A 56,363-nucleotide genomic window follows, 5' to 3' on the forward strand; every position below is an offset into this window, starting at 1 on the left:
CCTCCGGAGAGGGGGCTTGTGGGGGGACGGTTACCGGTCGAGTTCGCTGGCCTTTATGCGGCTGACGAGACTGGCGACTGCGGGGCGGCTGAACCGGAGGACCGGCCCCTCAGGGTCGGTGCTGTCACGGAAACCAACGGAGGCGTCGAGGTCAGCGAGTTCGATGCACGTGTCGCCCTCCTGGCTGCTGTGACTGCTCTTACGCCATGCAGAGCGTTTGACATCCTTCACAGGCACTCCATTACTTCTCGGATCAGAGCTTCGGAGGCCACGTCGGTCATGGCCGCACTGGCGATCAGGTCCCAAAGTCGCCGAAGCCGCTCGATCTGGGAGCTTAGTTCGATCACTCGCCCACTACCAACGACGCCTTCGGCGAACCCGATCTCGGGCTCATCTGAACGACCGAACAGGGTGAAACCTGCCGAGGGGTAGACGGCGGCATTGGACGGCACGACCAGGACGTTGATGTGTGGCTCTCGCATGAGTTCAAGGACTCGGGCGAGTTGAGCCTTGGTGATCTCCCTGTCCCCGACGATTTTTCGGATCACTTCCTCTTCCAGAAGGAAGACCAGCCACGGCGGGTCAGTCCTTCGCAGGATCTCCTGGCGACTCATGCGAGTAGCGACTGCCTGGTCCAGTTTGTCCGGAGACTGGCCGGCCCGCAGCACCGCACGTGCGTAGTCCTCGGTCTGGAGGAGCCCGGTGATTACAACAGGCTCGTAGACGCGGACTGCGTTGGCGGTGCTTTCCAGCTTGGCGTAGGGGCGGAAGAAGGAGGGGATGCCCTCCCTGGCGGCGAAGGGCTGGAGCTCCTCGAACTGGTCGGTGTCGAAGTGGGCGTCGAGGCGCTGGGCCAGTTCGGGGGACGGGGCCTGGGCCGCGGTTTCGATCTTGGAGATCGTGTCGTTGGAGTAGCCGATCGCGTCGCCGAGCTGGGCTTGGGAAAGTCCGGCTTTGTCCCGAAGTTTCCGGAGCTTTGCCCCGAAAAGTGTGGCTACGGACTCGGTCGGGTCGAGTTGCTTCCGATTCACCACGAGTTGCCCTCCGGAACTATCGAGTTGGGTAAAGCCGGTCCCACTTCCGACGATAACCAGAAACTTCCACGATGTGTAGCGGATTGCACACAACGAGCGACGGAAGTGGTGAGGGAAATGATCATCTGGCGGAATCGGTGGAGCGATGAGTTCGACATAACGGACTGTTTGGTTCGAACGGAAAGGACGGCGGCGGGGCCGCGGGCGTTGCGGCGCGGGTTCTACGCCAGGCCGCGGGTCGTCCGGGAGGGGCGGCTGATCGTCGAGGCGCAGGCGCTCCAGTGGGGGCTGGCCGAGGAGACCGTGGACGCGGCCGTGCGGGTCGTGTCGGAGCTGCTCACCAACGCGGTGCAGGCGACGCCGTCCCTGCCGATCACCTTGCGGATGGGGCTCGTGGGCGACGGGGTGCAGGTGGAGGTGTGGGATTCGTCGCCGGAGCGGCCGGTGAGGTCCGCGCCCGATCTGTCGATGCCGGACGGGCCCGTGGGCGAGGACGTTCCCGATCCGGGCGGGTGGGGGCTCGGGATCGTCGAATGCCTGTCGGAGGAGCACGGGGTGCGGACGGAGTTCGAGGGCAAGAGCGTCTGGGCGGTGGTGAAGGCAAAGCGTCGGTAGACGTTCGGTGGGTGTGATTTGGGGGCGGCGGCGGAAGGTCTGCGGTGTGGGGGATTGGTACACGCGGGAGATCGCGGACACCGGGCGGTTGCGGTTGTCCTGTTTCCTTCTCGCGTTCATCGTCGGGTTCCTGTTCATCCGGTTCAGCGTCCGGATGATTCGCAGGCAGGTCCGGTGGTGGCCGGGGAACGTCTCGCCGGGCGGGCAGCACATTCACCATGTCGTGTTCGGGCTGGTGTTCATGTGCGTCGGCGGTGTGGGCGGGCTGGCCGTCGAGGACGGCACGTCCGCGTTGGCGGGGGTCGCCGCGGCGGTGTTCGGGGTCGGGACGGCGCTGGTGCTGGACGAGTTCGCGCTCGTCCTCCATTTGAAGGACGTCTATTGGAGCGAGCAGGGCCGGTTGTCGGTCGAGGTCGTGTTCATCACCGTCGCGCTGTGCGGGTTGCTTTTGCTGGGGCTGCAGCCATTGGGGCTGGACGAGGTCGCCGGGGACGGGCTGTGGACGATCGCGTTCGCGCTCGTTCTCAACCTGTGCTTGGCCTTCGTCGCGCTTCTGAAAGGCAAGATCTGGACCGGGATCATCGGGTTGTTCATCGGCGTGCTGGCGTTCGCCGGGGCCGTCCGGCTGGCCCGTCCTGACTCTCTGTGGGCTCGCCGCCGGTATGCGGAGGGGTCGCGGAAGGAGCGCCGCGCTCGGGCGCGTGAACGCCGGTATCGGCTGCCCCTCCAGCGATTGGGGGATTGGTTGAGCGATCTGGTGGCCGGGCGTCCGTCCGGGTAGTGGGTCAGTGCGGGTATTGGCGGGGCGGGCGCGGGCGGGTCTCGTTGCGGAAGTCCTCGATGATGGAGCTGAGCTGGCGGATGACGCGGGTGTTCTCCAGGCGGTCGAGGTAGAGGTTGCGGCGGGCCAGGCCGTCCAGGTCGACGGCGAAGTACATGGCCATCAGCGGGTTGATGAACAGTTCGCTGTTACTGGTCCGGGTGGTGAAGCGGACGTCGCCGAACTGGCCCCGGAGGGCGGCGGAGATGGAGCCGTTCACGATGCTCGGATACGCGGGGGTCGAGGCTTGGGCGTATTCGACCGCGTCCAGATAGAGGGCCGCTTCGCGGCTGTCGTGGGGAATGGAGAAAGCGCCCAGATATGAGCCGTCGGCGGTCAGGGCGGCGAGGTTCTCTAGGACGTGGGCGTGGTTCACGCCGTGGTAGGCGTCCACTCCGAAGCCGAGGGACACGACGATTTTCTCGGGGACGTCCAGGCCGTGGACGGCGGCGAGGCTGGCCATGTCCTCTTCGGGGGTGCCGAGGCCGGATTCGTCGCCGCGCATGAAGATGTCGGTGCCGCCGTCCACGAGGACGACGGCGTCCAGGTTCAGATGTCCGGTGAGGTGGCGGTAGGCCTCGCGGAGAGGCTGGACGCCCAGTTTCGGAAACGCGTACACCGTGGACGGGAGGCCGTGCCGGTCGAGCCAGCGGGCGAGCGTCGCCTCAGGGAAATAGTCGTCGCGGGTCAAGGTCTCGGGGGTCACGGCGGCGACGTCGGCTTCCAGCCACGTGTCGGACGGCAGGCCGTAGAGGGCGCTGAACGACAGGTTGGCCAGGTGGACGTCCTTGCCCTCGTCCAGCAGCGACAGGGCCAGGGGCAGGCCCGCGTACACGTCGAATCCGCCGCCCGCACCGGCCACCAGGATTCGCCGGGCCTTCTTCAGCCGGGTGAACAGCGGGGGCTCCTGGAGGGAGAACATCCCGCGACGGTAGATCTTTTCTGGAAAGACCGCGAACTATTAGCGGGGGTTTGGACGTCTACCAGTGTGGTGGCCGTGGACATCGGGGGACCACGGCCACCCCTTACGTCAGTACGGCACCCCACACGTCAGTACGGCGATGGGCCGCCGAACATCTCGCTGAGGCGCGGCGCGAGATAGTGGTCGCCGCGCAGTTCGAGGCGGCCGTCCATGAGGAGCGACGCCGGGTTGGCGTCCCCGGCGAGGATTCGCAGGAAATCGGCCGTCGCCATGGTGAGGGTGAGGGCCGGGTCATGGGCAGGGCCCGAACGGGCGCGGGCGCGGGACTTTCCGATCTGTAGCGTCCACACGGTCGGGCCGTCGGCGCGGGTGAGGCGGAACTCCAGTTCGCCGGTGAATCCGGCCGAGGCGGACGGGTCGAAGGCGCGGGCCATCCCGGCGAAGAAGACGCGTTGCGCGCCCGGCCCGAAGCGCTTTTCGAGTTGCGCGTCGGAACGGCCGTTGACGAGTTTGCGGAAGCCCTGCTGGAACCGTCGGCGGGCCGCCGTACGGATGTCCGGGACGGGTCGCCGGGTCGCGCGGGACGCGCGGTGCACGCGGGCGACTTCCGCGTCCTCGTCGATGCGGTAGCCGGGCGGCAGTTTCCGGGCCGGTTCGCGGCGGGCGAGGGCCGCTTCGATGGCGGGTGCGAGCCGTTCCGCCTTGGCGGCCTCGCGTTCGTCGCGCCCTTCGGCGAAACGCGGCAGCACCGATTTCCCGAACAGTTCGAGGGACTCGCAGATGTGCTCGTGCTTGTTCGGCCCCGCCTGGAGGACGAACGAGATCTGGTCGACGCCGACCGACTCGTACCGCCGGATCAGCTCGGCGACCTGGTCAGGCGTCCCGATGGCGCCGCGAAGGGACCCCACGTTGACGTTCAGGGACTCCGCGTTGGCGATGATCTCCTCGCGGGAGAAGCCGCGGGAGTCGCGCCGGGCCAGGAACTCCCGCCACACGTCGGTGCGTCCGGGGTCGTGCGGGGTGGTCCCGTAGTAGTGCGCGAGCGCGAAGGCGAAGAAATGCGCGCCGTCGATGCCCCGGTCGATGGCGGTGGCCTCGTCCTCGTGCAGCATCATCGGCAGGACGACGGTCACGTTCGGGTTCACCGCGAAGCCCGCCGGGACGCATTCGTCGGACGCGAGGATGCGGTAGTACTCGTCCACCCATTTCCCGGCGTCCTCCGGCTCGACGAACGAGAACGACAGCGCGCCGATGCCGTTCCGCGCCGCGAACTGGATGGTCTCGCGGCGCGAACACGCCACCCACAGCGGCGGATGCGGCTTCTGCACGGGCTTCGGCAGGACGTTCCGCGGCGGCATCGTGATGTCGGCGGAGTTCCATCCGGCGAACGGCTCCTCGACGAACATCCGGGTGATGGCGTCTATCGCGTCCTGCCATTGGGCGCGCTTGTCGGTGCGGCGGACGCCGAACCCGCCGAGTTCCGCGCCGGCGCTCGACTCGCCCGTCCCGAAATCGACCCGGCCGTTGGAGACGAGATCGAGCGTCGCGACGCGTTCGGCGATGCGGGCCGGATGATTGACGGCGGGCGGCAATTGGACGATTCCATGCCCGAGCCTTATCCGCCTGGTCCGCTGCGAGGCGGCGGCGAGGAACACCTCCGGCGCCGACGAGTGCGAATACTCCTCCAGGAAATGGTGCTCGACCTCCCAGACGTAGTCGAAGCCGACCCGGTCGGCGAGTTCGACCTGGTCCAGCGCGTCCTGGTAGAGCTTCAGCTCCTGCCCATCCGCCCACGGCCGCGGCAACTGGTGCTCGTAGAACAAAGAGAACCGCATCGTGATCACCCCCGATGGCCAGCCTCACCCGGATTGGATGCCGCGTCAATACGACCCGTCGGCCGGGGGGTGCGCTAGGCCGACGGCGGCGGGTGCAGGGGGCCGCAGATGCGGGTGATCTTCCGCTCGGCGTCGTAGTAGTCATCGCCCAGGGGCGGGTAGGTCCCGTCCTTGTCCGCTGCGGTGCCCTTCGCCTGCTTCTCGAACGCCTTGATCACGGCATCGGCCTGCGCCGCCAGGTCCTCGCTCTTGATCTGGGAGCGTGCAGTGCGCATCCTGGCGGCGGCCCGCTCCCACATGGGCCCCCACGTGGCGTCCGACTGCCTGAGGTCGATCGGCGTCCTGAGTGCGGCCATGATCTCCGCGCAGTCGGCCGCCCGCTCCTCCTCACTGGGGGAGCACGCCGCCGCACCTAGAGCGATCAATGGGACGGCGACGGCCGCGTATGTCAGAAATCTCACGTCGAGGAGCGTAATCGGAGAAATGCCGCCGATCTGACAAAACGATCAACTCCGGAACAGGCGTGCCGGACCGGGTGTTCAGTCAACGAAGCGGGTGGCCGTCCGAGGCGTCTCAGGGAGTGATAAATGAGGTGGGAATGTCCGATCCGTTTGGCATGCTTGTGACGTGAGTCCACGTGCGATGAGTCCCGTCCTGGTCGGCAGGTCGGCCGAGCTGGCGGAGCTGGCGGACGCCCTCGCCGCCGCGCCCGGCGCCGTCCTCCTCGGCGGCGACGCGGGCCTCGGCAAGACCCGCCTGATCCGCGAGTTCACCACCGCCGTGGACGGGGAGCGGGCGAGGGTCCTCACCGGAGGCTGCCTGGAGCTCGGCTCCGACGGCCTGCCGTTCGCGCCGTTCACGACCGTCCTGCGGAACCTCGTCCGCGACATCGGCATCGACGGCGTCGCCGGGCTCGTGCCGCGCGGCGACACCGGCTGCCTCGCCCGGCTGCTGCCCGAGTTCGGGGAACCGGAGTCCGACGCCGCCTCGGGCGAGGAGCGCGCGCGGCTGTTCGAGGTCATGCTCACGCTGCTGGAGCGGCTGGCGGAGCGCGGCCCGGTCGTGCTGGTCATCGAGGACGCGCACTGGGCCGACCGCTCCACTCGCGACCTGCTCGCGTTCCTGATCCGCAACCTCGGGACCGTGCCGGTGCTGATCGTCGTGACGTACCGGTCGGACGAGCTGCACCGCACCCATCCGCTGCGCGCGCTGCTCGCCGGGCTGGAGCGGGTCGAACGCGTCCGGCGGCTGACCATCGAGCCGCTGACCAGGGCCGACGTCGCCGACCTCGTGATCGAGCTGCTCGGCGACCGGCAGCCGCCGCCGGCCGGGCTCGTCGACCGGATCGCGGCGCGCAGCGAGGGCAACCCGCTGTTCATCGAGGCCCTGCTCGACGACGACGGGACGCTGGCCTGCGAGCTGCCCGAGTCGCTGCGGGATCTGCTGCTCGCGGGCGTCCAGCGGCTTCCCGAGGAGACGCAGGACGTCCTACGCGACGCCAGCGGCGGCAGCACGAGCATCGAGCACGCGCTCCTGGCGGCCGTGACGGGGCTTGAGGACGCGGCCCTGACCCGCGTACTCCGGCCCGCCGTGGCGGCGAACGTCCTGGTGGTGGACGGCGACGGCTACGCGTTCCGGCACGCTCTGATCCGCGAGGCCGTCCACGACGACCTGCTACCGGGCGAGTACACGCGGCTGCACAAGCGCTACGCGGAAGCCCTGGAGGACGATCCTGGGCTCGTCCCGGCCGGTCGGCTCTGGGTCGAACTGAGCTACCACTGGAACGCGGCCCACGACAGTACGTGGGCGCTGGTCGCGTCCTGGCGCGCCGCCGCCGAGGCCCGCAAAGCGCTCGCCTACGCGGAGTGCCTGGCGATGCTGTCGCGCGTCCTGGAGCTGTGGGACCAGGTCCCGGACGCGGAAGAACGCATCGGCGCGAACCACATCAAGGTCCTGCACGACGCGGCGACCGCCGCCGACCAGGCCGGGGAGTACGACCGCGGCATCAAGCTCGTCACCGCCGCGCTCCGCGAGGTCGAGACCGCGGCGGAGAACGTCGCCGAGAACGGAGCCCTGGCCGACCCGGCGCGGTGGGCCGTGCTGCTGGAGCTGCGCGGCCGTATGCGCTACCAGATGGCCCGCCCCGGATTCGTCGAGGACATGCGCGCCGCCGTGGAGGCCCTCCCGGCCGACCCGCCGACCGCGCTCCGGGCACGGGCGCTGGCCACGCTCGGGAACTACGTCCGCCTCACCACCAGCATCGGAGAGGCGCGCAAGGCGGCCGCCGAGTCGCTGGCCATCGCGCGCCGGCTGGCCGACCCGGTCACCGAGGCGGAGGCGCTGATCACCCAGTTCTGCGCCGACATCGACTACGACAACGACGCCGCGCTCGCCGAGGTCGAGGAGACGGTCGAGCGCAGCGGCAACCACCGGGTGCTGCTCCGCTACTACGTGATCAAGTCGCATTTCCTGGAGGGCTGCGGACGGCACGAGAAGGCCGCCGCCATCGCGGGACGCGGCAAGGAACTCGCCCGCGAATACGGCGTGGCCCGCACCCAGGGCACGTTCATGTCCATCAACCAGGCCGAGCCGCTGGTGTCGCTCGGCCGGTGGGACGAGGCCATGGCCGTCCTGAACCACGCCATGGAGCAGGACCCGGCGGTCACCACGCGCACGTCGCTGCTCGTCCTGTCCGGGTGGGTGGCGCTGGCGCGCGGCGACGTGGCGACGGCGGCGAAGCGGCTCGTCCTGTCCCGCGAGATCATGAATCTCAAGATGAAGTGGCTCAAGACGCAGGACTACTTCGCCACGCTCTGGCTCGAATCGCAGATCGCGCTCGCCGAAGGGCGCGCCGACGCCGCGCTGGACGCGGTCCGTCCCGTCGTCGACCACGCGGGCCTGCCCGACGACGCCCGGTACGCCTGGCCCGCGCTGGTCGTCGGCGCGTCGGCCTGCGCCGAGCTGGGCGACGCGGCCGCCGCCGACCTGCGCCGCATCGCGGAACGCGCCGCCGACCTCCGCATCACCGGCCCGCTCCAGCGGGCGCACAGCCTCACGTTCCGCGCCGAGCACGCCCGGGCCTGCGGCGTCCTCGACCTCGCCGCTTGGGACGAGGCCGCGGCCGCCTGGGACGCGCTCTGCGGCCCCTACCACCAGGCGCGCGCGCTGTATCGCGCGGCCGAGGCAGCTGCGGCGGGCGGCGACCACGACGGCGCGGCCGACCGGCTGCGCGCCGCCGCCGAGCTGGCCGACCGGCTCGGCGCCGCACCGCTCGGCGAACTCATCGCCGACCTGCTGCGCCGCACCCGGTCCCGCCGCCCCGACGACACCGCGCCGCTCGGCCTGACGCCCCGCGAATACGAGGTGCTGCGCCTCGTCGCGGAGGGCCGCAGCAACCGCGACATCGCCGAGGCGCTGTTCATCTCGGTGAAGACGGCCAGCGTCCACGTCTCCAACATCCTCGGGAAACTGGACGTGACCAGCCGAGGCGAGGCCGCCGCCACCGCCCACCGCCTGGCGCTGTTCACCCGCGAACCCGTGGCCAGGGGATGACGGACGTGTCGCCGTAGCCTGTGCTCGGCCGCCGCTCCACCCGCTCGACCCGGAGGTAGGGCGTGGTCAGCGCGGGGGTTGGGTGGGTGGCGTCCTGGGCGTGCGCGCGTCCTCGGGGAGCGTGCGCGCGTCCTTGGGGAGGAGGCGCAGGTCGCCCGGTTCGTCGTGGCGGGGGGTGACGGCGGCCAGGAGCGCGGCGGCGTCCCCGTGGCCCGCCTCGGCCGCCAGGCCGCGCAGAATGTCCTCGACGGCCGCGCGCCGCCGCTCCGGCCGGATGGGCAGCCGCGCGTTGCGGGGCAGGGCACCGGCGACCTCCGCCGCCCAGGCCCGGACGACCTCGCGAAACGCGGGTACGGCGGCGGAGATGGTCAGGTGCAGAGATCCCGCGGCGCCCGCCCGCGCGCGATGGCCGATGCCGAGCGGCAGGTGGAGGGCCTCGCCCGCGTTCAGGTCCAAGACCTCCGTGGGCTCACCGGGATCGGCCATCGGGCCGATCGACCAGTCGTCGCCCTCCGGCACGTCATAGAGCTCCCATCGCTTGCTGCCCGCGGCCTGCACGATGAACAACTCCGACTCGTCGCGATGCGGGCGACTGCCGTACTCGTCCGGCGCGGTCAGGTAGGCGTACGTCCGGACGTCGGCGGCCAGCGCCCGTCCCAGTTCGCGGCTGAAGCGGCGGACGGGCCCGTCCCACAGCTCCGGCATCGTGAAGACGAGGGTGTCGCCGGAGCGGACGCGGGCCGCCACCCGCTCGGGATCGGCGTGCCCGGTCGCCTGGTGCGTGCCGAACACGACCGTACGGGTGTAGGCGGTCGGCGGCACGGCCTGGCCGGCGTTGCTGACGCTGAACTGCGGATAGCGCAGGTTGCCGTGCCGCAGCCAGTCCTCGACGCGCGGCGGCGTCACCAGGGCCCGCACCGCCGCCCCGGCTTTGAACCGCGCGAACGTCCGGCCCCAGTCCAGCCGCCGCACTTCGGCGGGATCGGCGAACAGCTGCGCCCACACAGGGTCGGCGTCATCGATGGGTGTTTCGAGATCCGCCACGATGAATCCTTTCCTCTCGTCTGTTTCGAGGTGTCCGGCGTGCGGGACGATGCGCGGCCCGGCGGTTCCGAGTCAGGCGATGAGCAGCGCGGCGTCCCACCCGCCGGACGGGGGCGTATCGGCGAGGACCGCGTGCAGCGCGAGAGCCGTGCCGGCGGCACCCTCCAGGAAGCCCGAACGGTCAAGCGGGCCTCCGACGGCACCGGCCCGGAACCCGAACCGGGCCGCCGGGTCGAAGCCCTCGATGGCCAGGCCGGCGAGCCGTACCGCGCCTGCCAGCAGGACGCGATCGCCGGCGTCCCGGCCGATCCGCCACACGAGGTACGCCTGCCCGGCGCGGCCGTGACACAGCCCGGCATCGGTCGCGCCGCCGGCGCTCACGGGGCGGGCCAGGAGGGCGTGGACGGCTTCGAGCGCGCACGTCTGCCAATCCCGCTGGTCCAGGGCCCGCGCGGCGAGTTGCAGAGCCCGCGCGACCCCGGGAGCGCCGTAGCACCATCCGTCCTGCCTGCGGGAATACGCCTGAAGCGCCTTCGCGGGCCGGTCGGCGGCGACGGCGGGGGTCGGGAGCACGGCGGGCCAGTACGGCCCGTACGGGTCGTACCGCCGGGCGCCGAGCAGCCAGGCGGCGATCCTCTCGACGGCCGCGCGCTGACCGGGAACCCGTACGCCCCGTTCCCAGGCCAGGGCCAGCAGCGCCAGCGGCCCGGATATGCCGTGCGCCATCCCCAGGTTCAGGTGCGCGCCGCGGGAGCCTTCCGTCGGCCGGGGCGCGCCGCCCGGCGACGCGAGGCGGCGCGGGCCATGACGGACCCACCAGCCGGGGATCTCCACGCCGTCTCCGGGCAGCGGGTGGGACAGCGCGACCAGGAAGCCGAGGACGCGTTCCAGGGCGGGCCGCACGGGCTCGCCCCGGTCGAGCAAATGGCGGCCCGTCCCGGCCAGGCCGCTGATCACGTCGTACGCCTCGAAGGTCGTCCCGGGGCGTCGAGCGGAGACTTGGAGCATTCCCTCCGCCGCCCGCCGTGCGGCCGCGTCGGCGATCCGCCGATCGAGGTCGCCCAGGAGGCGCTCGTAGTCTCCTCGGCGGTGCGCGGCCGTGCGAGCGGCGATGGCCAGGGCCGCGGGCCCGTCGAACAAGGCGCGGTCGTACAGGCCCCCGTCGGCCCGTCCGACCGAGCGTGCCGCAAGGCTGAGATAACGGTGGGCCACCGGCCGGTAGGCGGGGTCGGCACGGCCGAGCTCGGCGAAGAGCATCGCGAGCCCTGGCGCGCCGTCGGACAGTGAGAGCGGCGCCCACGGAACCGAAACGTCACCGGGTTCGGGGACGACCTTGCTCGGGTCGGCCAGCCGGCGAGCCACCTCCTCCACGATCACCGATGCCGTGGCGCTGAGGTTTCCGGACGCCGTCCGCTCCGCCGGACGGCTCATGACCCGAACCTCGCCCTGTCCAGGTGGGCCTGAACCGCACCGCGCAGCACCGCGGAGCACCGCCGCTCCTTGTCGCGATCCGGCCCCAGCAGCCGGTTGTGGTGCATGTGCAGCAGGCTGAGCAGGATCGACTCCGGCGGTACGGGGAGGCGCCCGGCCTCCGCCAGCCGCCGGACCAGCCGGCCGTACGCGGCGACGGCGTCCCTCCTGCCCCGCCAGGCCGCGACGAGGTCGCGCCCGCCGGGAACGGCACGCAGGCCCTCGTGGGCCCCCGATGGATCGATCAGCCGGATCGCCTCGCGACGCATCCGCTGGAAGGCGGCGTGACCGTCGTCCTTGGAGAACGCGGCGGGCACCCATCCCGGATCGTGGCCGAACGCGCGTACGAGATCGAGCTGCCCGGCCGCGGCCAGCAGTTCGTCCGGGAGATCCAGGACGCCGTCGTAGCGCAGCCGGAGCGCGACCAGCACCGCGTCACTGTCGGCGCGGAACGCCTCCGCCGCGGCGGAGGCCGCCGCGGCGCCGCCGTACCGCGCCAGCTCGGGCTCGAACGTGTCGAGAACCAGCCGGCGGGCCAGACCGGCCGTGCACAGCGATCCGGCCCAGTCGTGGATTATCGGCAGCAGCCGGCCGTGCAGGGCGCCGGGATCCCCGTGAAAGCGGAGCCTGAGCTGCGGCTCGGGGTCGGCGTACCGAACGAAGTACCAGACGCCGCCGACCGGGGCGGGCGCGGCGGACGGCTCGGCGGGATCGGAGATCGCGAAGAACTCTGAGAGCAGCGCCGGGACATGACGGGCGAGCAGTTCCTCGTGCAGCTCGGCCCCGCTGTAGAGCTTGGCGTACAGCCACTCACCGCCCGGGAGGTGCCGTACCGTCACCGCCGCCCGCGGCACGGATCGCCCGGCGCCGTTGTGGCCCGCGCCGTTGTGGCCCGCGCTGTTGCGGCCGGTGCCGTTGCGCCCGGCGCCGTTGTGGCCGTCGTCCGCGTGGCGCGGCGCGGGCGCCTCCGCCCGATCGGCACGCCGGACCAGCGGCACGACCAGTTCGTGCGAGCGGCCTTCCAGCCAGCCCAGCTCCTGGGGATCACCGGGAGGCTCCACCAGCCGCACGCCGGGGTTGCGGGTCAGCTCCTGGCGGAGAAGCCGCCGATGCAGCGACACGGAGAGATCGAGTTCGATCCGGTGGTCGGCATACGTCACGTGGACGACATCGGGAACCCGCCAGCGCAGGCGCCAGGCGTCCAGGGCGCGATCCGGCTCCGCCGCCTTGAACAGCTCGTCCGTCGGCCGCCAGCGGGCGGAGGAGATGACCGTGCGGCCGTACCGGACGCGAGGAAGGTACGGCAGGACGCTCAGCGACCCCCATGACCAGGGCGACCGCAGGCCCCCGCCGCCCGCGATCTCGCGGATCAGCCGGACGGCGTTCGGCGTGGCGAAGCGGGTGTTGAGCATGTGCGGGGAGAACGTCGTGAGCCTCCGGCCCGCCGCCACCAGGAAGAGGTCGCGCCGGTCGGCGCCGACCATGACGTCGTCCAGGCCGAGGACGCCCGGGTCACCGCGCTCGGCGAAGACGCCGACCGCCACTTCGGCGGCGCAGAACACGGGCACGCGCAGCACATTGACCTCCCGGTCCGAGACGGGCCGGAACACGAGCTGGGCCGCCAACTCCTCCCCGTCCGCCGCGACGACCGGCCCGAGCGGGTCGGAAGGGCCGGACGAGGCGTCGAAGAGGTAGGCGAACCGCCCGTACACCGCGCCCGCGGCGTGTCCCGCGACCGGTGCCGCCACCAGCCGGAAATCCCCCCGTTCGATGTCCTTCAGCGACTCGGCCAGCACGTGGACGCCGAACTCCGTCGACGTCCCCGCGGCACCGGCGAGCCAGTGTGTGCCCGCGGCACCGGCGAGCCGGTCGATCAGGGAGTCGTCCAGGACGACCTCGGTCCCGGTGAGCGTCGCCTCCTGGGCCAGCGCGGCGAGCAGCTCGTCCCGTTCGCCTTCGGCGCGTACCCGGTCCCGTCCGGCGCCCTGCTCCCTGCGGCTGGGCGGCACCTGGTAGCCGGCCGGCGCGCCCAGCCCGCGCTCGGGATCGATCAGCTCGCGGATCGGGACCAGCCGGGCCGTCCCATACCGCTCCAGGAACGCGGCGTGGTAGTCGCACAGGTGAGGCGGGGTGTCGTCCGGCGGCGACAGGCGCCACAACGCATCGGCGACCCGCTCGACCTCCTCGGCGATCGCGCGCGGTAGGCGCACGTCCGCGTCGAGCCTGAGGTCCACCTGGACGGGAGGCCGTTCCGTGACGTGAATGCGCCGCATCCGCCGGACGGCCTCCCGCCACGCCGCACCGCCCGCGCCCAGCGGTTGTTCCGCGTAGTCCGCGAGGGCCGCCGCCACGCCCTCCAGCTCCGCGAGGGCCTCGGCGACCGCCGGGTCCGCCCGCCCGTCGACGCCGCGCAGCCGCCGGAGTACGTGCTCAAGCGGATCGGGCGCCGACGGCGGCGGCGCCAGGTCGGTGAGCAGGATCTCCTGCGAGATGAGCCGGCCGAGCATCGTCTCGACCGTCCGGGCCGACGCGCGGGGGAACGCCTCCTCCAGCTTCCGGAGCAGCTCCGTATACGGGACGGGCACGCCGGTGAGATCGAGCGCGGTCCGCACGGGAGGAGCGTGCCGGACCGACAACTCGTGAACGGCCCGCCGGGCACGAGGCCGCTCTGCCGTCCCGGCCTCGGCGCGGACGTACGGGAGCACCAGCCGGTCGCCCCGGACGAAACACAGATCGTTCCTGATCACGCGCAGCAGGCGCAGCACCGCCGGGACGCCCTCCAGGCGGGCGACCACCGCCGCGAGCCACTCGCCGTCGACCCGCACGCCCTTCCGGTGCGCGGTTCCCAGACGCACCTCCGTCCGGTCATCGCCGGGTGTGTCGCGAACGACCGCGTCATGAGTCTGGGCGAAGCCGGCGACGGAGACACCGGCGAAGAGTCCGAATGGCGTGGGACGGCCGGTCATCCGTAACAGATGGCGCGCCACCGCGAACGCCGCGCGCCGGAGCCTGGCCGGCTCCACCGGATCACCGCGCTCAAGGCGCCCGAGAGTCAGAGAGAGCGACCCGCCCGAGACTTCGATCGCCTCGCGCAGCACCGGATCGGTCAGAGCCTCGCGGACGAAGGTCTCCAGGTGGGACGGATCGTCCTCACCGTCGGGACCAAGGTCCACGCGGGTGGCCGCTGCCCGTTCCGGCGGGAGCACCGGCATCCGCAGCAGCGCCGCCTCGCCGGCCACATATCGAAACCCACGGGTCATCGTCACTCCTCAGACCAATGTACCGATGCCGATGTGCTGATGTGGACGAATGAGAAGACGGTGAAAGGAGTTGTCCGGGATGGACCCCGCGCCCGTTGTGCCGATCAGTTTTCCGGAAGTGGCCACCTTTCGGTGAATCCGACGGGAGAACGGCATTTCCTGCTTAGTATCTACCGGGACGGTGGATTTGTCGACGCGACGAGGTAGAACGGAGCCGCCCGATGAACGACATGATGACCGATCAGGATCTGATGTTCGACCTCGACCTGAGGGTTGTCGCGGACGACCAGGCGACCACACATGAATGGGGGACCATACACACCACGTACGTCACCGAAACGTGTATGCCCTCCGAAGAGATCTGCTTGAACCGACCCTAGACGGCATTCGGTCACCCACGAGGTCAACCCCACCGAGCACGCGTGGGGTTCGCTGCACACCACCTACATCACCGAGATTGGCTGCACGATGAGCGTCGGCGTCTGCTGAGACCCATCCGCGGCACATCAGCGCGAGCCGCATTCCGGAGCGAAGGCCGGACGCAACGCATTCGCTGCCGCCACCCGGAATGCGGCCCTCACCTATGCGCGAGAAAGCGCCTGCCTTGGACCGAGAAAGCGCCTGTCTGGACGCCGACCGGATACCGGATCCGATTCCATTCGGTGTAAAACCAGTGGACGAACGCCATGTCGGTTATCGACACCATGGTGACGGCCACTGAGCCAAGCGACGACCCACGTCCAGTGTCGTGCCCGTCGCGCTCCGGAGCACCGAAAGACATCCCGAACGGCGGGACGGAAAAAGGCGACGGGAACGATCCGATTTCTCGTGACCCGTTCCCGCCGCCTTGATGAGCGGGCGGTCAGCGGGGGACGCGGGCCACGCAGAAGACCGTCTGGCCGAACGGCGGCCGGACGAAGCGCTCGATGGTGCGGGTGAGCGGCACGACCGTCCGGTCGTAGATCTTGACGAGCTTCGGGTCGGGGTAGCCCGCGCCGCCGCGGCGGACCGCGAACCACCACGCGATCCCGCCGAGGAAGTTGATCGGCTTGAGCACCTCGGGGACGAGCCCCGCCGCGCGGACGGTCTCCTCCAGCGTCGCCGGGGTGTAGCGGGTGACATGCCCGACCTTCCGGTCGAAGTCCCCGTACAGCTGCATGTAGCCGGGCACCCAGATCACGATGCGGCCGCCGGGCTGGGTGACGGCGGCGAGGTCGCGCAGCGCCTGCGCGTCGTCCTTGATGTGCTCCAGGACGTTCATCATCACGACCGTGTCGACCTGCTGCCGGATCTCGATGTCGGCGGGCAGGGCCAGGTCGATGACCTCGACGTCGTCGCTGCCCTCGTAGCGCTTGCGCAGCTCGCCGACGCAGTAGGGGTCGTTGTCGCTGACGACGAGGTAGTCGAGGCGTCCGGCGAACTGCTCGGAGAAGTGCCCGAGGCCCGAGCCGACCTCCAGCATCGACCGGCCGACGTGCGGCGCGACGGTGTCGAACTCGTACTTGCGGTAGTTGCGGGCCTCGTCCCCGCCCAGATGGTTCTCCAGCGACCCCTCCCCGGCCGCGGGCTGGACGACGTCGCCGCCGTCCGGGGCCGGCCCCCGCTCGGGCCCCGCCTTCTTCGGACGGCTGCCGACGAGGTTGAGGAGCGTTGCTGCGATGGACTTCTTCTGACCAGGTGACTGCATACTTCCCGCTCGCTGGGTGCGTTGGCGTTCGGCTCTCGGCCGTGTGCTGTGGACGCGCCGGACCGAATGACCTGACCCGCTCGGGACGGTTCGATCCCCGGCGCAAAGTCGCGCCAGTCTACCCCCGCGTAGATCCCCGCGCCGGACGCCTCACGAGCCGCGCGCCGGACACCAGGTCAGGGGATCGTGCGGTGGACGTCGTCCTTCTCGCTCGGGCCCGGGTCGGACGGGGCGATCCACGGCCCGGGAATGGACGGGTCGAGGACGCCCTCCTCCACCCAGGCGAAGTCCCCGGCGAGGACGGAGCGGGCGAGCTTCACGTCCATCGCGTCGGTGTTGCGCCACAGGCCGTCGAACAGCTCCTCGACGCGGACGCGCGACTGGCGGCAGAACGCGTCCGCGAGCCGGACGGCCGACAGCCCAGGAGCCGGGACGGGATCGCCCGAGGCCAGGGAGCCCTCCGCGGACGAGTCGGCGTGGGCGCGGACGCACACCGCGCTCATCGCGTACAGCTCGGCGCCGATGTCGACCATCCGGCCGAGGAAGCCCTGCCGGCGTTCGAGGCCGCCCTGCCAGCGTCCGGCCGCGTAGAAGATCGACCTGGCGAGCTTGCGGGACGCGCGTTCGACGTACCGCAGGTGCTTGGCCAGCGGCCCGAACTCGGCGTAGGAGTTCGGGCGGTGCCCGGCGCCGGTGACGAGCGTCGGCAGCCAGCGCGCGTAGAACCCGCCCGCCTTCGCCGCGGCCCGCGCCTTGTCCCCGGCGGACGCGTCCGGGTCGATGATGTCACCGGCCACCGACAGGTGCGCGTCCACGGCCTCGCGGGCGATCAGCAGGTGCATGATCTCGGTGGAGCCCTCGAAGATCCGGTTGATGCGCAGGTCGCGGAGGAGTTGCTCGGCGGGCACGCCGCGCTCGCCGCGCGCCGCGAGCGACTCGGCGGTCTCGTAGCCGCGGCCGCCGCGCAGCTGGATCAGCTCGTCGGCGGCGCGGCACGCCATCTCCGACGTCCACAGCTTCGCCAGCGCCGCCTCGATCCGGATGTCGTTGCGCTCGTCGTCGGCGAGCTGGCCGGACAGGTCCAGCATCGCCTCCATCGCGTACGCGGTCGCCGCGATGAACGCGACCTTCCTGGACACGGCCTCGTGCTCGCCGACCGGACGGCCCCACTGCACCCGTTCCCGCGACCACTCGCGCGCGATCTTGGCGGCCCATTTGCCGCTCGCCGCGCAGATCGCGGGGAGGGAGAGGCGCCCGGTGTTGAGCGTGGTCAGCGCGATCTTCAGGCCCGCGCCCTCCTTGCCGATCAGGTTCGCCTTCGGGACGCGGACGTCGTGGAAGCGCGTGACGCCGTTCTCGATGCCGCGCAGCCCCATGAACGCGTTGCGGTTCTCGACGGTGATGCCGGGCGTGGCCATGTCCACGATGAACGCGGAGATGCCGCCGCGATGGTCGTCCGACTTCGGGACGCGGGCCATGACGACGACGAGGTCGGCGACGACGCCGTTGGTCGTCCACAGCTTGACGCCGTTGAGGACGTAGTCGTCGCCGTCCGGGACGGCGGTGGCGCGCAGCCGCGCCGGGTCGGAGCCGACGTCGGGCTCGGTGAGCAGGAACGCGCTGACCTGCCGGGCGCAGCGCGGCAGCCACTCGTCCTTCTGCTCGCGCGTCCCGAACAGCTTGACCGGCTGCGGGACGCCGATCGACTGGTGCGCCGACAGCAGCGCCGCGAGCGCCGGGCTGACGGACCCGACGACCATCAGCGCGCGGCCGTAGTAGAGCTGGCTGAGCCCGAGCCCGCCGTGCTTCTCCGGGATCTTCATGCCGAGCGCGCCGAGGTCCCGCAGGCCCGCGATGACGCCGTCGGGGATGCGCGACTCCCGCTCGATCGCCGCCGGGTCGATGTCGGTCGCGCAGAACGCGGTGAGCGCGGCGAGGAACTCCTCGCCCTTGCGCCGCGCCTCCGCGTCGGGCCGCGGATGCGGATGGACGAGATCGAGCCGGAAATCGCCGAGGAAGAGCTGCTTGCCGAAGCTCGGCAGCCGCCATTCCGCCTCGCGCGCCTCTTCGGCGACCTTACGGGCCGTCCGCTCGTCGACGTGCCCGCGCCCGCCCTGCGTGGTTCCGGACGTGGGCGTATCTCCAGATGTGCGCGGACTCCCGGACTTCTTCCTGCTCCCATACATGAGCACGGCCTTTCCCGTGGCGGGATCGGGAAACACTGCCCCACCGGACAGCAGAAGTGATCCAATGGGGTGGACTGTCACCGAAGCCCTTGACCTGACCAGGGCAGAGGGGTTCGCTTTGCGTGATGAGTGAGACACGCAAGCCCACACTCATCGCCTCGGTGCAGCGTGCCCTGCACCTGATGGAGGCGGTGGCGTCGCATCCGAGCGGCGCGCCCGCCAAGCTGCTCGCCCGCGAGGCCAGGCTCCCGCTCGCCACGACCTACCACCTGCTGCGCACGCTCGCGCACGAGGGCTACGCGACCCGGCTGTCGGACGGCGTCTGGGTGCTCGGCGACCGCGTCGAGGCCCTGCACGGGCAGAGCCGGACGCAGCAGCTGCTCGCCCGCGTCCGTCCGGCCCTGCTGTCGCTGCGCGACGAGCTGGGCGTCGCCGCCTACTTCAGCATGCACGTGGACGGCGAGATCCGGCTCATCGACGTCGCCGACGGCCCGCGCGCCCCCCGCGTCGACCTGTGGGTCAGGTTCGAGGACGCCGCGCACGCCACCGCCCTCGGCAAGGGCGTGCTGAGCCAGTTCGACGACGCCCGCCGCCGCGACTACCTGTCCCGGCATCCGCTCGTCGACCTGACCCCGCACACCATCACCGAGCCCGGACGGCTGCTCCGCTCGCTCGACTCGTCCTGCGGGCTGCTGTTCGACCGCGAGGAGTACGCGCTCGGCACGGGCTGCGCCGCCGTCCCGGTCACGGACGCGACCGGCGCCGTCATGGGCGCCCTCGCGATCTCCTGCCGTCCCGGGAGGCTCCCCAGGATCGAGCAGTCGGCGCACCGGATGCGGGCGAGCGCCGAGCGCCTCCAGCGCGCCCTGACCTTCACGGGCCAGGACGCGCTCTGACCTTCCCAGGCCACGGCTCTGACCTTCACGGGCCAGGACGCGCCCTGACATCGGCGGGCTAGGAAAGGCGGCGGCGCGTCCAGTAGAAGCAGAAGCCCGCCATGCCCAGGGCGAGTCCGGCGAACAGCCCCGTCTCGGCCCACTGCAGCGGCCAGAAGTGATCGGCGGGATGGTAGGCGACCTTCTGCCGGTACCCCTGCTGCTTGATGTAGTCGAAGCATGCCTGAGGCGGGCCTTCGGGGGGCTCGCCGCCCGGATCCGGCCGCGGCAGGCACGCGCCCCCGGCCGAATTGGGGATCACGATCTCGCGGACCTTGTTCCCGGACGCGTCGACCGTCTCGTTCGTCAGCGTCCAGGCCCCGCGTTCGGCGCTCACCTTCACCTGCATGCGCGCGCCCGACGGCCGGTGGTCCAGCATCATGTCCACGGGGTTGTCCGCCGTGATCTCGATGGTCCTGGTCTCGGGCGGGACGAGGTGGGGCCGGACGAAGATCGGCATCGCGACCTGGACGGCGATGAACACGACCAAAGTGATCGACATCGCCGGGAGGGTCCTGCGGACGAGGACGCCGACGGTGACGCCGAGCGCGAAGGCGAAGGCCGCGTGGCCGATCGGGGCGATGCCGCGCGCTACGAAGACGAGCGGCGTGATGCGCGCGATGTCGCCGCTCTCCGTCTGGGTGAGCGCCGACTTGTCGAGCGGGTCGGTCCACCAGTCCACGGCGAGCACCGCGAGCCCCGTGGCGACCAGGGCGGCCAGGCCGACCAGCCCGAGCTTGGCGGCCAGCCAGCGGTTCCGGGTGATGCTCTGGGTCCAGACGAGCCGGTGCGTGCCCTGCTCCAGCTCACGGGTGATGAGCGGGGCGCCCCAGAAGACCCCGATGACGCCCGGGAGGAACACGACGATGGCGAGCAGCCCGCCGAAGTAGTACTGGTGGTCGATGAAGAAGGCCTTGGAGAACTGCGCGCAGTTGTCCGGTGCGCCGCAGGACGCGAGTCCGCTGGCGTAGTCGTCCGCCAGGCCGGGCCCGGTGATCAGCAGGACGGCGGCGAGGACGGCGAGCGCGCCGAACACCACCGCGGCCTGGACGCGGAACTGCCGGAACGTCAGCCAGATCATCGGACGGCCTCCAGTGCGGGACGCGCCGGCGCGGCGCTCATGTACGCGAGGACGATGTCCTCCAGCCCGACCTGCCCGACGGTCCACGCCGGGTCGTGGATCGGGGCGTCCGTGCGGACGATGAAGGTGCTCTGCCGGTCGGTGTGGCTCTCGGACACGACGTGCTGGTCCGCGGGCAGCGTCGACGGGTCGCGGCGCGGCCCCGACAGCCGGTGGTGGCCGGCGAGCAGGTCGTCGACGTCCCCGGCGACGCGGACCCTGGACTCCACGAGCACGATCAGGTAGTCGCACGTCCGTTCCAGGTCGGACACCAGGTGGGACGACAGCACGACGCTGAGCGAGTGCTCCACGGCGGCCTCCATGAGGCCCTGGAGGAACTCGCGGCGGGCGAGCGGGTCGAGCGCGGCGACGGGCTCGTCCAGGATGAGCAGCTCGGGCCGCTTCGCGATGCCGAGCGTGAGGGCGAGCTGGGCGCGCTGCCCGCCGGACAGCTTCCCGGCGCGGTGCGCGGGGTCGAGGCGGAGGCGGTCGATGCGCTCGCGGGCGAGGGCGGCGTCCCAGCCCGGGTTGAGGCGTGCGCCGAGTTTGAGGTGGTCGGCGACGGTCAGCCCGGAGTAGGTGGGGGTGTCCTGCGCGACGTAACCGACCTTGGCGAGCTGGGCCGGATCCTCGGCGGGCCGGCCGCCGAGGACGCGGATGCCGCCCGCGGTCGGGCTGAGCTGCCCGACGGCCAGGTTCAGCAGCGTCGTCTTCCCGGCCCCGTTCGGCCCGACGAGGCCGACGACGCGTCCGGCGGGGATCTCCAGCGTGCAGTCGGACAGCGCCCACCGCTTCCCGTACTTCTTGCCCAGGCCCTGGGCCTCCAGCGCGGCGGTCACGCTATGCCCTCCTGACGGGCGGACCGAAAGGTCGTCATGAACAGCGCCTCGATGCTCTCGTCGTCCATCCCGGCGAGCCGGGCCTTGGTGAGCCAGCGCTCCAGGTCCTTGCGCAGCGGGCCGTGGGCGGCAAGCGACTCGCCCGCCAGCGTCCGCGTCACGAACGTCCCGACGCCGGGGCGCGGCACGACGAGTCCCTCGCGCTCCAGTTCCCGGTACGCCTTGAGCACGGTGTTCGGGTTGATCGCGAGCTGCGCGACGACGTCCTTGACGGTGGGCAGCTGGTCGCCCTCCCGCAGCAGGTCGAGCCGCAGGGCGTGCTTCACCTGCCGGACGAGCTGCATGTACGGCGAGACCCCCGACCCGGTGTCCAGATGGAACTCGATCACCGTCGCCCCCATCTCGATTTAACTATCATGTTAGTACTTTAGCTGTATCGGACGGTCGGCTGTCAACGAACATCCGTTTTGTGCCGGGGGCCTGGTTCGGCGATGCTGGGACCGTGTCAACGGAGACCGCGTCGATGACGACGCAGAACACCGCCGCAGAGCTGCGCGCCTTCCTGCGCGGGCTGCCGGGCGTCGACCAGGTGGGGGCCGAGGAGCGCGCCGCGCGGCTCGCGACCCGGTCGATCAAGACGACGGCCAAGGCCGAGGCGATCGACCTGGCCATCTCGATGGTGGACCTGACCACGCTGGAAGGCGCCGACACGCCGGGGAAGGTGCGGGCGCTGTGCGCGAAGGCGGCGCATCCCGACCCGTCCGACGCGTCCGTGCCGAAGGTGGCGGCGGTGTGCGTGTACTCGGACCTGGTGGACGTCGCCGTCCGGTCCCTTGAGGGGACGGGGATCGGGGTGGCGAGCGTCGCGACGTCGTTCCCGTCCGGGCGGGCGCCGCTGGAGGCCAAGCTCGCCGACACCCGGGCGGCGGTCGCGGCGGGCGCGGCCGAGATCGACATGGTGATCGACCGCGGCGCCTTCCTCGCCGGCGACGTCGGGAAGGTGTTCGACGAGATCACGGCCGTCAAGGAGGCGTGCGGGACGGCGCATCTGAAGGTGATCCTGGAGACGGGCGAGCTGGCCACGCTCGACAACGTCCGGCGGGCGTCGTGGCTGGCGATGCGGGCCGGGGCCGACTTCATCAAGACCTCGACCGGGAAGGTGTCGCCGGCGGCGACGCTGCCGGTCACGCTGGTGATGCTGGAGGCCGTCCGCGACTACCGCGCCCGGACGGGACGCCAGGTCGGCGTCAAACCGGCGGGCGGCATCCGCACCACGAAGGACGCGATCCGCTACCTGGTGCTGGTCAACGAGACCGCCGGGCCCGACTGGCTCTCGCCGGACTGGTTCCGGCTGGGCGCGTCGAGCCTGCTGAACGACCTGCTCATGCAGCGCCGCAAGCTGGCCACGGGCGTGTATTCCGGTCCCGACTACTTCACGCTGGACTGATCATGATCTCTGGTGGCAGGGCCTCTAGCGGCAGGGTTTTCGAGTACGCGCCGGCGCCCGAGTCGCGGGCGGTCGTCGACGTCCGCGCCTCCTACGGCCTGTTCGTCGACGGCGAGTTCGTCGACGGGCACGGCGAGCCCTTCAAGTCGATCAATCCGGCCGACGAGACCGTGCTGGCCGACATCGCCTGCGCCGACGAGACAGACGTCGACCGCGCCGTCGCCGCCGCGCGCACCGCGTTCGACACCGTCTGGGGCCCGATGCCGGGACGCGAGCGCGCCAAGTACCTGTACCGCATCGCCCGGATCATCCAGGAGCGGTCGCGCGAGCTGGCCGTGCTGGAGTCGATCGACAACGGCAAGCCGATCCGCGAGTCCCGGGACGTCGACGTCCCGCTGGTCGCGGCCTGGTTCTTCTACTACGCGGGGTGGGCCGACAAGCTCCGGTACGCCGGATTCGGACCCGACCCCAGGCCGGTGGGCGTGGCCGGGCAGGTGATCCCGTGGAACTTCCCGCTGCTGATGCTCGCGTGGAAGATCGCGCCCGCGCTGGCCTGCGGCAACACCGTCGTGCTGAAGCCCGCCGAGACGACGCCGCTGACCGCGCTGCTGTTCGCCGACATCTGCCGCCAGGCGGAACTGCCGCCGGGCGTCGTCAACATCATCACGGGCGCGGGGGAGACCGGCCGCGCGCTCGTCGCCCACGACGGGATCGACAAGGTCGCGTTCACCGGGTCCACCGAGGTCGGACGGCAGATCGCCCGCACCCTGGCGGGCACCCGCAAGCGGCTGACGCTGGAGCTGGGCGGGAAGGCCGCCAACATCGTCTACGCGGACGCCGCGCTCGACCAGGCCGTCGAGGGCATCGTCAACGGGATCTTCTTCAACCAGGGGCACGTGTGCTGCGCTGGGTCGCGGCTGCTCGTCCAGGAGTCGGTCGCCGAGGAGGTCCTGGAGCGGCTGAAGGCGCGGATGGCGACGCTGCGGGTCGGCGACCCGCTCGACAAGAACACCGACATCGGGGCAATCAACTCGGCCGAGCAGCTCGCCAAGATCCGCGAGCTGTCGGCCATCGGGGAGGCTGAGGGCGCCACCGCCTGGTCGCCGCCGTGCGAGCTGCCCGCGCAGGGATTCTGGTTCGCGCCGACCGTGTTCACCGACGTCGCCCAGTCGCACCGGATCGCGCGGGAGGAGATCTTCGGGCCCGTCCTGTCGGTGCTGACGTTCCGGACGCCCGACGAGGCCGTCACCAAGGCCAACAACACCCCGTACGGCCTGTCCGCCGGAGTCTGGACGGAGAAGGGCTCGCAGATCCTGTGGACGGCGCAGCGCCTGCGCGCCGGGGTCGTGTGGGCCAACACGTTCAACAAGTTCGACCCGGCGTCCCCGTTCGGCGGCTACAAGGAATCGGGGTTCGGCCGCGAGGGCGGACGCCACGGGCTGGAGGGCTATCTCGATGTCTGAGCGGCTGGCCGTTCGCAAGACCTACAAGCTGTTCATCGGGGGCGCGTTCCCCCGGTCCGAGTCGGGCAGGTCGTACGCGGTGACCGACGCCAAGGGACGGTTCGTGGCCAACGCGTCGCAGGCGTCCCGCAAGGACGCGCGCGACGCCGTCTCCGCCGCCCGCAAGGCGTTCCCAGGCTGGTCAGGCCGCACCGCCTACAACCGCGGCCAGATCCTCTACCGCGTCGCGGAGATGCTGGAGGGGCGCCGCGACCAGTTCGCCGACGAGCTCCGGCGGGCGGGGGCGTCCAAGAGCGGCGCCGCGGGCGAGGTGGACGCGGCCGTCGACCGGTGGGTCTGGTACGCCGGGTGGGCCGACAAGCTGTCCGCGGTGGCGGGCGCGTCGAACCCGGTGTCCGGGCCGTTCTTCAACTTCTCCACGCCCGAGCCCGCCGGTGTCGTCGCCGTCGTCGCGCCCGACTCGCCGCTGCTCGGGCTCGTGTCCGTGGTCGCCCCGGTGATCGTCTCGGGGAACACGTGCGTCGTCGTGGCGTCCGAGTCGGCGCCGCTGCCGTCCATCACGCTGGCGGAGGTGCTGGCGACGTCCGACCTGCCGGGCGGGGTCGTCAACGTCCTCACCGGGCGGCGGAGCGAGATCGCGCCGTGGCTCGCCTCCCACATGGACGTCAACGGCCTCGACCTCACCGGAGCGGCCGCCGGCCACGTCCCCGACCTGGAGGACGAGGCCGCCGGGAACCTCAAACGCGTCCTGCGCCAGGACGACCGCGAATGGACCGACGACCCTGGAACCGCCCGCATGACGGCGTTCCTGGAGACCAAGACCGTCTGGCATCCCGTGGGCGTGTGAGCTGATATGACTCCGCGTGTGTAGAGCATCACAAAGCGTGGAATAGATCTCCCCGTAACTGATCATCACTGGGGGGAGATCAGTGCCTACCAAGACGGCTGCACGTACGAAGAGCACATCGACCAAGTCCACGACCGCACGCAAACCGGCGGCGAAACGAACCTCGGCCGCGAAGGCGTCCACGAGGACGGCGACCAGCCGGACGACCGCCGCCAAGCGCGGCACTACCAGGAGCGGTACCGCCAGGAGCGGCACTGCCAGGAGCGGGGCCGCGAAGAAGCGGACGACCGCGGCGTCCAGCCGGACGTCGTCGGCCGCCGCGACCCGCGTCACCAAGGCCGCGAGCCAGGCCAAGACCGCCGCGACGCAGATGAAGTCGGTGGCGACCAAGGCGTCCTCGTCGGCGAAGGCCATGACGGCGATGACCAAGGCCATGACCAGCGCGACCAAGGCGATGTCCGACGCCGCCAAGGCGATGGACGCGGCCGCGAAGGTCATCACCACGACGGCCAAGTCCACCGGGACCCGGAGCACGGCGGCGAGGAAGAGCACGGCGTCCAGGTCCGGGACGGCGCGCAGGTCGACGGCGGCCGCGTCCAGCCGGTCGCGGTCGACGGCGTCCGCGCGGACGTCCGCGGCCCGCAAGTCGACGACGGCGAAGAGCTCCACCAGGAGCGGCACGGCGAAGAAGACCGCGCCGAAGTCGCGGACGTCCGCCGCCCGCAAGTCGACGTCGTCGCGGACGACCAGGTCCACCGCGGCGAAGCGGCCCGCCAGGTCCACCGCGTCCCGGACGGCGGCGGCCCGCAGGACGCCCGCGAGCCGGGCCGTGGACGCGGCACGCAGCGCCGCCGCCAGCGCGTCGTCCATGGTCGAGCCGAAGACCGGCTCGCTCCAGCACTCGACACGGTCGGACGGCGGGTTCCTGAGCGGGCTCACCGGCTCCGGCCGCGGGCGCTGAAGGGCGGACCATGCCGGTCGACGAGGACGACATCCTCGCGCGCATCAACGAGTACGTCGGCGAGGAGCAGCGGCTCCGCGAGCGCTACCAGCGCCGGGAGCTCGGCCGCGAGGAGGAGCACCGGCGGCTGGAGTCGCTGGAGGTCGCGCTCGACCAGTGCTGGGACCTGCTGCGCCGCCGCCGCGCCCGCCTTGAGGCCGGCGAGGACCCGGGCGACGAGGACGTCAGACCGCCGGACGAGGTCGAAGGCTACCTGCAGTGACGCCCTCGGGCGGGCACGGGCGGCTGCGTTTCGGCGTGTCCCTCGCACCGGACGCGTCGGTCCCGCTGCTGCGCACCGCGCAGGAGGCGGACCGGTTCGGCCTCGACCTCCTCGGCGTCCGCGACCAGCCGTACCGGCGCGACACCGCCGACGCGCTCACGCTGGTCGCGGCGGCGCTGGCGGCCACGTCCCGGATCCGGGTGCTGCCGGCGGTGGCGTGCCTGCCGCTGCGGCCGCCCGCCGTCCTGGCCAAGGCGATCGCGACCATGGACCGGCTCAGCGGCGGCCGCGTCGAGCTCGGCCTCGGCGCGGGCACCGCCTGGGACGGCGTCGAGGCCTACGGCGGGACGCGTCCCGGCGGCGCGGGGAACGGCGGCGCGGCGGCGGCGCGGCGCGCCCTTGAGGAGGCCGTGCAGATCATCCGGCTGCACTGGAGCGACCAGAACGGGCTCAGGTTCCAGGGCGAGCACTACCGGTTCACGGCGCTGCAGGCCGGTCCGGCGCCCGTCCACCAGATCGGCATCTGGCTGGGCGTCACCGGGCCGCACGGCCTCGACCTGGCCGGACGCGTCGCCGACGGCTGGATCGCGCCGTCGTCCCTCGTCCCGCCGAAACGGCTCGCGGAGGGGCAGCGGCGCCTCGACGACGCCGCCGCCCGCGCGGGGCGCGGCCCGGCGGAGCTCCGCCGCGTCTACGTCCTCGAAGGCACCCTGGACGGACGGGAAACGCGCGGCTTCCTGCACGGCCCGCCGCGCCAGTGGATCTACGAGCTGACCGAGCTGGCGATCGGCCACCGCGTCGACACGTTCCTGTTCGGCGGGCCTCCGGAGCAGCTGACCGAGTTCGCGCTGGAGGTCGTCCCGGCCGTCCGCGAACAGGTGGCCCGCGAAAGGGGAGGGACGGTCGCCGTCCGAGGCTGATCCTCACATGCGGTCGGGGGTGGGGACGCCGAGGAGGTCGAGACCGGTGACGAGGGTGCGGAGCGTCGCGGCGCACAGGGCCAGGCGGGACGCCTTCGTCTCCTCGTCGGGCGCCTTCAGGACCGGGCAGTTCTCGTAGAAGGTCGTGTAGGCGTCCGCGACCGCGAAGACGTAGGTCGCCAGCCGGTGCGGCTCGGCGGTGTCGCCCGCCTGCTGCACGGCGGCGCCGAACCCGAGCAACTCCAGCGCAAGCGCCCGCTCGGCCGGGTGTCCGAGGACGATCGGGCCCGTCGCGTCCTCCGGGGCTACGCCGCCCTTCCGGAAGATCGACCGGATCCGGGCCGTCGCGTACTGCAGGTACGGGCCGGTCTTGCCGTGGAACGAGATCATCCGGTCGAAGTCGAAGATGTACTCGCTGTCGCGGGCCACCGACAGGTCGGCGTACTTCACCGCGCCCATGCCCACGTCCCGGACGATCGCGTCGCGGGTCGCGTCGTCGAACGGCTCGTCGTGCTGGATCTCGTCGAACGCGGCGCCCGCCCGCTCGACGGCCTCGTCCAGCAACTCGGACAGCTTGACCGTGCGGCCCGCCCGGGTCCGCAGGAGCTTGCCGTCGGTGCCGAGGACGCTGCCGATCTGCGCGTGCTCGGCCTGGACGCCGTCGCCCAGCCAGCCCGCCGTCCGCGCGACCGCGAACACCATCTGGAAGTGCAGCGCCTGCGTCGTGCCGACCACGTAGATCATCCGGTCGACGTGCTCGGTGTCGACCCGGTACCGGATCGTCGCGAGGTCGGTGGACGAGTAGTTGTAGCCGCCGTCGCTCTTGCGGATGATCACGGGGAGGGGCTCGCCCTCGCGTCCGGTGAACCCGGGCGGGAACGCGCACAGCGCCCCGTCGCTGATCACCGCGATGCCCTTGTCCTCCAGCTCCTGGACGGTCGGGGCCAGCGCGTCGTTGTAGAAGCTCTCGCCCTTGATGTCGGCGTCGGTGAGCGTGACGCCGAGCTGCCCGTAGACGGCGTTGAAGTACCGCTTGGACACGTCCACGAGGACGTTCCAGAGCCGCAGCGTCTCCGGATCGCCCGCCTGGAGCGCCACGACCCGGCTGCGGGACCGGTCGGCGAACGACTCCCCCTTGCTGGAACTGTCGTCGAACTTCTGCCGCGCGGCCTGGTAGAACTCGGTCAGGTCGCTGACGGACGAGTCGCCCCGCGCGGCGGCGTCCTCGCCGAGGTCGAGCAGGTGCTCGATCAGCATCCCGAACGGGGTGCCCCAGTCGCCGACGTGGTTGTCGCGGATCACCTCGTGGCCGAGGAAGGCCAGGATGCGGGCGATGGCGTCGCCGACGATCGTGGTCCGCAGATGGCCGACGTGCATCTCCTTCGCCACGTTCGGCGAGGAGTACTCGACGACGACCTTCTGCGGCTTGTCGGCCGCCGGGACGCCGAGCCGGTCGTCGTGCAGGGTCCGCTGCGCCTGCGCCGCGATCCAGCCGTCGCTGAGCGTCAGGTTGATGAAGCCCGGGCCGCTGACCTGCACGTCCGACACGACGTCCGCCGTGTCGAGGTTCGCGACGATCTCCTCGGCCACGTCTCGCGGCTTGCGGCCCAGCTTCTTGGCCAGCGGCAGCGCGACGTTGGCCTGAAGGTCGGCGAACGACGACGGCCGGATGACCGGGTCGGCGTCCGCGTACGACGGTCCGAAGGCGGCGCCCAGCGCGGCCTGGACCCGAGCGGCGAGTACGAGTTGCGGATCGGGCATGCTCCAAGGCTATCGGCGTCGCGCCCGCGTCCGAACCCGGTTTTCGCCGTGCCCGGACGCCGTGCTCAGGCATCGTGCCTGGCCGTGTGCTCAGGCATCGTGCCTGGCTGTGCGCTCAGGCTCCGAGCTGCGGGTCCTTGTGATCGGCCTCTTCGGGGGCGTGCGCGCGGCGGCCGAAGCGGGACGTGCGGGTCAGCGCGACCTGCTCGCGGATCCGCTCGACGATCCGTCCGGCGGCGAGCCGGTGCGCCAGCTCGCACGCCGACGTGATCGCGCGGGCGTGCGACGCGCCGTGCGCGATCACGACCGTGCCGTTCAGGCCGAGCAGGACGCCGCCGCCGTAGGTGTCGGGGTCGAGGCGGTCCCGGAGGTCCTGGAGGCGGCGGCGCTGGAGCAGCGCGCCCACCCGCGCCGCCGCGCTCGCCGACATCGTCTCGCGGACCTCGGTGAACGCGGTCCGGATGGTGCCCTCCATGGTCTTCAGCGCGATGTTGCCGGTGAAGCCGTCCGTGACGACGACGTCGACGCCTCCGCCCAGCAGGTCGTGGCCCTCGACGTTCCCGGCGAACTCGATGCCGTGGCTGCCTCCGGCGAGCAGCTCGTGGGCGCGCTTCGTCAGCTTGCCGCCCTTGCCCGGCTCGGCGCCGATGTTGAGCAGCCCGACCGCCGGACGGTCCAGGCCGAGCAGGATCTGCGCGTACGCGGTGCCGAGCGCCGCGTACTGGACGAGGCCCTCCGGTTTGACGTCCGTGGTGGCGCCCGCGTCCAGCAGGATCGTCGGGCGCGGACGCGTCGGCAGCGTCACCGCGATCGCCGGGCGCAGCACGCCCTGCTGGCCCTTCAGCCGCAGCCGCGACGTCGCCACCACCCCGGCCGTGCTGCCCGCCGACACCAGCGCCGACGCCCGCCCCTGCTTGATCAGATGGCAGGCGATCGCGACGGACGAGCGCGGCTTGCGCCAGCTCGCCAGCGCGCCCTCGCCCATGTCGAGGGCCTCGTCGGCGTGCACGATCGGGATCTTGTCCATGAAGCCGTACCGGTCGAGCTCCCGGCGGATCCGCGGAGCCTGCCCGACGAGCACCAGCCGGACGCCGTGCTCGCGGGACGCGTCCACCGCACCGGCGATGATCTCTTCGGGGGCGTGGTCGCCGCCCATCGTGTCGACGGCGATCGGCAGCGGACGCACGGTCGCCCCGCGGTGCGGCGTCGTGGTCCCAGTGCCGGTCATGGCCGCTCCAGGAGGGGTGAAGGGAAACGCGCTGCGCCGCGACGACGCAGCTCATCGCATCGTAGGACGTTCCTTCACCCGGCTTGACGATGCCGGGCCGGAGGTGGCGATCGTCACCCTCCCGGCCCTGCTCAGCCGCCTGTCTTGGTCAGCCGTCCTTCTTGTGGCAGTCGGCGCCCAGGCAGGAGGCGTTCTCCACGACCGGCTGCCCGTCCACGAGGATCGTGTAGTTGTTCTTGTGCGAGTCCTGCTCGCCGGTGCCGAGGACCTCGACCGGCTTCTTGTCGGACGTCGTGCCGCTGCACGACACGCGCATCTTCGTCTTCGTCCAGCCGGGCAGGTCCTCGCACTTCAGCGGCGACGCCAGGGCCACGCCGCGCTGCTGCAGCTCGGCCGCCGCCGTCGCGGGCATCGCCTTGCGCAGCGCGGACTGCGTCTTGTACTGCAACTCCTCGCGGCCGGTCACGACGAACGCGACACCGGCGCCCACCAGCACCAGCACGAGCAGCGCGGCGGACCCCAGGACCAGGGCCTTCCGGCGGTTCGTGCCCATGACCCGGCGGCTCATCTCCATGGCCTTGCGACGTATCTCCACAACAGCTACGTCACCGACGGTGCTGGGACATATGCGCTGGGTGGTGGGTTTTTCCGTTCCGTATGCGGATTCGTTGCTCTCACCCGGCCTCCGCCGCCCGGCGAATCGCGGAGACCGCGTCGGCGAGCACGCCGGGCCGGTCGAGCGGGACCATGTGCAGGGCGTCCGGCAGTTCGACCCGGGTCCCGTTCGGGCTCATCCTCGCCAGCCGCTCGTGGCCTTCGGCCCAGGCGCGCTTCCTGCGGGGGTCGCGGACGTCCCCGAGCGCGGTCACGACCAGCAGCGGGACGGGCGGGAACGAGTACCGCCCGCGCAGCCACGCCAGCCGCGCGGCCATCTCCCGGTAGGCGATCTCCTCCGCGAGGACCGTGCCGAGCACCGTTCCGCGCTGGTAGACGGACCGGACGACCTCGTCCGGGACGGCCTCGCCGCGGCGGCTCGTCCGGCCGAGGACCAGCCTGCGCCCGAGCGGCCCGGCGACCCCGGCGAGCCGGGTGGCGTCGAGGATCGCGCCGGCGGCCGTGGCCAGCGGCGTCAGCGCCGCGCCGACCGGGACCGGCGGGAGCCGGGTGCGCTCATGGCTCGGATCGACCAGCACCATCCCGAGGACGTGCTCGGGACGCAGCCTGGCCAGCGCCTCGGCGGAGAACGCGGCCATCGAGTGCGCGAGGACGATCACCGGCCGGTCCGCCCGCTCCGCCAGCGCCTCCATGACCCGGGTGTCGCGCAGCAGCGTGGGCCGCGCGGTCGCCGCCGGGCTGAGCCCGAGGCCCGGACGGTCGAACACGGTGATCCGGTACTCGTCCCGCAGCAGCTCGACGGTCGGCGTCCAGTCGAACCAGGCGCCGCCGAGCCCGGAGCTCAGCAGGAGCGGAACGCCGTCCGCCGACCCGGACTCGACGATGTGGACCCGCTCGCCGCCCGCGCTCACGATCTCCGTCACAGACGTGCCCCGTCTCTGGCCCATCGCCCCCGCGGCCATGGCCCCCGTGTCCAGCGGGCGTTCGTCCACCGAGCCCGCGTCCACCGAGCCCCCTCCCGCCGATCGGCCCTCGCCGGTCCGCCCAGTATTTCCGAAGATCGCGCCGGAGCGTGACGGGAGGCGGGGGATCGGCGCGGCCCGCGCGGCGGGCGACCGTAACCTCTGACGCCGCAGAGTCTCGTGACGCAGAAGTTAACGTGCCGATGTCGTTGTACTAGGGGCGGAACCTCCACGATGATGTCCGGGCGATTTGCCGGGATCATCCTTGACCAGCTTTGTTCCTACCGGGTAGGGGGCATCAATTCGGCATGAACCCGTCTTAAAGGGTTGAATGGGGGGTGTACTGAGCAGTTCCGATCACGGTCCGTGACGACGCATCTCGGGGGTGCGCCTCCCCGCTGACAGCAAGGAGAACCAACACGTGACACTGGTGAACGACGCGGCTCCCGCAGTGCGATCCACTGGTCGCAAGTTCCGCGCCTTCACGGCGAAGCACCTCGACGAGCTCACCGCTCGCGCGGGGCTGTCGCCCGCGCAGCGGCTCGCGACCCGGGCGGTGGCCACCGTGCTGCCGTTCCGGACGAACGCCTACGTCATCGAGGAGCTCATCGACTGGTCGGCCGCGCCCGACGACCCGATCTACCGGCTGGTCTTCCCGCAGGAGGACATGCTTCCGGCCGAGGACGTCGCGCACCTGTCCGATCTCCTGCGCCGCGAGGCGCCCAAGGCCGAGATCGAGGCCGCCGCCCACGCGGTGCGGATGCGGCTGAACCCGCACCCGGCGGGGCAAATGGAGCTGAACATCCCGAGCTTCGGGGACGGCAAGATCCCCGGGATGCAGCACAAGTACGACGAGACCGTCCTGTACTTCCCCAAGCAGGGCCAGACGTGCCACGCCTACTGCACGTACTGCTTCCGGTGGGCCCAGTTCGTCGGCGAGCCCGACCTCAAGATGGCCGGGGACGACGTCACCGCCCTGCGGGACTACCTCGTCCAGCACCCCGAGGTGACGAGCGTCCTGTTCACCGGTGGCGACGCGATGATCATGGGCGAGCCGGTGCTGCGCCGCTACATCGAGCCGCTGCTGGATGTGGAACACCTCGAATCCATCCGGATCGGCACCAAGTCCCTCGCGTACTGGCCGCAGAAGTTCGTCACCGACCCCGACGCCGACGAGATGCTCCGGCTGTTCGAACAGGTCGTCGAGTCGGGCAAGAACCTCGCGTTCATGGCGCACTTCACGCATCCGCGCGAGCTCGAACCGCTCATGGTCGCCGAGGCGTGCCGCCGCATCCGCGACACCGGCGCGGTGATCCGCACCCAGTCGCCCGTCATCCGGACGATCAACGATGACGCCGCGACCTGGGAGACCATGTGGCGCGTCCAGACCCGGATGGGCCTCGTCCCCTACTACCTGTTCGTGGAGCGCGACACCGGGCCGCAGGACTACTTCGCCGTCCCGCTCGTCCGCGCGTACGAGATCTTCCGGGACGCCTACAAGAGCGTCTCCGGGCTGTCGCGGACCGTCCGGGGGCCGTCCATGTCCGCCACGCCGGGCAAGGTCTGCGTGGACGGCGTCGTCGACATCAACGGTGAGAAGGCGTTCGCGCTCCACTTCATCCAGTGCCGCGACGCCGACCTGGTCGGCAAGCCGTTCTTCGCGCAGTACGACCCCAACGCGGTCTGGCTGGACGACCTCAAACCGGCCTTCGCCGACCGGTTCCCCTGGGAGAAGTGACGCCCGCGGCGTGCCCGGACGACGGCCGGGCACGCCGTCAGCGCAGGTAGCGGTACTCAGCGCAGGTAGCGGTGCAGGGCGAGGCTGACGGCGACGGCCGCGGCGCCGCAGATCGCGATGACGCGTCCCGGCGCGGCGAACTCGGCGAGCGCGCCCGCCGCGGCGATGCCGAGGGCCTGGCCCGTCATGAGCCCGGTGTTCGCGAGCCCCATCGTCTGGCCCTGGACGTCCGCCGGGACGGCGTCCGCCAGGCGGCGCTGGACGGTCAGCTCGTAGCTCAGCCCGCACGTCGTCGCCGTCATCAGCAGGCAGGCCGCGGCGAGCCCCGGACCGAACGCGAAGAGCAGCAGCGGCAGGCCCGTCAGCAGCGCGAGCGGCAGCGTGAGCCGGGGCCGGAGACCGGGCGGCACGAGCCGCCCCACCACGAAGTTCCCGAGGCCCATCCCGACCGCCGCCGCGGCGAGGATCAGCCCCGCCGCGCCCGCGTGGCCGAGGCCCGTCGCGTACGGGACCAGCACGCCCTCCGCCCCCACCGACATGGAGATCGGCAGCCAGACGGCCAGCATCAGGCCGCGCGTGGGCCGTCCGCCCAGCAGGACGCGGTTCACCCGCCACGTCTCCCGTGCCGTCCCCGACGGCCCGCGCTGCTTCGCGACCGTGCCCGGCAGGCCCAGATGGGCGATCAGGGCCGCCAGGGCGGCGGTCCCGGCGGCCAGCCAGAGCGTCCCGGACGGCGTCAGCACCGACAGCAGCAGCCCCCCGACGCCCTGCCCCACCACCTGCGACGACGCCGACGTCATCGTGAACAGCGAGCGGCCGAGCACGAACCCGTCGCCCGGCAGCAGCGCGGGCAGCCTGCCGTGCACGGCCGCGGACCCGACCGGCGCGAACAACCCGACCACGACGAGCAGCAGGATCGTCGCCGGCAGCGGCACGGCGTCCAGCGCGAAGACGGCGATCACCGCGAACCGCAGCAGGTGGAAGGCCGCGAGGAGCCGCCGCGCCGGGACGTGGTCCGCGAGCGACAGCAGGAACGCGCCGCCGACCACGTACGGGAGCATCCCGGCGCCGAACACGAGGGCGGCCGCGAGCGACGAGCCCGTCTCCGCGAAGGTCAGCACCGACAGCGCGATGATCCGGATCGACTCGCCGCCCGCGAGCAGCGTCTGCAACGCGAACAGGACGCGGAACTCGGGGACGCCGAAGATGTCGCGGTACCGCGCGGACACAGCGGGGGGAGCCGTCATGACCGCCACTGTGCGGCCGCGTCCCCGGCCCCGGATAATGTTTCGGGGAGGAGCGAAACATGTACCGGATCGAGGTGGGCCCGGCCGATCTGGCCGCCAGCCGGTTCGGCGTCGCGCCGCTGCTGGAGGTCCTGAACGCGCTCGGCCTCGCCGCGGGCCGGGTCCCCGCGGGACCGCTGGGCCCGTGGGTGGAGCGGGTGCGGCCCCGGTACCAGCCGATCGCGGACGATCCGGCGATCCGGACGCTGACGTTCCTGCGCCGCCGCGCCGGGTACATGGCCGACTTCATCAGCCCGCCGCCCGCCCGGCCGAACCTCACGATCGCCGAGCAACTCGCCACGATGCGGGCGACACCGCTCGGCCAGGCGCGCGGGGAGATCGCCCGCAACCTGGTGGGCCTGCCGGAGCCGGACGCCGTCGTCCGGGGCGTGCTGGACGCGCCGGACATGGTCGAGCGCCTCGCCACCGGCCTGGAGACCGCCTGGCACGTCCTGCTGAAGCCGGACTGGCCGGTGTTGCGGTCGATCGTGGAGCGCGACATCGTGCACCGCGCGGGACGCCTCGCCGCCTACGGGTGGGCACAGGCGCTGGACGGCCTTTCCCGCCAGGTGCGCTGGCACGACGGCGTGATCGAGGTGGACATCCGCGGGGGCGGCGACGTCACCCGCCGGCTGGACGGCGCCGGGCTGATGTTCGTGCCGGTGGTCTTCTCGGAGCTCGGCCTCGCGGTCGAGCAGGGCTGGCCGTACACGCTGATGTACCGGGCCAGGGGAGTGGCGGCGCTGTGGGAGACCCGGGCCCCGAGCCGCGAGGACGCGCTGGCCAGGCTGCTCGGCCGCACCCGCGCCGACCTGCTGCGGCTGCTCGCCGAACCGGCCACGACGACCTGGCTGAGCGCCCGGCTCCGGATGAGCATCGGCGGGATCGGCGACCACCTCGCGGTCCTGTACGCGTCCGGTCTCGTGACCCGGGAGCGCACCGGCCGCTCAGTCCTCTACCGCCGCACCACTCTCGGCGACCTGCTCACCACCGCCCCCTGACCGGTACCGCGGTATTCCTCTACGGAATGGGCTCTATGGCCCTTTCACGGAAGTGGCCCGTGATCACAACTGGCCGTTTGTTGCCTAATTTCTGATGGCCGCCACGCCTGCCGCCACCGCGCAGGACCCTGAACAGGCAACGCTGCTCATGACTTTCTATGAGCACGCGAACTACAACCGCGACCAGCCCGGCCGGTCCGTGGGCGTGTACGGCGACGCGGGAACATGCGACAGTGAAGGCTACGTCTTCACCGTCGCCAACGTTCCGCCCCTCAATTGGTGGCCTGATCACCTGTCCTCCATAACCGGTGTTGGCTCGTGCACCGCCGTACTCCTGAGCAGTCACGGCGGGGCCGAAATACGGTGGAACCTTCCCGCCAGTTTCGGCTCGACCGGCTGGAACGACAACGTGAGGAAGTTGCGGGTATACCGCCGGTGAGGTCACGCGCCAAACATTGAGGCCACTTATTGGGCCCTGGAGGACGGTGGTCAGGTCCCGTAGACGGGGATGATCGAGGCGCGGGCCAGGGTGTGGCCGGTGATGGTGAATCCGGCGACGGCGGGCGAGACGTCGGAGTCGATGCCGAGCGACTCGACGTCCAGGGCGTGGACCGTGAACACGTAGCGGTGCGGGTCGCCGGGCGGCGGGGCCGCGCCGCCGAACGCCTTCACCCCGTAGTCGTTGCGCACCTGGACACCGATCTTGGAGTCCTCGGTTCCGGCGCCGGTGGGCAGCTCGGTCACGTCCGCGGGGATGTCGAACAGCGACCAGTGCCAGAAGCCGCTGCCGGTCGGCGCGTCCGGGTCGTAGCAGGTCACCGCGAAGCTCTTCGTCTCGGCGGGGAACCCGGACCAGCTCAGGTGCGGCGACTCGTTGCCGCCGCCGAACCCCCACTCGCTGAACACGTGCTTGGCGGGGAGGCGCTCGCCGTCGGTGACGTCGTCGCTGGTCACGGTGAACGACGGGACCTCGGGCAGGAACTCGTGCGGAAGCGGCGGCTTGCCGGCCATGGCGGCCCTCCTACATCGGGGAACGGCTGTGTGTCCCCCCATCTTTATCAGGGGGCCGTCACGTCTTGACGGCCCCCATCGTGAACCCGGTGACGAACCTGTCCAGGAACAGGTTGAACAGGAACGCGATCGGCACCGCCGTGATCACTGTGGACGCCTGGAGCGACTGCCAGAAGAACACGTCCCCGCGGATCAGCTGCGTCGGGACGCCGGTGCTGACCACCATCTCCGGGCTCGCCGACACGAACGCCAGCGCGTACACGAACTCGCTGGCCGTGAGCGTGAAGCTGAACACCACGACCGCGACGATCCCCGGGAACACCAGCGGCAGCACGGCCCGCAGGAACGCGCCGAGGCGGCTGTAGCCGTCCACCATCGCCTGCTCCTCGACGTCCTTCGGGACGGCCTTCAGGAACCCGATCAGCAGCCACACCGACACCGGCACCGTGATCGTCGGATACACGACGATCATCGACCAGAGCGTGTCCTCCAGGTGCAGCCACACCACGACGCGGGTCAGCGACAGGAACAACAGCGACGGCGGCACCAGGTACACCATGAAGATCGCGATGCCCATCGGGGTGCCCCACGGACGGTCGAGCCGCGCGAGCGAGTACGCCGCCGGGAGCGCGAGCACCAGCGTGATCGCCACCACCGCCGCGCCGACGATCAGCGTGTTCGCCACGAACGTCAGGAACGGCGTGTCGTTGAACAGGAACGTCACATGGTCGGGCGTCGCGGGCTTGTTGTAGAAGAACGGGTTGCTCTCCGGGTTGTAGAGGTCCTGGTTCTGCTTGAACGCGCTGACGGTGCTCCACAGGAACGGCAGAGCGCACACCAGCGCCGCCAGCACCGCCGCCCCGTACACCCCGCACCGCGCCGCCGCATGCCGCCGCGCGTACCGCCTCCGCAGCCCCTCGACGTGCGCCGCCGCGCTCATCGGGCCTGTGGTGGTCGTCGGGCCTGTGGTGCTCATCGGGCCTCCAGCCGCCGGACGGCCCGCAGGATCGCGACCGCGCCCGCGAGCAGCAGCGGGAACAGGAACAGCGCGATCGCCGCGCCCTGCCCCACGTCGCCGCCCTCGATGCCGCGGAAGTACGCCCACGACGCCAGCACGTCCGTCGAGTGCGTCGGGCCGCCGCGCGTCAGCACGTACGGGACGGTCATGTCCGTGAACGTCATGATCGCGCCGAACAGCCCGGCGACCGCGATCACCGGGAGCGTCAGCGGGATCGTCACCTCGAACATCCGCCGCCAGAACCCGGCGCCGTCGATCCGCGCCGCCTCGTCGATGTCGCGCGGGATCGCGACCAGCCCCGCCATCACGATCACCGCGGCCAGCGGCGTCAGCCGCCACACCTGCACCGCGATCACCGACGCCATCGCCGTGCCGGGACGGCCCAGCCACACGACGTTCGCGTCGATCAGCCCGAGGTTGCGGAGCACCCAGTCGAGCGGCGAGAAGATCGAGTCCAGGAACCACAGCCACGACACCGTCGACAGCGCCACGGGCGTCGTCCACGGCAGCAGCACGAGGAAACGGACGAACCACTTCCCGTGGAATTCCGCCACCAGGATGTTCGCGAGGATCTTCCCGAACACCACGATCAGCACCATGCTGACCAGCGTGAAGAACAGCGTGTTCCGCAGCGAGCGCCAGAACACGCCGTCGTCGAAGATCTCGGAGAAGTTGTCGAAGCCGACGAAGTCGAACGACGGGTCGCCGGTGGTGACGTCCGAGAACGCGAACGCGATGGCCAGCAGGAACGGGACGCCGACCAGCGCGACGATGTAGACCACCGACGGCAGCAGCATCACCCACGCGAGGAACCCGTCCCGGTCGGCGAGCCCGGCCTTCGACCGCTCGACCGCCCTCACCTCGGCGGCCGCCTTGAGCTCGGCCGTCACGGCGATTCCCCGATCGGGACGGGCGCCGCGCGTTTGCCGCCGTCCGCGTCGAAGAACCGCAGCCGTTCGACCGGCACGGCGAACTCGTGCGTCTCGCCGGCCTCCAGCGGCGTGCCCACCGTCGCGGGCAGCCGCGCGATGACGCGCGACTCCTCGCCGATGCCGGTCACCGTCCCGTACACGTGCCGGTCGCCCGACAGGTACTCCATCCGCTCGACCTGGAACGGCATCGTCACCCGCGGTTCCGCCTGGACGTTCTCCACCGGCAGCAGATGCTCGGGACGGAACCCCACCAGCCGCCCGTCCCGCCTGACCAGGTTCATCGGCGGCGACCCGATGAACGTCGCCACGAACGTGTCGGCCGGGTCGTCGTACACCTCCTGCGGCGTCCCGACCTGCCGGACGCGGCCGTGCTCCAGCACCGCGATCCGGTCGCCGAGCCCCATCGCCTCCGCCTGGTCGTGCGTGACGTAGATCGTCGTGGTCCCCACGCGCTCCTGGAAGCGCTTCAGCTCGTCCCGCGCCGTCGCGCGCATCTTCGCGTCGAGGTTCGACAGCGGCTCGTCCAGCAGGAACACCGCCGGGTCGCGGACCAGCGCGCGCGCCAGCGCCACCCGCTGCCGCTCACCGCCAGACAGCTGGCGCGGCTTGCGGCGCAGCAGCGGCTGGATGTCCAGCAGCTCCGCGGCCCACTTCGCCTTGCGGTCGCGTTCCTCCTTGGCCATGCCCTCCGCGCGGAGCGGGAAGACGATGTTGTCCATCACCGTCTTGTGCGGGTACAGCGCGTACGACTGGAACACCATCGCGATCTGCCGGACGCGCGGCGGAAGCCCGTTCACGACGTTCCCGCCGATCAGCACCTCGCCCTCGGTCGGCTGCTCCAGGCCCGCGATCGTGCGCAGCAGCGTCGTCTTCCCGCACCCGGACGGCCCGAGCAGCACCAGATACTCCCCGGGCTCGGCCGCCAGATCGACGCCGTCCAGCGCCCGCACGTGCTCCGAGCGTCCTCGCCGCCGCGCCCGCACCTGCCCGTCGAAGGTCTTGACCAGCCCCTTCACTTCCACGGTGTTCACAGGGCTCGCCTCCGCTCGCGGTTCATGGGCTCGCCTCACCCGCCGACGAGGCCGCGCGAGCGCCAGTTCTTGAAGATCGCGTTGACGCGGTCCTCGGCCTCCGCGACGGCCTGCCGCGGGGACGTCTGGCCGCGGGCGGCGCGGCCGAACATCGTCGGCAGCAGGTTGGTGTTGAAGATCTCCCCGATCGCCGGGTTGGACGGTCCCGGATAGCCGATGTTCGCGCTCCACGACGTCGCCGTCTTCAGCAGGCTCAGCTTGTTCGCGGGCTTCGCCCCCCACGGGTCGTTGTCCAGCCAGCCGTTCAGCTGCGGGACGAGCGACGGCCAGCCCGGCAGGTCGTACAGCTCGGAGTGGAACGTCACGGCCGGGAAGTTGGCCGTGTAGTGCAGCAGGAACTCCTTCGCCGCGTCCGGGTTCCCCGCGTACTTCGGGACGATCCACTGCTGGATGACGTGCTGCGCCGCCAGCGCCGCCTTGGGCCCGCGCAGCGCGGGCACGAAGAAGATGTCGTCGCCGATCGCCCGGTTGGTGCCCATCGCGGTGCGCCACGCCGAGATCGAGTTCAGGATGTACGACGACTTCCCGGCGATCAGGGCCTGGTTGTTGGACGCCGGCGTCCACGAGAACACCTCGCTGGTCTCGGCTTCCTTGAACAGCCGGGCCATGTACTCGACGGCCGCGACGGTCGCGTCCGAGTTGAGGACGACCCGCTCGTTCTCGTCCTGGACGGCCCCGCCGAACGACCACAGCAGCGCCCGCGCCGCCATGTTCGAGTCGGTCTCCGGGGACAGCCCGATCCCGCACGGCACCCCGGTCTGCTTCTTGATCTCGGCGGCGCCGCGGAGCAGGTCGTCCCAGCTCGCCGGGCCGTTCGGCATCCCGGCCTTCGCCCACATCGACTTGCGGAAGTCGCCGGGGTCGGGCGACCAGCCGGGGCAGTAGCAGTAGAACCGCTTGGTGTTCGGGTTGTAGCTCGACTTGCGGCACAGCTCAAGCTGCTGCCCCCAGCGCCGGTTCGCCTCCTGGACGACGTCCGACAGATCCAGCACGGACGGCTCGTACTGCGAGAACGGCGCGATGTGCTGGATGACGTCGTGGCCGCGTCCCGCCTGGATCTCGGACGCGGCGCGGCGGGGGACGTCCACGGTGTTGATGTGGTCGACGCGGACGTCCACGCCGACCTTCTTGCCCCAGTCCGCGACGAACTTGTCGAACCACTTGTCGTGCCGGGGCACGAAGTGGCTCCACATCAGGATGCTGAGCGAGCCGCTCAGTTTCTTCGCGGGGGCGGTGAACACCTCCTTCGGCGCCTTGCCGGTGTTCTTCGCCTGCGGACCGCTGGTCTCGCTGGCGCACCCCGCCAGGACACCGTACGCACCCGCCGCGAGCGCCGTGGAGGATAGGAAGCCTCGTCTGCTGAACCGGTCGGCCATGGGAGCCTCCGTCGCCGTAAAGGTCTCCCCTTGAAGGTAGATCGGCGAGGCCGTCTCATCCAGAGACGATCCGGTGACTCCGCGTCACTGTGACCTCTCCGGTCACAGCGGTCCCACTACTTGCCCCGTTACTTGCCCGTCGCCTCGGTGTAGGCGGCGGTGACCTCTTCGGGGTCGCCGTCCATGCGCATGCGGCCCTCCTCGATCCAGATGACGCGGTCGCACATGTCCTTGACCGTGTCCAGCTGGTGCGCGACCAGGAACACCGCGCCGGCCTCGCCGCGCAGCTCCTCGATCCGGCGCTTGCTCTTGACCCTGAACTTGGCGTCGCCGGTCGCGAGCGCCTCGTCGATGAGCAGCACGTCGTGGGTCTTGGCCGCCGCGATCGCGAACCGGAGCCGGGCGCCCATGCCGGACGAGTACGTCCGCATGGGGTACTGGATGAAGCCCTCCTTGAGCCCGGCGAAGTCGACGATCTGCCCGTAGCGGGCCTTGGTCTCCGCCGGGGACATGCCCATCGCGAGGCAGCCGAGGACGATGTTGCGCTCGCCGGTGAGGTCCTTCATCAGGGCCGCGTTCACGCCGAGGAGTGACGGCTGGCCGTCGGTGTAGACGCCGCCGCGGTGCGGGGGGAGCAGCCCGGCGATGGCCTTCAGCAGCGTCGACTTGCCGGAGCCGTTGCTGCCGATGATGCCGACGGCCTCGCCCCGGTAGGCGACGAACGACAGGCCCTTGATCGCGTGGACCTCCGTCATCGACGGGCGGCGCTGGCGGCGCACGACGCGGGAGAAGGCCGACGCGGCGTTGCCCTTGCCGCCCGCGCCGTACACCCGGTACACGATGTGCAGGTCGTCGACGACGACGATCGGCTCCCGGTGCGGGTCGATGTCGACGGCGCCGCGGACCTTCGTGTCAGTGTCAGCCACGGCCGTATCGCTCCTCGGCTCGGTAGAAGTAGACGAACCCGCCGACCAGCATCACGACCGACCAGATGCCGGCGGACAACCACAACTGCCCCGCCTCGTTCATGTGCAGGTCGTTCGTCACGTGGTCGCGGTACTCGCCCAGGAGCACGTACCGGCTGAGCTCGACGTACACGTACGCCGGGTTGAGCTGGAGCAGTTCGGCGAGCGCGGGGTACTTGGCCAGCTTGGAGCCCGGCTCCATCAGCGACGGCAGGCTGAAGATGACGCCGGACATGTAGAGCCAGGTGCGCATGACGAACGGCAGGAGCTGGGTGATGTCGCGGTTGAACGCGCCGAGCCGCGCCATCACCATGCTGATGCCCACGTTGAACATGAGCTGCAGCCCGACCACCGGCACGAACAGGAACATGTTGAAGCTCGCCGGCTCGCCGAACGCGAACACGATCACGAACAGCACGATCAGGGACATGAGCAGCTGCTGGAGCTCGACGACCGCGATCGCCAGCGGCAGCGTGGCGCGCGGGAAGTGCAGCGCCCGGATCAGCGACAGGTTGTCCCCGACGGACTTCGCGCCCGAGGTGACCGACCGCTGCGTGAAGCCGAACAGGAACACGCCGGTCACCAGGAACGGGATGAAGTCCGGCACGTTGCGGCTCGTGTTCAGCAGCAGCCCGAAGATCAGGTAGTACACCGCCGCGTTCAGCAGCGGCGTCAGGAGCTGCCACACCTGACCCAGTCGCGAGTCGGTGTACATCGAGATGTTCTTGGCGGACGCGAACGCCCAGATGAAGTTCCGGCGCGCCCACACGCTCTGGAGGTACTTCCGCAGCGGGGGGCGCGCGGCGCTCTGCCTCAGCCCGTGCCTGGCGGCGTAGTCGGCCAGCGTCTCGTTCACGTGAGGAGGCTCCGCGATCGTTCCGACCGACTCGCCACCCGAGGCACCGAGCCGTTCCGGGTGACTCATGCCGGGAAGCCTATTGCAGTCGGTGAGTCCAGAGTGACGTTCGCCCGCATGTGACCCCCGATTTGAGATCTTTACCGGAATCATGTCGGCGTCCCTGGGGATACCCGGGGCATGCGCGTCAACCACTCACGGCGCATCGCCGTGCCGTCACGCTCCGTGCTGATCCGCCGCCGGCAGGCGGTGCCGGAACCGCGTTACCCCCTGCTCCGCAGGCTCGGACGGGCGGACCGGTGGGCGTTCGACCGGGTGGCGGCGGCGCGGCTGCGGGGGCTGGAGTACGTCCTGCCGCGGCTGTCGCGGTTCGCCGACCACGGCGTCCTGTGGTTCACGACCGCGGGCGTGATGGGCGCCACGGGACGGCCCCGGCTGCGCCGGGCGGCGCTGCGCGGCTCGATCGCGATCGCGGTGGCGAGCCCGATGGTGAACCTCCTCGGCAAGCAGGCGTTCCGCCGGAAGCGTCCGGTGGTGGACCTGGTGCCGCCGATCCGGATCAGGTGGAAGCTGCCGACGTCGCACGCGTTCCCGTCCGGGCATTCGGCGTCGGCCGCCGCGTTCGCGGCCGGGGTCGCGCTGGAGGCGCCTCGTCCGGTGGCCGTGCCGGTCGCGGCGACGGCGGCGGCGGTCGCGTTCTCGCGCGTCTACACCGGCGCCCACTATCCGGGCGACGTCCTGGCCGGGGTCGGGATCGGCGCGCTGGCCGCGCTCGGGACGCGCCTGGTCTGGCCCGCCCACCCTCCGGCGGCCCGCGTGGCGCGGACCGTCCTCCAGCCCCCACCCACCGCCCTTCAACGGACGAGCTCCGCTCGACGGCCCGAGGACGCCGCGCCCGGCCTGGTCGCCGCCGACGGGACCGGCCTGGTCGCGGTCGCCCACCCCGGATCGGGCGCCGCCGCGGGCGGGGCGACCGCCGCGATCCTGCCGGGCCGCCCTGAGCTGGCGATCGAGCTGCTCGAACGGGAGCTGCCCGGCGCGGAGATCGTCCGGCTCGGCCAGGACGAGGACGCCGACAAGGTGCACGGCGAGGCCGCCGCTCGGGCCGCGGTGCTCGCCGTGATCGGCGGGGACGGCACCGTGAACGCGGGCGCGCGGGCCGCGCTGGAACACGGCGTGCCGCTGCTCGTCGTCCCGACCGGGACGTTCGACCATTTCGCGCGGGCGCTCGGCGTGGAGTCCGCGGCGGAGGCGATCGCGGCGTACCGGGGCGGGCGGCTCGGCCGCGTCGACGTGGCCTACGTCGCGCCGACGACGGAGGACCCGGCGGGTGGGGATCCGGCGGGCGACGGGGAGCGGCTGTTCCTCAACACCGCGAGCTTCGGCGCCTACGCCGAGCTGGTCGACCGGCGGGAGCGGCTGGAGAGGCGGATCGGGAAGTGGCCCGCGCTCGCGGTCGCCGCCGTCCGGACGCTGCGGCGCTCCGAGCCGGTCGAGGTGACCGTGGACGGACGGGAGCGCCGCGTCTGGCTGGCGTTCGTCGGCAACTGCGTCTACGGCGCGCGGGGCGCCGCCCCGACGTGGCGCGACCGGCTCGACGACGGGCAGCTCGACGTCCGGATTGTCGCCGCCGGGCGGCGCGTTCCGCGCGTCCGCGCGGTCGCCGCCGTCCTGGCCGGGCACCTGCACATCACGCCCGGGTACCGCGCGTGGCGGGCGACCGGACTTGAGCTGGTGTCGCGATCCGGGGACCTGCGGCTGGCGCGGGACGGCGAGGTGTCGTCCCTGCCCGGGGCGGTGCGGTTCGGCAAGCACGCCGGCGCCCTCGCGGTGTTCACGCCGGACGACGCCGGGTAGGGGACGGGCGCCCACGAGGAGGGGGCCGGACATGACGAGTGATGACACCGTGCTGGGTGTCGACCCCGGCGAGCTCACCGACGACGACCTGTTCCGCGAGCTCGGCCACCTGTACGTGACGCGGCTCGACGCGCTCAGGCACGCCGCCGACCAGGCCTACGGGGAGCACACGCGGCGCATGAACCAGCTGGAGGCCGAGTACCTGCGAAGGTTCCCGGGCCGCGAGATCGACCCAGAGCGGCTACGCGAGGGCGCCCGCGCCCGCTAACGCGCAAATCCGGTCGGGCCTGTTGTCGCGCAAATCCGGTCGGGCCTGTTGAGGCGCGAGGGCGGTCGGGCCCGTTGACGCGTAAGGGCGGTCGGGGTCGTTGACGGTCGGGGTGGCGGCCGGGGGGCGCCGATGGGCCCGGCTTTGTTCTTGTTCGGGTGTTGTTCACGTAAAAGTGCGGGCGTTGGCGGTAGGGCCGGGGCAGGGTCCGTTGCAGGATCCCGCTAGGGATCTTCGGGGGGTGTGATCTGTGAGGCTGACCCGGCTCGGCCGGAAAGGACCCGGCCGGGTGAAGCCCGGCCGGAAGAAACCCGGTGGTAAGAGGGCCGGACGCAAACGGCGGTGTCCCGGGCGCCAGGCGGAGCTGCGCGAGTGCGTCCGGCACTGGTGGCCGTTCGCGGCGGGGGCGCTGGCGACGACCGGGCTGCTGCTCGGCGCCTATCTGGGGGTACCGCGGGAGCCTGGCGCGTCCGCGAGGCTGGCCGCGCTCGGCGGGGTCCCGCCAAAGAAGGTCGTTCCGGATCGGGCGGGGCCCGAGCGGCCGATGAGCAGCTACACCACCCGGTTCCGGCCCGGCGAGCCCCGGGTGCGCAACATCGAGCTCGCCGCCCAGATCCTGGACGGCCACATCGTCGCCGCGGGCACGACGTTCTCGTTCAACGACGTCGTCGGTCCGCGCACCGAGAGCCGCGGCTACGTGCCCGCGCCCGCCATCATCGGGCCGCGGCTGGTGAACGACGTGGGCGGCGGCATCTGCCAGGTGTCCTCGACGTTGTTCAACGCTGTGTTCCGCGCGGGGCTGGACATCCGGAAGGCGCGCGCGCACAGCATGTACATGCCGGAGTACCCGGAAGGGCGGGAAGCCGCCGTGTCCTACCCGGACCTGGACTTCGCCTGGCGGAACGACACCGGACGTCCTGTGCGCCTCCAGGTCGTGTACACGGCGTCGTCGCTGACCGTCAACCTGTACGGCGCACGGAAATACCAGGTGCGGTCGACGGCGTCCGAGCGGTACGGGCTCATGCCCTACACGACTGGTGTGGGACGGGGACGGAAATGCGTGCCCACCGCGGGCCGCGAGGGCTTCGAGATCGACGTGTGGCGGACGCTGCTGGCGAACGGCCGCAAGGTCCGCCGGGAGAAGTTCCACACCGAGTACCGCCCCCAGCCGCAGGTGAGCTGCGGCCGTTCGGCGTGAGACCGTGAAGGCATGGCTGTACGAGAGGGAACGTACGAGTTGGGGCCGGACGACGGCAGCCTGCTGATCAGGACGGGCCGCAGCGGCCTCGGACGCCGGGCCGGCCACGACCTGACCATCGAGGCCACGCGCTGGTCGGCGGCGGTCGAGGCCCGCGAGCCGCCGGACGAGTCGTCCGTCAGGGTGACCGTCGAGCTGGACGGGCTGGAGGTCCGCGACGGCACCGGCGGCGTCAAGCCGCTCACCGACCAGGACCGCGCCGAGATCAGGAAGAACCTGCGCCAGGTGCTGGACGCCCGCCGCTATCCGCAGATCACCTTCACGTCCACGAGCGTCGGCGAGGACGTCGTCGAGGGCGACCTGACGATCATGGGCCGGGTGAAGCCGATCCGGGTGCGGGCCGCCGTGGAGGGCGGCCGGGTGCGCGGCGGCGCCACCGTCACGCAGAGCCGCTGGGGCGTCAAGCCCTACTCGGCCTTCTTCGGCGCCCTCAGACTCGCCGACGACGTCGAGATCGACTTCGACATCGCCCTTCCCGGATAGCGCCCCCAGCTCAAGATCGACATGCGTTAGGGTGCGGGATCGTCGCGATTCGGGCAGTCGATCTTTGGGGGACGCGGTGTTCCGAGCGGACCGGGCGGCACTGACCAGGAGAGATTTCGGCAAGGCGGCGGGGCTGGCGGCGGCGGGTCCGGTGCTGCTCGCGGGTTGCTCGTCGGGCCCGTCCGTGTCGGCCGCCGCGGTGCGGGCGGTCGCGGCCGAGCGGTCGTGGCGGGTGACCGGCAAAGCGCTCGCCGGGCTGGGGGGCTTCGACGCGACGCTCAAAACCTTCATGGAGGAGCGGAACATCCCGTGCGGGCAGCTCGCCGTCGTCCGCAAGGGCAAGCTCGTCCTGTCGCGTGGCTACACCTACGCCGAGGCCGGTCACCTCACTACGCAGCCGACGTCGCTGTTCCGTACCGCGAGCATTTCCAAGCCGGTGACGGCCACGGCCGTGCTCCGGCTCGTCCAGGACGGGAAGCTCAAGCTCACCGACAAGGCGGCGACGCTGCTGGGGCTGTCCACGTCCGCCGACCCGCGGCTGAAGGACGTCACGGTGCTGCGGCTGCTCCAGCACCTCGGCGGCTGGGACCGGGGCATCTCGCCCGACGTGATGTTCCAGGACGCGGCGATCGCCAAGGCGCTCGGCGTCCCGCTGCCGGTCTCGCGGGCGAACATCATGAAGTACACCTCGGCGCGCAAGCTCGACCACGCGCCTGGCACGAAGTACGCGTACTCCAACTACGGGTACCTGCTGCTCGGCCGGATCATCGAGAAGGCCGGTGGGCAGGGCTACGCCCAGTACGTACAGCAGAAGGTGCTGGCCCCGCGCGCCATCACGCGAATGCGGCTCGGACGGACGCTGACGAAGGCGCCCGGTGAAGTCCCCTACTACTCGACCTATACGGGGACGACCGTCTTCGACAACAGCGGCAAGACCGTGCCCGCAGCGTACGGAGCCTTCAACCTGGAGAACATGGACGCGCACGGTGGCTGGCTCGCCACCGCCATGGACCTGACGCGTTTCGCCGGTATCTACGACGGCGGTACGTCCGTGCTGAACGCGTCGTCCATCACCAGGGCGTTCGCCAAGCCGGAGACGGGCATCAACGACGACGGCTACTACTACGGCTGCGGATGGCTGGTACGGCCCGTCAGCGGTGGCGGCCGTAACACGTGGCACGACGGAGGACTGCCGGGGACGCACACGTTGCTGGTCCGCCGGAACGATGGTCTGTCGTGGGCCGTCCTGTTCGACCAGCGCCAGGAGCGCGACGCGCCGGACTACGGCGTCATCGACTCGCTGTTGCACAAGGCGGCGAACGCGGTGACGACGTGGCCGTCCGGTGACCTCACGCCTGATTACTTCTAGCGCGGGCGGCGCGGGTGAACTGGTCGTCGAGGGTGCGTGGGAAAGGCAGCATCCGGTGCCGGTCTCGCCAGGGCGCGTACTGGCGGACGGCGTTGAACCCGGCGGCTGTCACGATGCGTTCGACGTTCGGGCCCGGCGGGTGCGCTGGATAGGCGTCCAGGTGCGCGACGCCTGGGGGGAGACCGTCCGGCTTGTGGGGTGACACCAGCGTCATCGGTGGGCGGACTCCCTCGACGGACGCCATGTCGCGTGCGTAGGCGACGAGTTCGAGTGTCTCTGCTTCGGGGCCGCTGTGGACGATGAGCCAACCGTCCACGTCGATCGGCTCCGAAGGGGGATCGGTGAGCGTCAGTGGGGTGACCTTGCCGGAGATTGTGCGCAGATAGGCGTGGTGGGCCGGAGTCAGCGGTTCGAGGACGAAGGTGCGGTCGAAGTGGGGCGGGTCGGCTGGGAGGAGCGGCTGGTAGGCGTCCCAGCGCAGCAGCCGCGCCAGGTGCGTGACCCTTGGCCCGGACGGGACGCGCGTCAGCTCGCCCTTCAGCCCGGCGGGGAAGGCGTCGATGATCACCTCGTCCGCGTCCAGGTCCGCGAGGTCGAGGGAGGGCGTGATGCGCCAGTCGCCGGTGACGCGCGGATCGTCCGCGAAGGGGGAGGCCGTCACGACGGTGACGGGGCCGTCCAGGCGCAGGGTGTGCAGGACGGAGCGAAGCCGCGTGAGATGGCCGAGCCCATCACCGGCCGCGTAGCAGACGATCATCGCCCGTGCCGGGTCAACGCGCCGCGTCGAGGACGGCGAGGTACCCGGCGGTCTCGGCGGCGGGGGTGAAGTCGCGGCGGATGCGTTCCGCGCCCACGGCGCCGAGCTTGGCGAGTTCATCGTCGCTCGCCCGTGCCGCGCGGTCGATCGCGGCGCGGCAGGCGTGTGCGTCGCCCGCCGGGAACGCGAAGCCGATCTCGTCGTCGGCCACGTCCGCGAGGCCGCCGCCGTCCGAGGCGAGGAGCGGCACGCCAAGGGCCGCGGCCTCCAATGCCACGTTCGGCATCCCGTCGTAGAACGACGGCAGGGCGACCAGGTCGCAGCTCGCGTAGACGGACGGAAGGTCGTAGCGCTCAAGAAATGGCAGGAACGAATGCGGGACGGAGTCTTCGCGTTCGGCCAGCCATTCCGCCACCGAGTCTTCGACTTCGCCGACCAGCAGGAGATGGAATTCCTCGCTGCGCCTTGACGCCGTCAGCGCGTCCAGGAAGAAGCCGACGCCCTTCTTCACCTTGAGCTGTCCGATGAGGCCGATCGTGCGGCGGCCCGCCTGGACGTTCTCGTCCCGCCACGCCCGGCCGCGCTCCCGCTCGGACGGCAGAATCCGCCACCGCGCGGTGTCGACGCTGTTCGCGACGAACGTCACGGACGCGTCCGGGGCCAGCGCGGACACCAGCGGCGCGTGCGAGCGGGCGACGACGCACACGCGGGACGAGGCGCGCAGCGCGTCCGTCAGCACGCCGCGCCGCCGCATCGAGAACACGCCGACGTCGATGTCGTTGCCGCGCAGTAGCGTGACCAGCGGCGCGTCCAGCAGCGCGGACAGGACGGGGCCGGCGAGTGTCGCGTACACCCCGCCGAACGCCACGACGTGGGTGTAGCCGGAGAGGCCCTCGGCGGTGAGGGTCGTCCACAGGCGGCGCAGGGCGTGCTCGGAGTCGTCGCCGAGCGGCGCGGAGATCAGCCGTCCGCCCTGCTCGCGGCCGACGCCCCATGGGCGGGCGCGGCGCGTCAGGTGCGCGACGTCGACCTCGGCCCCGGCCGCGCGCAGCCCCCGCACGATCCGGTCGCACGACTGCGACATTCCGCCCCGGCTCGGCGGATAGTGCTCGGTGAGCCACAGGAGGCGGTGCATTCAGCTGTCCACGAAGCCGGTGCCGTCGTCGCCGTCCCAGTCGCCGCCGTGCGAATAGTCGTCGCCCGGGTTGAACGCGCCGCGATCGTATTCGTCGAACGACGAATACCAGTAGGTGTCGTTGTAAGCCCGGGAACTGCTCTGGTAATAGCGGCGCCGGAATCCGCCCGTCCAGGACGGGTGATGCGGGTCCGGGGTGCCGTAGCCCTGGGCCGCGGCGCACTCGGAGCAGAGCCCGCCCGGCCCGGCGTGCGCGGCGCAGACCGGCCGCGCGCACTGCGGGCACGACGCGACGGCCTGCTGCCCGCAGCGTCCCAGGACGAAGAAACCGGTGGTCACGGTGCAGCGGTTCATGACGTCCTTCCTGTGGTGCGGCCGGGGGGCGTCCAGCGGAACGGCTCCGTCGACACGTGCAGGATCCGGTCGGTCAGCTCCGCCTCGCCGAGCGGGCCGAGCAGCTTGCCGTTCGCGCGGAACATCATCCGGCTGCCCTGCTTGATCTGCACCCTGATCCACGGCGGCGGCGGTGTCCCCGGACGCTGGACGGCCGCGCCCTTCGCCAGCCGCCGCGTGACCCGCACCAGATGCGTCGTCTTCGTCTTCGTCTTGATTTTGACCTTGCCGCGTGGGTTCCGCTTCTTCCGGCGGCGGTACCGCACCCGGTCGGTGACCGACAGTTCCAGGACGCTGCCGTCCCGCAGCTCCGCGCGCATCCGCAGCCACGGGTCCACCGCGTACCACTGCCTCAACGACAGGACCGGACGCTGGACGGGCACGTCGTACTGCGGCCCGGTCTTCTCCGGGATCTTCGCGCCGCGCAGGTCGGCCGCGACGGACAGCACCCCGTCCGGCCGCATGTCGGACGCCATGACCCGCAGCATCGGCACGAGGACGCCCGGGACCCGGTCCGGCAGCCGCCACCTGCGCCGCCGGATCTCGGCGCGGTGCTGGGCGAGGCTCTGGATCACCGGCTCCCAGTCGTCCCGCCGCAGCGAGACCGTGAAGCCCTTCTCCAGGGTCAGCGCCCGGTGCAGCGGGTGAAACCGCTCGATGGCGGCTTTCTGTTTACGCCAGAACATGACGAACCACCTATCGATCCGAGGGCGCGATCGCACGGTAGACATCGGCCAGCAGCGCGCGTGAACGTGTCCAGGTCAGGTCCTGCTCGATGCGCCGCCTGGCCCTGCGGCCCATGGCGGCGGCCTCGTCCGGGTACTCCAGCAGGATCCGGACGGCCCTGGCCAGCTCGGCGGGACGGTCGGCCGGGACGAGCCGTCCGTGCTCGCCGTCCGCCATCAGCTCGCGCACCGCGGGCAGGTCGGACGCGACGACCGGCACGCCCGCCGCCATCGACTCGATCACCTTCAGCGGCGCGCAGCCCTGGTCGAGGTTGCGGGCGCAGCCGGTCAGCGGCGCGACCGAGACCCGCGCGTGCGCGAGCCAGGCCGCGATCTCGTCGTGCGGCAGCGTGAACCGCCAGTCGATCCGCTCGGCGACGCCGAGGCGCTCGGCCAGCCGCCGCACCGGCTTCGCCCGCCGCTCCGGGACGGACGCGCAGATCACGAGCCGCAGCCCCGGCAGGTCGGCGAGGCGCGCGAACGCGCGGACGAGGACGTCCAGGCCCTGCCACGGCTGCAGCGCGCCGACGTACACGACGTAGCGTTCGGGGGCGTCCGCGGGCCTTCGCGGTTCGCCGGGGATCTCGGCGCCGTTCGGGACGAGATGGACCATGCCGTCCGGCACGCCGAGCCGCCGGACGGCCGCGCCGATCACTCGCGACGGCACCACGACGGCGTCGCTGCGCTCCAGGCAGAACCGCTCCAGTTCGCGGATCTTGTCGAGCGTCCTGGGCGCGGCCCACGGCCAGGTGTGCGCCATCTCGATCGACGGCAGCCCGTTGACCTCGTAGACGACCTTGTGACGGCGGCCGTCCGCGACCGCGGGCAGGGCGCTCCACGGATCTCTGACGTGGCAGATCTCCAGGGTGTCCCAGTGCGGCTCCAGGTGGCCTGCGACCCACTGCGAGAACGCCTCCGCGCGGTCGATCAGGTTCGGCACCTGCGCGTCGAACCTGGCGATCTCCCGCGTCCCCTCCCGCTGGTAGCGCGGCAGGTCACCGCCGCCGATCACGCCGAGCAGCCCGCCGCCGAACCGCGTGAACAGCTCGTCGGCCATCTGCGCGATGTGCACCGCCGACCCCTTGCTGGACGGGAACCGATCGAACGCGACATAGGCCGCCCGGTGCTTCATCATCGGAATCATCCGACCCGCACCCCCTCCGCGCGCAGCTCGCGATGCCAGGCGATCTGGTCGGCGAGGCCTTCCGCCAGCCCGGTCGTGGCCGTCCAGCCGAGAAGCCGCCGGGCGCGGGCCGTGTCGGCCCACGTGCGCTCGGCGTCGCCCGCCACCGGCGCCTCCCGCCGGATCTCCGCCCGGACGCCCAGCACGCCGGTGAGCAGCTCGATCGCGTCCGTGACCGCCACCGGCTCATCATGGCCGACATTGACGGCGATCCCGGACGGCAGCTCCTCGGCCGCCGCCACCAGCGTCGCCGCGACCACGTCCCGGACGTGCGTGAAGCTCCGCGACCGGTGCCCGTCGCCGAACACCGGCAGGGGCCGTCCGTCCAGCGCCGCCTCCGCGAACCGGTGGAAAGCCATGTCGGGCCGCTGCCGGGGCCCGTACACCGAGAAGTACCTGAGCAGGACCGTGCGCAGCCCGTCCCGCGCCGCCAGCCCCGCCAGCCGCTCCACCTCGACCTTGCTCGCCGCGTACGGGCTCGCCGGGCTCAGCGGGTCGTCCTCCCGGTTCGGCCGCCGTCCCGCCGACCCGTACACCGACGAGCTCGACGCGACGATCACCCGGGGCCTGCGCCGCGCCGGACGCGCCATGCAGGCCGCGAGCAGCCGCCGCGTCGCCAGCACGTTGTCGCGTTCCGCCACCGCCCGTCCGGCCCCCCACGAGTCGCGGACGCCGGGCCGTCCCGCCAGGTGGACGACGACGTCCGCGGCCGCCACGGCGCCCAGATCGTGCACCGCCAGATCGACCTCGGCGGCGACGACCCCGGGGCGCACCGCCACCTGGGCCCAGGTCCGCCGCGCCACGTCCGGGGTCGGCGACCGTCCGGGCGCGTCGACGGCGAGCACCTCATGCCCGGCGACCGAGAACGCATCGGCCACATGGCTCCCGATGAACCCTGCCGCACCTGTGACAACCACCCGCACTTGGGCACCCTACCTATCGCCCCACCAATCTGGACAGGACATCCCGTCCCTGGTCACGTGGGATTGCCCCGGCCGTCACCGGCATTCAGCGCGAAAGCGCCCTCGATGTCGCCCTGCTCGATCGGCGGTCCCGGGACGTCGAGCGGGCCGTCGACCGCCAGGGAGTTCAGGAAGAGCGCGATCTGGCGCCGCACCATGCGCGGCCAGTCCGGCCCATAGGAGAGGGGCTGCGTGATGAGGGCGGCGAAGACGATGACGTCGGTCGCGTTGACGTCCGCCCGGATGCTGCCGTCCGCCCGGCCTCGGGCGAGGAGGCCGTCCAGGCGGCGATTGATCGTCCGGCGGGCCCGGACCGCCTCGGGCGTCATCAGCGGCGGCGCGCCGTGCAGCGGCAGGACCAGCTGGTCGCCGACGGCGAAGCAGCGCGCGAGATACTCGCCGACCGCCTCCCGTCCCGTGCCCGGTTGGCCGTCGATCTCCTCCAGGATGCCGACGAGCAGGCCGTAGGCGCGGTGTTCGAGATCGTGCAGGAGAGCCTGCCGGTCGGCGTACCTGCGGTACAGCGTCCCGATGCCGACCCCCGCCTCCGCGGCGATGGTGGCGAGCGGGACGTCGCGTCCCTCCCGCAGCATGGCGGTCACGGCCGCGGCGAGCAGCCGTTCCCGGTTGGCCTCGGCGTCGCGGCGCGGCCGGCGGCGTGCCCGGCCACTCTCGCTCATCGGACGCGTCCTCCCCTCCCGCCCCACGGTAGCCCGCGCGGCCGGGAATCAGATCGCCCCGTCGCACGTTCAACCGGACGAAAAGTTCCGCTTAACCCTCGAAGGGAACCTCCGGTCATGGCTCTGAACCTCTTCACCCCCGAGAACACCGCGGTCGTCCTCATCGACCACCAGGCCGGTACCGTGGGCTGGGTCCGCTCGACCGACAGGGACGAGCTCAAGGCCAACGCGTTCGCGCTGGCCAAGGCGGCGAAGGCACTGGACATGCCGTTGATCCTGACGACGTCCCTCGAAGAGCACGCGCAGGGGCAGATCCTGCCGGAGTTCGCCGAGATCGCCCCGGACGAGTACGCGAACCGCATCCGCCGCCAGGGCGTCGTCAACGCCTGGGACGACCCGGCCTTCGCCGCCGCGGTCAAGGACGCGGGCCGCCGCGACCTCGTCATCGCCGGCGTCACCAACGACGTCTGCACCGTCTACCCGACGTTGAGCGCCCTCCAGGACGGCCACCGCGTCCAGGTCGTCGCCGACGCGGGCGGATCCCCGAGCAGGCTCGCCGACGACCTCGCCCTGCGCCGCATGGAGAAGGCCGGCGCAGGTCTCGCGTCCACCAACATGATCCTCACCGAGCTGGCGGGCAGCTGGACGAGCCCGTCCGGCCAGAAGCTCATCCCCATCGTCGGCGAACTGATCCCCGCCTGACCCGACCCGACCGTCCGACCTGACCGACGATCCGACCGTCCGACTCGACCGCCTGGCCCGACCGAGCAGAGGAAGAAACGATGTCCATCCCGTATCTGGCACAGCCCGAACAGCAGCAGAAGCTCGAATGGCTCGACGGCGGTACCTTCTCCGTCCTGCTGGACTCCGCCGCGACCGACGGTCAGCTCACCGTCGGCCGGTTCGACGTGAGCAAGGGCGAGGCGCCGCCGTTCCACATGCACACCCGCGAAGACGAGATCTTCATGCTGATCAAGGGCACCGCGCTGCTGTGGGCCGGTGACGAGGAGATGGAGCTGTCCGAGGGCGGCATCGTCTACCTGCCCCGCAACATCCCGCACGGCTATCGCATCACGTCCGACCGGGCCGATTTGCTGATGATCGCCACGCCGGGAGGGATCGAGGGGATGTTCCGCCAGGCCGGACGCGACCTGTCCACGCCGAGGCCGGACGGCTTCGAGATCTCCAAGGAGGCGCTGGCCGCCGCGGCCGACGCCTACGGCCAGGTCGTCGTCGGCCCCCCGCGCTGACCCCGCCCCTCGCGCCGACCCCGCTCCGACCCGGCTCCGCCAGCGGTCGCGGTCGCGCCCAAGCCCCGGCGACGCGTCAGGGCTTTCGCGCGACCGCGCCGTAGCCGTGGACGTGTTCGGGCCCGGGTTCGCCTTCGGCCAGGTCGGGCCGCCACCGCGTGATGGTGACGACGCCCGGCTCGATCTTGTCCAGGCCGTCGAAGTAGGCGTCGATCTGCTCGACGCTGCGCAGGTTGTAGGGCACCGTCCCGGACTCGGCGTACCTCTCCGTGCTACGCCTGGCGGCCTCGGAGGTGTTGGTGCAGTCCCAGAGGACGAGGAAGCTGCCCGAAGGCACGCCCGCCATGGTGTCGGCCACGACCTGCCTGGCGGTCGGATAGTCCTGGCAGAACCCGAGCACGCCCATGAACATCACCGCGATCGGCTCGTTGAAGTTCAGCACGTTGGCGGCCTCGTCGAGGATCTGCCGCGGATCGTGGAAATCGGCGTCGAGGTAGCCGGTGACGCCCTCGGGGGTCGTCCCGCGCATGAGGGCGCGTGCGTGCACGAGCACCATGGGATCGTTGTCGACGTAGACGATGCGGGCGTCGGGTGCGGTCTGCTGGGCGATCTGGTGGGTGTTGGACTCGGTGGGCAGCCCGGCCCCGATGTCCAGGAAGTTGCGGATCTTCTCTTCGGCCGCCAGGTACCGCACGGCGCGGATCAGGAACCGCCTGCCCTCCCTGGCCTGCCGGATGAGCTCGGGGTTCACGGCCGCGGTGGCGTCGCCGACGACCCGGTCCACCTCGTAGTTGTCCTTGCCGCCGAGCCAGTAGTTCCACGTCCGCGCGGGGGAGGGGACGTCGGTCCTGAACCGTGCCTGGGCGTCACCGGGGAGGCTGGGCGGGTCGGGCAGGCGGGGCGGCTGTTTCGCGGGTGGCCCGTCGGGAGTGGCGCCGGGTCGGGGCATCGTCGACTCCTCGCATCGTTCTGGCCGCCTAGGAG

Annotated in this window: 53 protein-coding genes; 20 read left to right on the forward strand and 33 right to left on the reverse strand. The window is 71.4% G+C overall.

The window, feature by feature from the left end; all coding sequences use genetic code 11:
• Nucleotides 1–30: 30 nt before the first annotated feature.
• Together ACH34T_RS25190 and ACH34T_RS25195 are read right to left on the reverse strand one after the other, a co-directional pair.
• A complete protein-coding gene (locus ACH34T_RS25190) occupies nt 31–237 on the reverse strand; it encodes a DUF397 domain-containing protein (protein ID WP_396023379.1) in 207 nt (68 codons plus the stop codon).
• Complete coding sequence (locus ACH34T_RS25195; RefSeq protein ID WP_396023380.1) at nt 228–1,034, reverse strand: Scr1 family TA system antitoxin-like transcriptional regulator; 807 nt, start codon at nt 1,032–1,034, stop codon at nt 228–230. The genes ACH34T_RS25190 and ACH34T_RS25195 overlap by 10 nt, the downstream gene beginning before the upstream one ends.
• A 168-nt stretch (nt 1,035–1,202) precedes the next feature.
• Here ACH34T_RS25195 and ACH34T_RS25200 point away from each other — a divergent pair, with 168 nt between their 5' ends.
• A complete protein-coding gene (locus ACH34T_RS25200) occupies nt 1,203–1,649 on the forward strand; it encodes an ATP-binding protein (RefSeq protein ID WP_396023381.1) in 447 nt (148 codons plus the stop codon).
• Nucleotides 1,650–1,695: 46 nt separating this feature from the next.
• The gene (locus ACH34T_RS25205) at nt 1,696–2,430 is read left to right on the forward strand and encodes a hypothetical protein (RefSeq protein ID WP_396023382.1); all 735 of its coding nucleotides are present in this window, start codon (nt 1,696–1,698) and stop codon (nt 2,428–2,430) included.
• A 4-nt stretch (nt 2,431–2,434) separates the two neighbouring features.
• Here ACH34T_RS25205 and ACH34T_RS25210 read toward each other — a convergent pair whose 3' ends face one another.
• The 3 genes from ACH34T_RS25210 to ACH34T_RS25220 all read right to left on the reverse strand — a co-directional run bounded on the left by ACH34T_RS25210 (nt 2,435) and on the right by ACH34T_RS25220 (nt 5,687).
• Nucleotides 2,435–3,391, reverse strand: a complete 957-nt coding sequence (locus ACH34T_RS25210; protein ID WP_396023383.1) for a DUF1152 domain-containing protein — start codon at nt 3,389–3,391, stop codon at nt 2,435–2,437.
• A gap of 128 nt (nt 3,392–3,519) precedes the next feature.
• Nucleotides 3,520–5,226 carry an LLM class flavin-dependent oxidoreductase gene (locus tag ACH34T_RS25215; protein ID WP_396023384.1) on the reverse strand — a complete coding sequence of 569 codons (1,707 nt, stop codon included), beginning with the start codon at nt 5,224–5,226 and terminating at the stop codon, nt 3,520–3,522.
• A gap of 74 nt (nt 5,227–5,300) precedes the next feature.
• Entirely contained in the window at nt 5,301–5,687 is a 387-nt protein-coding gene (locus ACH34T_RS25220) for a hypothetical protein (RefSeq protein ID WP_396023385.1), read from the reverse strand.
• A 166-nt stretch (nt 5,688–5,853) separates the two neighbouring features.
• On the opposite strand from ACH34T_RS25220, the gene ACH34T_RS25225 reads away from it, so the two are divergent.
• Complete coding sequence (locus ACH34T_RS25225; protein WP_396023386.1) at nt 5,854–8,778, forward strand: AAA family ATPase; 2,925 nt, start codon at nt 5,854–5,856, stop codon at nt 8,776–8,778.
• 66 nt (nt 8,779–8,844) lie between these two features.
• Here the strand turns inward: ACH34T_RS25225 and ACH34T_RS25230 are convergent, their stop codons facing one another.
• From ACH34T_RS25230 to ACH34T_RS25250, 5 genes are all read right to left on the reverse strand, one after another.
• Nucleotides 8,845–9,822 (reverse strand): JmjC domain-containing protein, encoded by a 978-nt coding sequence (locus ACH34T_RS25230; RefSeq protein ID WP_396023387.1) that lies wholly within the window; start codon nt 9,820–9,822, stop codon nt 8,845–8,847.
• Between the two features lie 72 nt (nt 9,823–9,894).
• Nucleotides 9,895–11,253 (reverse strand): lanthionine synthetase C family protein, encoded by a 1,359-nt coding sequence (locus ACH34T_RS25235; RefSeq protein ID WP_396023388.1) that lies wholly within the window; start codon nt 11,251–11,253, stop codon nt 9,895–9,897.
• Complete coding sequence (locus ACH34T_RS25240; RefSeq protein WP_396023389.1) at nt 11,250–14,552, reverse strand: lantibiotic dehydratase; 3,303 nt, start codon at nt 14,550–14,552, stop codon at nt 11,250–11,252. The genes ACH34T_RS25235 and ACH34T_RS25240 overlap by 4 nt, the downstream gene beginning before the upstream one ends.
• A gap of 862 nt (nt 14,553–15,414) precedes the next feature.
• Nucleotides 15,415–16,239: a class I SAM-dependent methyltransferase gene (locus ACH34T_RS25245; protein WP_396023390.1), complete on the reverse strand. Its 825-nt coding sequence runs from the start codon at nt 16,237–16,239 to the stop codon at nt 15,415–15,417.
• Between the two features lie 176 nt (nt 16,240–16,415).
• Nucleotides 16,416–18,425 carry an acyl-CoA dehydrogenase family protein gene (locus ACH34T_RS25250; RefSeq protein WP_396023517.1) on the reverse strand — a complete coding sequence of 670 codons (2,010 nt, stop codon included), beginning with the start codon at nt 18,423–18,425 and terminating at the stop codon, nt 16,416–16,418.
• Between the two features lie 125 nt (nt 18,426–18,550).
• Here ACH34T_RS25250 and ACH34T_RS25255 point away from each other — a divergent pair, with 125 nt between their 5' ends.
• Nucleotides 18,551–19,321 (forward strand): IclR family transcriptional regulator, encoded by a 771-nt coding sequence (locus ACH34T_RS25255; RefSeq protein WP_396023391.1) that lies wholly within the window; start codon nt 18,551–18,553, stop codon nt 19,319–19,321.
• 58 nt (nt 19,322–19,379) lie between these two features.
• On the opposite strand, the gene ACH34T_RS25260 is transcribed toward ACH34T_RS25255, so the two are convergent.
• From ACH34T_RS25260 to ACH34T_RS25270, 3 genes are read right to left on the reverse strand one after another with little or no spacing between them, the layout of a single operon-like run.
• Entirely contained in the window at nt 19,380–20,441 is a 1,062-nt protein-coding gene (locus ACH34T_RS25260) for an ABC transporter permease (protein ID WP_396023392.1), read from the reverse strand.
• Nucleotides 20,438–21,319: an ABC transporter ATP-binding protein gene (locus ACH34T_RS25265; RefSeq protein ID WP_396023393.1), complete on the reverse strand. Its 882-nt coding sequence runs from the start codon at nt 21,317–21,319 to the stop codon at nt 20,438–20,440. Before ACH34T_RS25265 ends, ACH34T_RS25260 begins: the two co-directional genes overlap by 4 nt.
• Nucleotides 21,316–21,720 (reverse strand): GntR family transcriptional regulator, encoded by a 405-nt coding sequence (locus tag ACH34T_RS25270; protein WP_396023394.1) that lies wholly within the window; start codon nt 21,718–21,720, stop codon nt 21,316–21,318. The genes ACH34T_RS25265 and ACH34T_RS25270 overlap by 4 nt, the downstream gene beginning before the upstream one ends.
• A 122-nt stretch (nt 21,721–21,842) precedes the next feature.
• Here ACH34T_RS25270 and deoC point away from each other — a divergent pair, with 122 nt between their 5' ends.
• The 6 genes from deoC to ACH34T_RS25300 all read left to right on the forward strand — a co-directional run bounded on the left by deoC (nt 21,843) and on the right by ACH34T_RS25300 (nt 27,219).
• Nucleotides 21,843–22,766 carry a deoxyribose-phosphate aldolase gene (gene deoC / locus ACH34T_RS25275; protein WP_396023395.1) on the forward strand — a complete coding sequence of 308 codons (924 nt, stop codon included), beginning with the start codon at nt 21,843–21,845 and terminating at the stop codon, nt 22,764–22,766.
• A 2-nt stretch (nt 22,767–22,768) separates the two neighbouring features.
• A complete protein-coding gene (locus ACH34T_RS25280) occupies nt 22,769–24,229 on the forward strand; it encodes an aldehyde dehydrogenase family protein (protein ID WP_396023396.1) in 1,461 nt (486 codons plus the stop codon).
• Nucleotides 24,222–25,076, forward strand: a complete 855-nt coding sequence (locus ACH34T_RS25285; protein ID WP_396023397.1) for an aldehyde dehydrogenase family protein — start codon at nt 24,222–24,224, stop codon at nt 25,074–25,076. Before ACH34T_RS25280 ends, ACH34T_RS25285 begins: the two co-directional genes overlap by 8 nt.
• 82 nt (nt 25,077–25,158) lie before the next feature.
• A complete protein-coding gene (locus ACH34T_RS25290) occupies nt 25,159–26,037 on the forward strand; it encodes a hypothetical protein (protein ID WP_396023398.1) in 879 nt (292 codons plus the stop codon).
• Nucleotides 26,038–26,047: 10 nt separating this feature from the next.
• Nucleotides 26,048–26,299 (forward strand): DUF2630 family protein, encoded by a 252-nt coding sequence (locus ACH34T_RS25295; RefSeq protein WP_396023399.1) that lies wholly within the window; start codon nt 26,048–26,050, stop codon nt 26,297–26,299.
• Entirely contained in the window at nt 26,296–27,219 is a 924-nt protein-coding gene (locus ACH34T_RS25300) for an LLM class flavin-dependent oxidoreductase (RefSeq protein ID WP_396023400.1), read from the forward strand. Before ACH34T_RS25295 ends, ACH34T_RS25300 begins: the two co-directional genes overlap by 4 nt.
• Before the next feature lie 3 nt (nt 27,220–27,222).
• Here the strand turns inward: ACH34T_RS25300 and argS are convergent, their stop codons facing one another.
• From argS to ACH34T_RS25320, 4 genes are all read right to left on the reverse strand, one after another.
• Entirely contained in the window at nt 27,223–28,980 is a 1,758-nt protein-coding gene (argS, locus tag ACH34T_RS25305; protein ID WP_396023401.1) for an arginine--tRNA ligase, read from the reverse strand.
• Between the two features lie 115 nt (nt 28,981–29,095).
• Nucleotides 29,096–30,208, reverse strand: coding sequence for a phosphate acyltransferase PlsX (gene plsX / locus ACH34T_RS25310; RefSeq protein ID WP_396023402.1), 1,113 nt, complete (start codon nt 30,206–30,208; stop codon nt 29,096–29,098).
• A 148-nt stretch (nt 30,209–30,356) separates the two neighbouring features.
• Entirely contained in the window at nt 30,357–30,803 is a 447-nt protein-coding gene (locus ACH34T_RS25315) for a hypothetical protein (RefSeq protein ID WP_396023403.1), read from the reverse strand.
• 79 nt (nt 30,804–30,882) lie between these two features.
• The gene (locus ACH34T_RS25320) at nt 30,883–31,746 is read right to left on the reverse strand and encodes an alpha/beta fold hydrolase (protein WP_396023404.1); all 864 of its coding nucleotides are present in this window, start codon (nt 31,744–31,746) and stop codon (nt 30,883–30,885) included.
• Nucleotides 31,747–32,206: 460 nt separating this feature from the next.
• On the opposite strand from ACH34T_RS25320, the gene ACH34T_RS25325 reads away from it, so the two are divergent.
• Nucleotides 32,207–33,523: a KamA family radical SAM protein gene (locus tag ACH34T_RS25325; RefSeq protein ID WP_396023405.1), complete on the forward strand. Its 1,317-nt coding sequence runs from the start codon at nt 32,207–32,209 to the stop codon at nt 33,521–33,523.
• A 56-nt stretch (nt 33,524–33,579) separates the two neighbouring features.
• On the opposite strand, the gene ACH34T_RS25330 is transcribed toward ACH34T_RS25325, so the two are convergent.
• Entirely contained in the window at nt 33,580–34,770 is a 1,191-nt protein-coding gene (locus ACH34T_RS25330) for an MFS transporter (RefSeq protein WP_396023406.1), read from the reverse strand.
• A gap of 59 nt (nt 34,771–34,829) precedes the next feature.
• On the opposite strand from ACH34T_RS25330, the gene ACH34T_RS25335 reads away from it, so the two are divergent.
• Both ACH34T_RS25335 and ACH34T_RS25340 read left to right on the forward strand, forming a co-directional pair.
• The gene (locus ACH34T_RS25335; RefSeq protein ID WP_396023407.1) at nt 34,830–35,810 is read left to right on the forward strand and encodes an ArsR/SmtB family transcription factor; all 981 of its coding nucleotides are present in this window, start codon (nt 34,830–34,832) and stop codon (nt 35,808–35,810) included.
• Between the two features lie 94 nt (nt 35,811–35,904).
• Nucleotides 35,905–36,249 carry a hypothetical protein gene (locus ACH34T_RS25340; protein WP_396023408.1) on the forward strand — a complete coding sequence of 115 codons (345 nt, stop codon included), beginning with the start codon at nt 35,905–35,907 and terminating at the stop codon, nt 36,247–36,249.
• A 50-nt stretch (nt 36,250–36,299) separates the two neighbouring features.
• Here ACH34T_RS25340 and ACH34T_RS25345 read toward each other — a convergent pair whose 3' ends face one another.
• The 7 genes from ACH34T_RS25345 to ACH34T_RS25375 form a co-directional block, all read right to left on the reverse strand.
• Nucleotides 36,300–36,821, reverse strand: a complete 522-nt coding sequence (locus tag ACH34T_RS25345; RefSeq protein ID WP_396023409.1) for a YbhB/YbcL family Raf kinase inhibitor-like protein — start codon at nt 36,819–36,821, stop codon at nt 36,300–36,302.
• Nucleotides 36,822–36,879: 58 nt separating this feature from the next.
• Nucleotides 36,880–37,797 carry a carbohydrate ABC transporter permease gene (locus tag ACH34T_RS25350; RefSeq protein WP_396023410.1) on the reverse strand — a complete coding sequence of 306 codons (918 nt, stop codon included), beginning with the start codon at nt 37,795–37,797 and terminating at the stop codon, nt 36,880–36,882.
• A complete protein-coding gene (locus ACH34T_RS25355; protein WP_396023411.1) occupies nt 37,794–38,729 on the reverse strand; it encodes a carbohydrate ABC transporter permease in 936 nt (311 codons plus the stop codon). Before ACH34T_RS25355 ends, ACH34T_RS25350 begins: the two co-directional genes overlap by 4 nt.
• The gene (locus tag ACH34T_RS25360) at nt 38,726–39,802 is read right to left on the reverse strand and encodes an ABC transporter ATP-binding protein (protein ID WP_396023412.1); all 1,077 of its coding nucleotides are present in this window, start codon (nt 39,800–39,802) and stop codon (nt 38,726–38,728) included. The genes ACH34T_RS25355 and ACH34T_RS25360 overlap by 4 nt, the downstream gene beginning before the upstream one ends.
• A gap of 35 nt (nt 39,803–39,837) precedes the next feature.
• Nucleotides 39,838–41,238, reverse strand: coding sequence for an ABC transporter substrate-binding protein (locus tag ACH34T_RS25365; protein WP_396023413.1), 1,401 nt, complete (start codon nt 41,236–41,238; stop codon nt 39,838–39,840).
• A 128-nt stretch (nt 41,239–41,366) separates the two neighbouring features.
• Nucleotides 41,367–42,164 carry an ABC transporter ATP-binding protein gene (locus tag ACH34T_RS25370; protein ID WP_396023414.1) on the reverse strand — a complete coding sequence of 266 codons (798 nt, stop codon included), beginning with the start codon at nt 42,162–42,164 and terminating at the stop codon, nt 41,367–41,369.
• Nucleotides 42,157–43,059: an ABC transporter permease gene (locus ACH34T_RS25375; protein ID WP_396023415.1), complete on the reverse strand. Its 903-nt coding sequence runs from the start codon at nt 43,057–43,059 to the stop codon at nt 42,157–42,159. Before ACH34T_RS25375 ends, ACH34T_RS25370 begins: the two co-directional genes overlap by 8 nt.
• A 180-nt stretch (nt 43,060–43,239) precedes the next feature.
• On the opposite strand from ACH34T_RS25375, the gene ACH34T_RS25380 reads away from it, so the two are divergent.
• From ACH34T_RS25380 to ACH34T_RS25400, 5 genes are all read left to right on the forward strand, one after another.
• The gene (locus ACH34T_RS25380; protein WP_396023416.1) at nt 43,240–44,916 is read left to right on the forward strand and encodes a bifunctional phosphatase PAP2/diacylglycerol kinase family protein; all 1,677 of its coding nucleotides are present in this window, start codon (nt 43,240–43,242) and stop codon (nt 44,914–44,916) included.
• 31 nt (nt 44,917–44,947) lie between these two features.
• Nucleotides 44,948–45,184, forward strand: a complete 237-nt coding sequence (locus tag ACH34T_RS25385) for a DUF6158 family protein (protein WP_396023417.1) — start codon at nt 44,948–44,950, stop codon at nt 45,182–45,184.
• Nucleotides 45,185–45,473: 289 nt separating this feature from the next.
• Nucleotides 45,474–46,382 (forward strand): VanW family protein, encoded by a 909-nt coding sequence (locus tag ACH34T_RS25390; RefSeq protein ID WP_396023418.1) that lies wholly within the window; start codon nt 45,474–45,476, stop codon nt 46,380–46,382.
• A gap of 12 nt (nt 46,383–46,394) precedes the next feature.
• Nucleotides 46,395–46,925, forward strand: a complete 531-nt coding sequence (locus ACH34T_RS25395; protein ID WP_396023419.1) for a YceI family protein — start codon at nt 46,395–46,397, stop codon at nt 46,923–46,925.
• A 76-nt stretch (nt 46,926–47,001) separates the two neighbouring features.
• Entirely contained in the window at nt 47,002–48,294 is a 1,293-nt protein-coding gene (locus ACH34T_RS25400; protein WP_396023420.1) for a serine hydrolase domain-containing protein, read from the forward strand.
• Here the strand turns inward: ACH34T_RS25400 and ACH34T_RS25405 are convergent.
• The 7 genes from ACH34T_RS25405 to ACH34T_RS25435 are packed head-to-tail and all read right to left on the reverse strand — an operon-like array spanning nt 48,275 to nt 54,129.
• A complete protein-coding gene (locus tag ACH34T_RS25405) occupies nt 48,275–49,051 on the reverse strand; it encodes a hypothetical protein (protein WP_396023421.1) in 777 nt (258 codons plus the stop codon). The genes ACH34T_RS25400 and ACH34T_RS25405 overlap by 20 nt on opposite strands.
• A gap of 13 nt (nt 49,052–49,064) precedes the next feature.
• Nucleotides 49,065–50,186 carry a glycosyltransferase family 4 protein gene (locus ACH34T_RS25410; RefSeq protein WP_396023422.1) on the reverse strand — a complete coding sequence of 374 codons (1,122 nt, stop codon included), beginning with the start codon at nt 50,184–50,186 and terminating at the stop codon, nt 49,065–49,067.
• Nucleotides 50,187–50,540 (reverse strand): hypothetical protein, encoded by a 354-nt coding sequence (locus ACH34T_RS25415; RefSeq protein ID WP_396023423.1) that lies wholly within the window; start codon nt 50,538–50,540, stop codon nt 50,187–50,189.
• Nucleotides 50,537–51,265 (reverse strand): hypothetical protein, encoded by a 729-nt coding sequence (locus ACH34T_RS25420; RefSeq protein WP_396023424.1) that lies wholly within the window; start codon nt 51,263–51,265, stop codon nt 50,537–50,539. Before ACH34T_RS25420 ends, ACH34T_RS25415 begins: the two co-directional genes overlap by 4 nt.
• 10 nt (nt 51,266–51,275) lie before the next feature.
• Nucleotides 51,276–52,436 (reverse strand): glycosyltransferase family 4 protein, encoded by a 1,161-nt coding sequence (locus ACH34T_RS25425; protein WP_396023425.1) that lies wholly within the window; start codon nt 52,434–52,436, stop codon nt 51,276–51,278.
• A gap of 8 nt (nt 52,437–52,444) precedes the next feature.
• Complete coding sequence (locus tag ACH34T_RS25430; RefSeq protein ID WP_396023426.1) at nt 52,445–53,410, reverse strand: NAD-dependent epimerase/dehydratase family protein; 966 nt, start codon at nt 53,408–53,410, stop codon at nt 52,445–52,447.
• Between the two features lie 53 nt (nt 53,411–53,463).
• Nucleotides 53,464–54,129 carry a TetR/AcrR family transcriptional regulator gene (locus ACH34T_RS25435; RefSeq protein ID WP_396023427.1) on the reverse strand — a complete coding sequence of 222 codons (666 nt, stop codon included), beginning with the start codon at nt 54,127–54,129 and terminating at the stop codon, nt 53,464–53,466.
• A 117-nt stretch (nt 54,130–54,246) separates the two neighbouring features.
• Here ACH34T_RS25435 and ACH34T_RS25440 point away from each other — a divergent pair, with 117 nt between their 5' ends.
• On the forward strand, nt 54,247–54,831 hold the full coding sequence (locus ACH34T_RS25440) for an isochorismatase family protein (RefSeq protein WP_396023428.1): 585 nt from the start codon (nt 54,247–54,249) through the stop codon (nt 54,829–54,831).
• Between the two features lie 80 nt (nt 54,832–54,911).
• Nucleotides 54,912–55,379, forward strand: a complete 468-nt coding sequence (locus tag ACH34T_RS25445) for a cupin domain-containing protein (protein ID WP_396023429.1) — start codon at nt 54,912–54,914, stop codon at nt 55,377–55,379.
• Nucleotides 55,380–55,455: 76 nt separating this feature from the next.
• Here ACH34T_RS25445 and ACH34T_RS25450 read toward each other — a convergent pair whose 3' ends face one another.
• Complete coding sequence (locus ACH34T_RS25450; protein WP_396023430.1) at nt 55,456–56,328, reverse strand: SAM-dependent methyltransferase; 873 nt, start codon at nt 56,326–56,328, stop codon at nt 55,456–55,458.
• Nucleotides 56,329–56,363: the final 35 nt, after the last annotated feature.

Source organism: Actinomadura sp. 9N215 (assembly GCF_044326345.1).
In the GTDB taxonomy this organism is placed as follows: Bacteria; Actinomycetota; Actinomycetes; order Streptosporangiales; family Streptosporangiaceae; genus Spirillospora.

What these genes read in the sequence shown, in the direction of transcription:
- ACH34T_RS25210 (WP_396023383.1), bottom strand. Translation starts at nt 3,391, where the DNA reads ATGTTCTCCCTCCAGGAGCCCCCGCTGTTCACCCGGCTGAAGAAGGCC.
- ACH34T_RS25215 (WP_396023384.1), bottom strand. Translation starts at nt 5,226, where the DNA reads ATGCGGTTCTCTTTGTTCTACGAGCACCAGTTGCCGCGGCCGTGGGCG.
- ACH34T_RS25235 (WP_396023388.1), bottom strand. Translation starts at nt 11,253, where the DNA reads ATGAGCCGTCCGGCGGAGCGGACGGCGTCCGGAAACCTCAGCGCCACG.
- ACH34T_RS25240 (WP_396023389.1), bottom strand. Translation starts at nt 14,552, where the DNA reads ATGACCCGTGGGTTTCGATATGTGGCCGGCGAGGCGGCGCTGCTGCGG.
- ACH34T_RS25245 (WP_396023390.1), bottom strand. Translation starts at nt 16,239, where the DNA reads ATGCAGTCACCTGGTCAGAAGAAGTCCATCGCAGCAACGCTCCTCAAC.
- ACH34T_RS25250 (WP_396023517.1), bottom strand. Translation starts at nt 18,425, where the DNA reads ATGTATGGGAGCAGGAAGAAGTCCGGGAGTCCGCGCACATCTGGAGAT.
- ACH34T_RS25255 (WP_396023391.1), top strand. Translation starts at nt 18,551, where the DNA reads ATGAGTGAGACACGCAAGCCCACACTCATCGCCTCGGTGCAGCGTGCC.
- ACH34T_RS25260 (WP_396023392.1), bottom strand. Translation starts at nt 20,441, where the DNA reads ATGATCTGGCTGACGTTCCGGCAGTTCCGCGTCCAGGCCGCGGTGGTG.
- ACH34T_RS25270 (WP_396023394.1), bottom strand. Translation starts at nt 21,720, where the DNA reads ATGGGGGCGACGGTGATCGAGTTCCATCTGGACACCGGGTCGGGGGTC.
- deoC (WP_396023395.1), top strand. Translation starts at nt 21,843, where the DNA reads ATGACGACGCAGAACACCGCCGCAGAGCTGCGCGCCTTCCTGCGCGGG.
- ACH34T_RS25280 (WP_396023396.1), top strand. Translation starts at nt 22,769, where the DNA reads ATGATCTCTGGTGGCAGGGCCTCTAGCGGCAGGGTTTTCGAGTACGCG.
- ACH34T_RS25285 (WP_396023397.1), top strand. Translation starts at nt 24,222, where the DNA reads ATGTCTGAGCGGCTGGCCGTTCGCAAGACCTACAAGCTGTTCATCGGG.
- ACH34T_RS25295 (WP_396023399.1), top strand. Translation starts at nt 26,048, where the DNA reads ATGCCGGTCGACGAGGACGACATCCTCGCGCGCATCAACGAGTACGTC.
- argS (WP_396023401.1), bottom strand. Translation starts at nt 28,980, where the DNA reads ATGCCCGATCCGCAACTCGTACTCGCCGCTCGGGTCCAGGCCGCGCTG.
- plsX (WP_396023402.1), bottom strand. Translation starts at nt 30,208, where the DNA reads ATGACCGGCACTGGGACCACGACGCCGCACCGCGGGGCGACCGTGCGT.
- ACH34T_RS25330 (WP_396023406.1), bottom strand. Translation starts at nt 34,770, where the DNA reads ATGACGGCTCCCCCCGCTGTGTCCGCGCGGTACCGCGACATCTTCGGC.
- ACH34T_RS25335 (WP_396023407.1), top strand. Translation starts at nt 34,830, where the DNA reads ATGTACCGGATCGAGGTGGGCCCGGCCGATCTGGCCGCCAGCCGGTTC.
- ACH34T_RS25340 (WP_396023408.1), top strand. Translation starts at nt 35,905, where the DNA reads ATGGCCGCCACGCCTGCCGCCACCGCGCAGGACCCTGAACAGGCAACG.
- ACH34T_RS25345 (WP_396023409.1), bottom strand. Translation starts at nt 36,821, where the DNA reads ATGGCCGGCAAGCCGCCGCTTCCGCACGAGTTCCTGCCCGAGGTCCCG.
- ACH34T_RS25350 (WP_396023410.1), bottom strand. Translation starts at nt 37,797, where the DNA reads ATGAGCACCACAGGCCCGACGACCACCACAGGCCCGATGAGCGCGGCG.
- ACH34T_RS25365 (WP_396023413.1), bottom strand. Translation starts at nt 41,238, where the DNA reads ATGGCCGACCGGTTCAGCAGACGAGGCTTCCTATCCTCCACGGCGCTC.
- ACH34T_RS25380 (WP_396023416.1), top strand. Translation starts at nt 43,240, where the DNA reads ATGCGCGTCAACCACTCACGGCGCATCGCCGTGCCGTCACGCTCCGTG.
- ACH34T_RS25385 (WP_396023417.1), top strand. Translation starts at nt 44,948, where the DNA reads ATGACGAGTGATGACACCGTGCTGGGTGTCGACCCCGGCGAGCTCACC.
- ACH34T_RS25395 (WP_396023419.1), top strand. Translation starts at nt 46,395, where the DNA reads ATGGCTGTACGAGAGGGAACGTACGAGTTGGGGCCGGACGACGGCAGC.
- ACH34T_RS25405 (WP_396023421.1), bottom strand. Translation starts at nt 49,051, where the DNA reads ATGATCGTCTGCTACGCGGCCGGTGATGGGCTCGGCCATCTCACGCGG.
- ACH34T_RS25410 (WP_396023422.1), bottom strand. Translation starts at nt 50,186, where the DNA reads ATGCACCGCCTCCTGTGGCTCACCGAGCACTATCCGCCGAGCCGGGGC.
- ACH34T_RS25415 (WP_396023423.1), bottom strand. Translation starts at nt 50,540, where the DNA reads ATGAACCGCTGCACCGTGACCACCGGTTTCTTCGTCCTGGGACGCTGC.
- ACH34T_RS25420 (WP_396023424.1), bottom strand. Translation starts at nt 51,265, where the DNA reads ATGTTCTGGCGTAAACAGAAAGCCGCCATCGAGCGGTTTCACCCGCTG.
- ACH34T_RS25425 (WP_396023425.1), bottom strand. Translation starts at nt 52,436, where the DNA reads ATGAAGCACCGGGCGGCCTATGTCGCGTTCGATCGGTTCCCGTCCAGC.
- ACH34T_RS25435 (WP_396023427.1), bottom strand. Translation starts at nt 54,129, where the DNA reads ATGAGCGAGAGTGGCCGGGCACGCCGCCGGCCGCGCCGCGACGCCGAG.
- ACH34T_RS25440 (WP_396023428.1), top strand. Translation starts at nt 54,247, where the DNA reads ATGGCTCTGAACCTCTTCACCCCCGAGAACACCGCGGTCGTCCTCATC.
- ACH34T_RS25445 (WP_396023429.1), top strand. Translation starts at nt 54,912, where the DNA reads ATGTCCATCCCGTATCTGGCACAGCCCGAACAGCAGCAGAAGCTCGAA.
- ACH34T_RS25450 (WP_396023430.1), bottom strand. Translation starts at nt 56,328, where the DNA reads ATGCCCCGACCCGGCGCCACTCCCGACGGGCCACCCGCGAAACAGCCG.